61 protein-coding genes are annotated in these 45189 nt (G+C 40.2%); 45 read left to right on the top strand and 16 right to left on the bottom strand.

Features of this window, described 5'->3' with window-relative positions:
• On the bottom strand, nucleotides 1–247 hold a 247-nt coding region (locus tag CYO90_RS08255; protein ID WP_141090549.1), incomplete at its 3' end, for a lactate racemase domain-containing protein.
• 204 nt (nucleotides 248–451) lie between these two features.
• On the opposite strand from CYO90_RS08255, the gene CYO90_RS08250 reads away from it, so the two are divergent.
• Entirely contained in the window at nucleotides 452–2131 is a 1680-nt protein-coding gene (locus CYO90_RS08250) for an anaerobic C4-dicarboxylate transporter (protein ID WP_103579153.1), read from the top strand.
• Nucleotides 2132–2670: 539 nt separating this feature from the next.
• On the opposite strand, the gene CYO90_RS08245 is transcribed toward CYO90_RS08250, so the two are convergent.
• Nucleotides 2671–3294 (bottom strand): S24 family peptidase, encoded by a 624-nt coding sequence (locus CYO90_RS08245; RefSeq protein WP_181000239.1) that lies wholly within the window; start codon nucleotides 3292–3294, stop codon nucleotides 2671–2673.
• A gap of 187 nt (nucleotides 3295–3481) precedes the next feature.
• On the opposite strand from CYO90_RS08245, the gene CYO90_RS08240 reads away from it, so the two are divergent.
• Nucleotides 3482–3862, top strand: a complete 381-nt coding sequence (locus tag CYO90_RS08240; protein WP_103579151.1) for a hypothetical protein — start codon at nucleotides 3482–3484, stop codon at nucleotides 3860–3862.
• Here the strand turns inward: CYO90_RS08240 and CYO90_RS08235 are convergent.
• Nucleotides 3851–4420: a hypothetical protein gene (locus CYO90_RS08235; RefSeq protein ID WP_103579150.1), complete on the bottom strand. Its 570-nt coding sequence runs from the start codon at nucleotides 4418–4420 to the stop codon at nucleotides 3851–3853. The two genes, CYO90_RS08240 and CYO90_RS08235, sit on opposite strands and share 12 nt — an antisense overlap.
• Before the next feature lie 107 nt (nucleotides 4421–4527).
• Between CYO90_RS08235 and CYO90_RS08230 the strand changes: the two genes are divergently transcribed.
• From CYO90_RS08230 to CYO90_RS08160, 13 genes are all read left to right on the top strand, one after another.
• A complete protein-coding gene (locus CYO90_RS08230) occupies nucleotides 4528–4752 on the top strand; it encodes a hypothetical protein (protein ID WP_103579149.1) in 225 nt (74 codons plus the stop codon).
• Entirely contained in the window at nucleotides 4753–5565 is an 813-nt protein-coding gene (locus CYO90_RS08225; RefSeq protein WP_103579148.1) for a helix-turn-helix domain-containing protein, read from the top strand.
• Between the two features lie 43 nt (nucleotides 5566–5608).
• Nucleotides 5609–6802, top strand: coding sequence for a DDE-type integrase/transposase/recombinase (locus tag CYO90_RS08220; RefSeq protein WP_181000238.1), 1194 nt, complete (start codon nucleotides 5609–5611; stop codon nucleotides 6800–6802).
• 76 nt (nucleotides 6803–6878) lie between these two features.
• Nucleotides 6879–7808 carry an AAA family ATPase gene (locus CYO90_RS08215; protein ID WP_103559478.1) on the top strand — a complete coding sequence of 310 codons (930 nt, stop codon included), beginning with the start codon at nucleotides 6879–6881 and terminating at the stop codon, nucleotides 7806–7808.
• A 34-nt stretch (nucleotides 7809–7842) separates the two neighbouring features.
• On the top strand, nucleotides 7843–8100 hold the full coding sequence (locus CYO90_RS08210) for a hypothetical protein (protein WP_103559477.1): 258 nt from the start codon (nucleotides 7843–7845) through the stop codon (nucleotides 8098–8100).
• Between the two features lie 64 nt (nucleotides 8101–8164).
• On the top strand, nucleotides 8165–8506 hold the full coding sequence (locus CYO90_RS08205) for a hypothetical protein (RefSeq protein ID WP_103579146.1): 342 nt from the start codon (nucleotides 8165–8167) through the stop codon (nucleotides 8504–8506).
• Nucleotides 8507–8541: 35 nt separating this feature from the next.
• Nucleotides 8542–9030 carry a host-nuclease inhibitor Gam family protein gene (locus CYO90_RS08200; RefSeq protein WP_103579145.1) on the top strand — a complete coding sequence of 163 codons (489 nt, stop codon included), beginning with the start codon at nucleotides 8542–8544 and terminating at the stop codon, nucleotides 9028–9030.
• Between the two features lie 194 nt (nucleotides 9031–9224).
• The gene (locus tag CYO90_RS08195; RefSeq protein WP_103579144.1) at nucleotides 9225–9593 is read left to right on the top strand and encodes a hypothetical protein; all 369 of its coding nucleotides are present in this window, start codon (nucleotides 9225–9227) and stop codon (nucleotides 9591–9593) included.
• A gap of 518 nt (nucleotides 9594–10111) precedes the next feature.
• On the top strand, nucleotides 10112–11074 hold the full coding sequence (locus CYO90_RS08180; RefSeq protein WP_103579141.1) for a hypothetical protein: 963 nt from the start codon (nucleotides 10112–10114) through the stop codon (nucleotides 11072–11074).
• A 1-nt stretch (nucleotide 11075) separates the two neighbouring features.
• Entirely contained in the window at nucleotides 11076–11579 is a 504-nt protein-coding gene (locus tag CYO90_RS08175; protein ID WP_087584133.1) for a phage protein GemA/Gp16 family protein, read from the top strand.
• The gene (locus CYO90_RS08170) at nucleotides 11576–11866 is read left to right on the top strand and encodes a hypothetical protein (RefSeq protein WP_087584132.1); all 291 of its coding nucleotides are present in this window, start codon (nucleotides 11576–11578) and stop codon (nucleotides 11864–11866) included. Before CYO90_RS08175 ends, CYO90_RS08170 begins: the two co-directional genes overlap by 4 nt.
• 12 nt (nucleotides 11867–11878) lie before the next feature.
• Nucleotides 11879–12091: a hypothetical protein gene (locus tag CYO90_RS08165; RefSeq protein ID WP_087584131.1), complete on the top strand. Its 213-nt coding sequence runs from the start codon at nucleotides 11879–11881 to the stop codon at nucleotides 12089–12091.
• The gene (locus tag CYO90_RS08160) at nucleotides 12057–12734 is read left to right on the top strand and encodes a hypothetical protein (RefSeq protein ID WP_087584130.1); all 678 of its coding nucleotides are present in this window, start codon (nucleotides 12057–12059) and stop codon (nucleotides 12732–12734) included. Before CYO90_RS08165 ends, CYO90_RS08160 begins: the two co-directional genes overlap by 35 nt.
• On the opposite strand, the gene CYO90_RS08155 is transcribed toward CYO90_RS08160, so the two are convergent.
• From CYO90_RS08155 to CYO90_RS08110, 10 genes are all read right to left on the bottom strand, one after another.
• A complete protein-coding gene (locus CYO90_RS08155) occupies nucleotides 12718–13203 on the bottom strand; it encodes a phage virion morphogenesis protein (RefSeq protein ID WP_087584129.1) in 486 nt (161 codons plus the stop codon). The genes CYO90_RS08160 and CYO90_RS08155 overlap by 17 nt on opposite strands.
• Before the next feature lie 122 nt (nucleotides 13204–13325).
• Nucleotides 13326–14573: a phage minor head protein gene (locus CYO90_RS08150; RefSeq protein WP_103579140.1), complete on the bottom strand. Its 1248-nt coding sequence runs from the start codon at nucleotides 14571–14573 to the stop codon at nucleotides 13326–13328.
• On the bottom strand, nucleotides 14563–15957 hold the full coding sequence (locus CYO90_RS08145; RefSeq protein ID WP_103579139.1) for a phage portal protein family protein: 1395 nt from the start codon (nucleotides 15955–15957) through the stop codon (nucleotides 14563–14565). Before CYO90_RS08145 ends, CYO90_RS08150 begins: the two co-directional genes overlap by 11 nt.
• A complete protein-coding gene (gene terL, locus CYO90_RS08140) occupies nucleotides 15954–17597 on the bottom strand; it encodes a phage terminase large subunit (protein ID WP_103579138.1) in 1644 nt (547 codons plus the stop codon). Before terL ends, CYO90_RS08145 begins: the two co-directional genes overlap by 4 nt.
• A gap of 8 nt (nucleotides 17598–17605) precedes the next feature.
• Nucleotides 17606–18091, bottom strand: coding sequence for a DUF1804 family protein (locus CYO90_RS08135; RefSeq protein WP_021088424.1), 486 nt, complete (start codon nucleotides 18089–18091; stop codon nucleotides 17606–17608).
• Nucleotides 18084–18482: a phage protein Gp36 family protein gene (locus tag CYO90_RS08130; protein ID WP_258030701.1), complete on the bottom strand. Its 399-nt coding sequence runs from the start codon at nucleotides 18480–18482 to the stop codon at nucleotides 18084–18086. The genes CYO90_RS08135 and CYO90_RS08130 overlap by 8 nt, the downstream gene beginning before the upstream one ends.
• 118 nt (nucleotides 18483–18600) lie before the next feature.
• Nucleotides 18601–19569: a major capsid protein gene (locus CYO90_RS08125; RefSeq protein WP_103579136.1), complete on the bottom strand. Its 969-nt coding sequence runs from the start codon at nucleotides 19567–19569 to the stop codon at nucleotides 18601–18603.
• 10 nt (nucleotides 19570–19579) lie between these two features.
• On the bottom strand, nucleotides 19580–19906 hold the full coding sequence (locus CYO90_RS08120; protein WP_103579135.1) for a hypothetical protein: 327 nt from the start codon (nucleotides 19904–19906) through the stop codon (nucleotides 19580–19582).
• A gap of 1 nt (nucleotide 19907) precedes the next feature.
• Nucleotides 19908–20756: a phage protease gene (locus CYO90_RS08115; RefSeq protein WP_103579134.1), complete on the bottom strand. Its 849-nt coding sequence runs from the start codon at nucleotides 20754–20756 to the stop codon at nucleotides 19908–19910.
• Entirely contained in the window at nucleotides 20747–21199 is a 453-nt protein-coding gene (locus CYO90_RS08110) for a hypothetical protein (protein WP_103579133.1), read from the bottom strand. The genes CYO90_RS08115 and CYO90_RS08110 overlap by 10 nt, the downstream gene beginning before the upstream one ends.
• 151 nt (nucleotides 21200–21350) lie before the next feature.
• On the opposite strand from CYO90_RS08110, the gene CYO90_RS08105 reads away from it, so the two are divergent.
• Genes CYO90_RS08105 through CYO90_RS08035 form a run of 16 tightly spaced genes read left to right on the top strand, consistent with a single transcriptional unit; the run spans nucleotide 21351 to nucleotide 29722 of the window.
• Nucleotides 21351–21785 (top strand): glycoside hydrolase family protein, encoded by a 435-nt coding sequence (locus CYO90_RS08105; protein WP_103579132.1) that lies wholly within the window; start codon nucleotides 21351–21353, stop codon nucleotides 21783–21785.
• A complete protein-coding gene (locus tag CYO90_RS08100) occupies nucleotides 21782–22198 on the top strand; it encodes a DUF5675 family protein (protein ID WP_103579131.1) in 417 nt (138 codons plus the stop codon). The genes CYO90_RS08105 and CYO90_RS08100 overlap by 4 nt, the downstream gene beginning before the upstream one ends.
• Nucleotides 22199–22558, top strand: coding sequence for a hypothetical protein (locus CYO90_RS08095; protein WP_103579130.1), 360 nt, complete (start codon nucleotides 22199–22201; stop codon nucleotides 22556–22558).
• A complete protein-coding gene (locus CYO90_RS08090) occupies nucleotides 22555–22800 on the top strand; it encodes a hypothetical protein (RefSeq protein WP_103579129.1) in 246 nt (81 codons plus the stop codon). Before CYO90_RS08095 ends, CYO90_RS08090 begins: the two co-directional genes overlap by 4 nt.
• Nucleotides 22790–23170, top strand: a complete 381-nt coding sequence (locus CYO90_RS08085; protein ID WP_103579128.1) for a hypothetical protein — start codon at nucleotides 22790–22792, stop codon at nucleotides 23168–23170. The genes CYO90_RS08090 and CYO90_RS08085 overlap by 11 nt, the downstream gene beginning before the upstream one ends.
• Entirely contained in the window at nucleotides 23163–23774 is a 612-nt protein-coding gene (locus tag CYO90_RS08080) for a phage baseplate assembly protein V (protein WP_103579127.1), read from the top strand. Before CYO90_RS08085 ends, CYO90_RS08080 begins: the two co-directional genes overlap by 8 nt.
• A 2-nt stretch (nucleotides 23775–23776) precedes the next feature.
• Complete coding sequence (locus tag CYO90_RS08075) at nucleotides 23777–24061, top strand: GPW/gp25 family protein (protein ID WP_087586299.1); 285 nt, start codon at nucleotides 23777–23779, stop codon at nucleotides 24059–24061.
• A complete protein-coding gene (locus CYO90_RS08070) occupies nucleotides 24058–25140 on the top strand; it encodes a baseplate assembly protein (protein ID WP_103579126.1) in 1083 nt (360 codons plus the stop codon). Before CYO90_RS08075 ends, CYO90_RS08070 begins: the two co-directional genes overlap by 4 nt.
• Nucleotides 25137–25691: a phage tail protein gene (locus CYO90_RS08065; RefSeq protein ID WP_103579125.1), complete on the top strand. Its 555-nt coding sequence runs from the start codon at nucleotides 25137–25139 to the stop codon at nucleotides 25689–25691. The genes CYO90_RS08070 and CYO90_RS08065 overlap by 4 nt, the downstream gene beginning before the upstream one ends.
• Nucleotides 25684–26655 carry a pyocin knob domain-containing protein gene (locus CYO90_RS10340; protein ID WP_219809122.1) on the top strand — a complete coding sequence of 324 codons (972 nt, stop codon included), beginning with the start codon at nucleotides 25684–25686 and terminating at the stop codon, nucleotides 26653–26655. The genes CYO90_RS08065 and CYO90_RS10340 overlap by 8 nt, the downstream gene beginning before the upstream one ends.
• Nucleotides 26656–26665: 10 nt before the next feature.
• Entirely contained in the window at nucleotides 26666–27007 is a 342-nt protein-coding gene (locus CYO90_RS10575) for a hypothetical protein (RefSeq protein ID WP_258030700.1), read from the top strand.
• Nucleotides 27004–27150 carry a hypothetical protein gene (locus tag CYO90_RS10275; RefSeq protein ID WP_181000237.1) on the top strand — a complete coding sequence of 49 codons (147 nt, stop codon included), beginning with the start codon at nucleotides 27004–27006 and terminating at the stop codon, nucleotides 27148–27150. The genes CYO90_RS10575 and CYO90_RS10275 overlap by 4 nt, the downstream gene beginning before the upstream one ends.
• A gap of 17 nt (nucleotides 27151–27167) precedes the next feature.
• Nucleotides 27168–27761, top strand: coding sequence for a DUF7338 family protein (locus CYO90_RS08050; protein WP_429827833.1), 594 nt, complete (start codon nucleotides 27168–27170; stop codon nucleotides 27759–27761).
• A gap of 2 nt (nucleotides 27762–27763) precedes the next feature.
• Nucleotides 27764–28927 carry a phage tail sheath family protein gene (locus tag CYO90_RS08045; RefSeq protein ID WP_103579124.1) on the top strand — a complete coding sequence of 388 codons (1164 nt, stop codon included), beginning with the start codon at nucleotides 27764–27766 and terminating at the stop codon, nucleotides 28925–28927.
• A 10-nt stretch (nucleotides 28928–28937) separates the two neighbouring features.
• On the top strand, nucleotides 28938–29453 hold the full coding sequence (locus CYO90_RS08040; RefSeq protein WP_035144811.1) for a phage major tail tube protein: 516 nt from the start codon (nucleotides 28938–28940) through the stop codon (nucleotides 29451–29453).
• A gap of 29 nt (nucleotides 29454–29482) precedes the next feature.
• Nucleotides 29483–29722, top strand: a complete 240-nt coding sequence (locus CYO90_RS08035; RefSeq protein WP_103579123.1) for a phage tail assembly protein — start codon at nucleotides 29483–29485, stop codon at nucleotides 29720–29722.
• A 151-nt stretch (nucleotides 29723–29873) separates the two neighbouring features.
• On the opposite strand, the gene CYO90_RS10270 is transcribed toward CYO90_RS08035, so the two are convergent.
• On the bottom strand, nucleotides 29874–30020 hold the full coding sequence (locus CYO90_RS10270) for a hypothetical protein (RefSeq protein WP_180997526.1): 147 nt from the start codon (nucleotides 30018–30020) through the stop codon (nucleotides 29874–29876).
• Between the two features lie 42 nt (nucleotides 30021–30062).
• Between CYO90_RS10270 and CYO90_RS08030 the strand changes: the two genes are divergently transcribed.
• The 5 genes from CYO90_RS08030 (at nucleotide 30063) to CYO90_RS08010 (ending at nucleotide 35268) form a co-directional block, all read left to right on the top strand.
• The gene (locus CYO90_RS08030) at nucleotides 30063–32303 is read left to right on the top strand and encodes a phage tail tape measure protein (RefSeq protein ID WP_103579122.1); all 2241 of its coding nucleotides are present in this window, start codon (nucleotides 30063–30065) and stop codon (nucleotides 32301–32303) included.
• A 4-nt stretch (nucleotides 32304–32307) separates the two neighbouring features.
• Nucleotides 32308–32679 carry a phage tail protein gene (locus CYO90_RS08025; protein WP_103579121.1) on the top strand — a complete coding sequence of 124 codons (372 nt, stop codon included), beginning with the start codon at nucleotides 32308–32310 and terminating at the stop codon, nucleotides 32677–32679.
• Nucleotides 32672–32863: a tail protein X gene (locus CYO90_RS08020; RefSeq protein WP_103579120.1), complete on the top strand. Its 192-nt coding sequence runs from the start codon at nucleotides 32672–32674 to the stop codon at nucleotides 32861–32863. The genes CYO90_RS08025 and CYO90_RS08020 overlap by 8 nt, the downstream gene beginning before the upstream one ends.
• Entirely contained in the window at nucleotides 32857–33828 is a 972-nt protein-coding gene (locus tag CYO90_RS08015; protein ID WP_103579119.1) for a phage late control D family protein, read from the top strand. The genes CYO90_RS08020 and CYO90_RS08015 overlap by 7 nt, the downstream gene beginning before the upstream one ends.
• 111 nt (nucleotides 33829–33939) lie before the next feature.
• Nucleotides 33940–35268 carry a hypothetical protein gene (locus CYO90_RS08010; protein ID WP_103579118.1) on the top strand — a complete coding sequence of 443 codons (1329 nt, stop codon included), beginning with the start codon at nucleotides 33940–33942 and terminating at the stop codon, nucleotides 35266–35268.
• Nucleotides 35269–35745: 477 nt separating this feature from the next.
• On the opposite strand, the gene flhB is transcribed toward CYO90_RS08010, so the two are convergent.
• Entirely contained in the window at nucleotides 35746–36819 is a 1074-nt protein-coding gene (gene flhB, locus CYO90_RS08005) for a flagellar biosynthesis protein FlhB (RefSeq protein WP_002942594.1), read from the bottom strand.
• Between the two features lie 144 nt (nucleotides 36820–36963).
• Here flhB and CYO90_RS08000 point away from each other — a divergent pair, with 144 nt between their 5' ends.
• The 3 genes from CYO90_RS08000 to rpmA all read left to right on the top strand — a co-directional run bounded on the left by CYO90_RS08000 (nucleotide 36964) and on the right by rpmA (nucleotide 38617).
• The gene (locus tag CYO90_RS08000) at nucleotides 36964–37926 is read left to right on the top strand and encodes a hypothetical protein (protein WP_103579117.1); all 963 of its coding nucleotides are present in this window, start codon (nucleotides 36964–36966) and stop codon (nucleotides 37924–37926) included.
• 107 nt (nucleotides 37927–38033) lie between these two features.
• Nucleotides 38034–38348: a 50S ribosomal protein L21 gene (gene rplU, locus CYO90_RS07995; protein ID WP_103579116.1), complete on the top strand. Its 315-nt coding sequence runs from the start codon at nucleotides 38034–38036 to the stop codon at nucleotides 38346–38348.
• A gap of 11 nt (nucleotides 38349–38359) precedes the next feature.
• On the top strand, nucleotides 38360–38617 hold the full coding sequence (gene rpmA / locus CYO90_RS07990; protein WP_103579115.1) for a 50S ribosomal protein L27: 258 nt from the start codon (nucleotides 38360–38362) through the stop codon (nucleotides 38615–38617).
• Between the two features lie 119 nt (nucleotides 38618–38736).
• Here rpmA and uvrA read toward each other — a convergent pair whose 3' ends face one another.
• Nucleotides 38737–41565, bottom strand: a complete 2829-nt coding sequence (uvrA, locus tag CYO90_RS07985; RefSeq protein ID WP_103579114.1) for an excinuclease ABC subunit UvrA — start codon at nucleotides 41563–41565, stop codon at nucleotides 38737–38739.
• 173 nt (nucleotides 41566–41738) lie between these two features.
• Here uvrA and CYO90_RS07980 point away from each other — a divergent pair, with 173 nt between their 5' ends.
• The 6 genes from CYO90_RS07980 (at nucleotide 41739) to CYO90_RS07955 (ending at nucleotide 45072) form a co-directional block, all read left to right on the top strand.
• Nucleotides 41739–42023, top strand: coding sequence for an NADH-quinone oxidoreductase subunit I (locus CYO90_RS07980; RefSeq protein ID WP_002942606.1), 285 nt, complete (start codon nucleotides 41739–41741; stop codon nucleotides 42021–42023).
• Between the two features lie 102 nt (nucleotides 42024–42125).
• The gene (gene ndk, locus CYO90_RS07975; protein ID WP_002942517.1) at nucleotides 42126–42539 is read left to right on the top strand and encodes a nucleoside-diphosphate kinase; all 414 of its coding nucleotides are present in this window, start codon (nucleotides 42126–42128) and stop codon (nucleotides 42537–42539) included.
• A 14-nt stretch (nucleotides 42540–42553) separates the two neighbouring features.
• Nucleotides 42554–42913 carry a hypothetical protein gene (locus tag CYO90_RS07970; protein WP_103571456.1) on the top strand — a complete coding sequence of 120 codons (360 nt, stop codon included), beginning with the start codon at nucleotides 42554–42556 and terminating at the stop codon, nucleotides 42911–42913.
• An 11-nt stretch (nucleotides 42914–42924) separates the two neighbouring features.
• Entirely contained in the window at nucleotides 42925–43071 is a 147-nt protein-coding gene (gene rpmF / locus CYO90_RS07965; protein ID WP_002942540.1) for a 50S ribosomal protein L32, read from the top strand.
• 3 nt (nucleotides 43072–43074) lie between these two features.
• Complete coding sequence (gene plsX, locus CYO90_RS07960; RefSeq protein ID WP_103579113.1) at nucleotides 43075–44064, top strand: phosphate acyltransferase PlsX; 990 nt, start codon at nucleotides 43075–43077, stop codon at nucleotides 44062–44064.
• Between the two features lie 3 nt (nucleotides 44065–44067).
• On the top strand, nucleotides 44068–45072 hold the full coding sequence (locus CYO90_RS07955; RefSeq protein ID WP_103579112.1) for a beta-ketoacyl-ACP synthase III: 1005 nt from the start codon (nucleotides 44068–44070) through the stop codon (nucleotides 45070–45072).
• The last annotated feature ends 117 nt before the right edge of the window (nucleotides 45073–45189 follow it).

Raw genomic sequence — 45189 nt, 5'->3', positions numbered from 1 at the left:
TTTGCTTTAAAATTTTAGCAGTTGGCGTAGGCCTTGTGCCGTCATTTACGATGATAACGATCTTTTCATCGCCGGCGATAAACTCGTCAAAGCTTTTTTGGTTTATCGGATTTGCCAGAGCCTTTGCAATAAGCGCTGCTTCGTCGAATTTAGCCACGGGGTTGGGGTCAAAAACACCAAGCAGATTTTTTTCGTCTATTTTTAAATTTATATGGTCATCTTTGCCATAAGCGATAGGGATTTGCATGCTTCTCTCCTTAAATTTAACTATTAGTTGTTTACTTTTAGGATTTTATCTCAATCTTTCTTTTAAATATATTTATTTTTCCACAAAAATATAGATAAGATAACAAGAATTAAATGTAATATTAAATTCTACATATCTTTTTTAATTAGTATTTAATTTTAATATTTATATACTCCGCGTGTAATTTTCGAAAAGGGAGAAATCATGGAATTTCTTACAAGTTTGTCTGAGAGTACGCAGTTTTTCTTACAATTGATTGTCGTGCTCGGCTGTTTGTTCTACGGAGCAAAAAAAGGTGGTATGGCACTTGGTGTCCTTGGCGGCATCGGTCTTGTTATTCTGGTATTTGCATTTGATTTAAAACCAGGTAAGCCTGCTATTGATGTTATATTAACTATTCTTGCAGTTGTTGTAGCAAGTGCTACACTTCAAGCAGCTGGTGGTCTTGATGTTATGCTTCAGATCGCTGAAAGAGCGCTTAGAAAACATCCAAAAACAGTTTGTTATCTTGCGCCTATTTGTGGCTGGACACTGACAGTGCTTTGCGGTACAGGTCACACAGTTTATACACTTTTACCGATCATCTATGACGTATCAATGAAAAGTGGTATCCGTCCAGAACGTCCGATGGCAGCTACTACGATCTCATCACAACTTGCTATTATCGCAAGCCCAGTTTCAGTTGCTGGTGTGTCTATGGTTGCTGTTCTTCTTGGTACTGGTACAGTTCATATTGAGGGCTTTACAAGCTATGTTGATCTATTAAAAGTTACCATTCCTTCTACGTTTTTGGGCGTGCTTTGCATAGGAACTTACTCAGTATTTAGAGGAAAAGATCTTGATAAAGATCCAGAATTCCAAGCAAAAATAGCTGATCCGGAACAAAGAAAATATATATATGGTTCTGATGAGGCACATTCATTGATCGGTGTTCATTTGCCAAAAAAACAATGGAATGTTATGTGGATATTCCTTGCTACAATCGCTGTTGTTGCGGTTTTAGGTTATTACAAACAACTTCGCCCAAGTTGGACAAGTAACGTTCCTGGTAAATCAATAGAAATAATCGTAGATAAAAAAACAGTTAAAAACATCACTGTTAAAGACGGACAAGTTGTTTCTATGGTTGGTGATAGTAAGATCGTTTCAAATGTAAAAGACAATAAAGTAAAAGATGCTACTAAATTTACAAGCGTTCAAGTGTTAGATAAAGACAACAAGGTAACACAAAACATTGTTTCAAATGGCGCTGATGTTGTTATCACTGCAGGTGATAAAAGCGAAACTATCTCAAACGCTAACATAGTAGTAAAAGATACTATGAAAAAGACTGCACCACTTGGCATGGTTGATACGATCCAAATTTTCATGCTTTTAGCAGCATCTATCATGATGATCTACTCAGGCATTAAAGCAGCCAAGATTGGTCAAAATGAAATTTTCCACAGCGGCATGGTTGCACTTGTTGCGATTTACGGCATTAGCTGGATGGCTGAGACAATGTTCCACTCTCACATTGATATGCTTAAAGGCTCACTTGGCGAGGTTATGAAAGCATATCCTTGGATGTATATCATAGTTGGTATGCTTATATCAAAATTCCTAAACTCTCAAGCTGCTGCAGCTGCTACATTTGTGCCACTTGCTGTTCAAATAGGTGTTCACCCAGGCGTTATTGTCGCGTTTGCTACTGCTTGCTATGGATACTTCATCCTTCCAACATATCCAAGCGACCTTGCAGCCGTGCAGTTTGACCGCTCAGGCACAACACACATTGGTAAATATGTAATCAATCACAGCTTTATCATACCTGGTTTCATAGGTGTATTTAGCTCTTGTGCGGTTGGCTGGGTGCTAGCAAATATCTACGGATATCTTAACTAAAATTTTATTTCTGACAAGCTGTTTTGTGAGGGGGTATAGAAAATGAGAGTGAGAAATTTTAGCGCGAGATTTTTGAAAGCGCGTAAAATAGGCATTTTAAAAAGCTTCACTCTCAGTTGTAATGCAAAAATTCAGCTGCAAGAAAAATCCCTATAATCCCAAATCGTCCGTTTTGTCCCAAAAAAGCGGAAAAATTTAACATCGCAAAAAGACTTTAAATACCAAATAATCGACTTTTAAACACCTTTTAAAGCGTCCCAAAAATCGTCCCAAGATTTTACGCATCAAGGGCATATACCGCTTAAGGTTTGCCGTCAAAAGCATAGGTAAAATTTAAAAATATAGGCATTAATCATCAAATTTTTAGAAAAATGATGATTAATCAAGACTTAATGATGATTAATTCTAATAATTGGCGTATTTATGGATTTATCTTTAATCATCATTGCAAAAAATGCAATAAAAAACTATTTTAATCTTAAATATTGTTTAGAAATAGCTTAAACTATTAATCATCATTTTAAGTTTATTTTTATGTTTTAAAATATTTTCATATTGATATTAAATTTACATCTAACCTTACCAATTATTTTTAACTGATTTATTTCCTCGCCCTTTAAAATAATATCTTGATAAAAGCTATTCAATGATGTTAATTTTACTTCTTTGTGTATCGTGTCTCTCAAAAATTTCTTTATATATACGTCTCCGCCGATGTTTGCTATAACTATGTCGCCATTTTTTACCTCTGCATCCAAATCCACTACTACGGCGTCGCCATCTTGTGCAAACGGCTCCATACTATCGCCAAAAACCTTAATTACATCATAGTTTTTAAATGGTATTTTTAAAACTTGTTCCATAAAATCTCTACCGACAGGGATTATAGAATAATCTTGTTCATCGTTTTGTGAGCCATAGCCAGCACTTGCTGTTACATTCTCAAAATACCTTAAATCCGCTTTATCCTTATAAGGTTTATTAACCTTATATGCGCTTAGACTGGCGAATTTTAATTTTACAGTTGAGGTTAAGCCTTTTGAGCGCCATGTGGCGGCCGTGCTCCTAGAATAACCTAACCTTTCTGCTACATCTTCGAGACTATCGACCTTAAAAAAATTTTTCATATTTTCAAATATAACTTTATCTTTTTGATCGTCCATTTTGCCGCCTTTGATTAAAAAATGTATGAACATGGTATTTTAACCTTGACAAATAAGGTTAAAATACTATATAATTCTTTCAAATCTACGAAAAATTATATCTTATTTGAGATTAAATCTTTCAAAGGTTTGAAAAATAGTTCTTTAAATTTTCATTGTTAATAAGACTTATCCAAAAGGAGACGTTATGAAGACGCAAAACATGCAAAGAGCTTCTAGTAAGCTTAAGGAAGGGCAACTTAAAGTAGCTCGCAAAGGTTTTAAAAAAGAGTTGGCTCGTATGAGGGCCCAGATAAAGTCTATGAGTCTTAGCGGAGAAGTTATCGATGCCGCTAAAGAGTGTTGCTTTTTGGGGTGCAATTACTTCAAATTTGACGGAAGCGATCACGCTCGTATAGAAAAAGCCGTTAAAAACGAGCTTTCAAATATAAAGCATGAGCTAAAAGATATGAAAATTCCAAAAAAGTTTATCGACGGCATCCTCGAATATAAAGCAAAAAAGCTTAAAAAGCGAGAAATTGAAAGACGAGCCTTTTATCAGGAAGCTATAACTCTATCAAAAAGATAGTCTACGGCGCTCATCGTAAAGCATGGGCGCTTTTCCTGAAATTTCTAGTTCGTCTAGTTTTGAATTAAGGCTATCTATCTCTTTAAATAAAGGGAAAAATAGCCTGTTTTGAACGCTCTTTTTTGGGAACGGCGAACTATCTGGGCTAGATAGAAAGCTATTTTTGTTTTCTATCTTTATCTTTTTATTTTTGAGAATTTTAGGAATAAAGAAAAAATCCTCATTTAAAAAAGGTATTAGCAGCACTTTGGTTTTTATCTCTATGGATAAAGATAGCTGCGATGCGATGTCGCCGTCTTTACTATGAGCTAATATACCGACGTAATCGGTAGAGCCTGATACTAGCTGATATTTGGGATGATAATTGAGAGCCACTTTGTACATTTTTTGAAAACAAGAAGCGTAAGCGTTTAGATTAATGATGCCCCCATGTATATACTCGTAAGCATCTACTAGATCGGGTCTAAAATGTTTCATCGTTTTAAGATCGTCTTTTAAATCTAACGCTCGATGTTCGTTAAATCTAAGTCCATGAGTTTTGTAGCAAAAATATAGCATTTTTAAGTCCTCGTATAAAAATAGCAGCAAGTAAATTTTACTTACGAGGGCTTAAAAATTCTATAAAAGTCTTATTAACTATGAAAATTAAAAGAAAGGAGCGCAAAGTGATAAAGAAATACTTTACCGATAACTGCATAAGCATAAGGCAGTGGGCTAAAAAACACGATCTAAGTGAGCGCACTACCTATATGGTGATAAACGGCCAAGTGGCAGGTAGTAAAAATTTCGCTACTTCAAGGAAAGTGTTTGAAGTGCTTTTAAGTGAGGGAATAATCAAAGAGCTTCCAAGTGGTCTTAAAAAAGAACAAGAAGAGAGCAAGGCTAGCTAAATGATCTATGTCAAAACTGCTGTGGCTGCTGAAATTTTCGGCATACATCCAAGAGCTTTAGCAAATTCTATAAATAGGGGCTCAGCAAAATATCCATTCATAAAGATATCTGACGCTGGCACCAGAAGCCGTGGCGGAGCAAAGCTGCTATTTGCAGTAGAGATCGCCGACATAGACGCGGCGATAAAGAGCGGCAAGGCAGATAAAGACGTAAGTGTATACGTAGAGGATAGCTCTGAGCAAAGCGGATTTAGACAGATGAAATTTAGCGAGATCAAGGGCGGCGGCAAGAACAAAGAGGGCGCGAGTAAAAAAGAGAATTTTGGCGGAGAGTATGCAGTGCTAGATGATAGTGAAAAAGATGAGATAAACAAAAAGATAAGAGTGCTAAAAGAGTATGAAGAGGCTAAAAAACGTGGCGTGTCATGTAAAAAGTTTTGCGAAGATAGCGGTATAAGTGAGGCAAACCTTTTTAGATGGCAAAAGGCCTATAAAGAAAAGGGCGCGGCGGCGCTGATAGACAAGCGTGGTAAGCATAGGAAAAACGCCAGCGTGCTCGAAGAGTGGATGAGGGAGTTTATCCTCACTAAATTTAGAGCTTACGGAGCTGGAGGTTTAAATATCTCTCAAGTCTGGCGTGATTTACATAAGGAGCATTTTTACCGAAGCGGCGAGGCTAAAAAATTTCCTAAATTTATAAGCGGAGATATAAAGCCGCTCTTTGATGCTGGGGTGATAAAAAGGTATTTAGACGGCTATTATGACGACTCTAGCAAACGATTAGAATACGTAATGATCACGAAGCGAAGATAAAGCAAAAAGCTATCAGCAACCTGCCATGGGAGATCAAGGCGAGATGATAACCAGACGCAACCAATGCTGGCAGATAGACAGCTCGCCGCTTGACGTGATGGTAAGAGACGGAGAAAAAGGCGAGGCTATACGAGCTAATATCTTAAGTTTTGTAGATGTTTATAGCGGCAGATGCGTAGCTAGCATAGAAAGGGAGTCTAATGCGCTAGGCCTTATAAGGCTGATGTGGAAAGCCTTAAATACACTAGGCAAACCAGACTATATCAAAGGTGATAACGGAAAGGACTATCTAAGCAAACAGTTTCAGTATCTACTAAACGGCCTACACATCGACTACGATAGAGCAATCGCATATAGCGGTGATGAAAAGGGCTTTGTAGAGAGACATTTCGGCACACTTCAACACGCTGGTATCTCTCAAACGCCTGGATACCTAGACTTTAATCTAGCTATGCGTGAAGCTATCGAGCAAAGAACACCCAAAAAAGATAGGCATGCCAAGGACGAAAACGGACTTCCTAAAAAGACAAACCTAAAGTATCTTCTCACGCTCGATCAAGCAAGAGCTAGATTTGAGACCGAGGTACTAACCTGGGATCTGATGGGCATAAAAAGGAGCAGCCCAATAAAAAGGTGGAACGCTGATACTACACCGCTAAAAGGTGTAAGAAAAGAGGAATTTATGCTACATGCTGGAGGGTTGGAGTCTAGGGTAGTCGGCAAGAAGGGTATTAGCTACGAGGCGCTTGTTTTCGTTAGTGCGTTTTTACCACCAGTGGGAACACAGGTGCTAGTTAGCGAAAACATAGACGACGTAAGCTCGATATTCGTATTTGATTTGGAAGGAACTTTCATCTGTGAGGCAAAAGATAAAAATATATGTCCGATGAGTGCCGAGACCTATAAGATGGTCAAAAAGGTATTCAAAGAGAACATGAGAACCATAAGAGCCGTCATCAAACGCGCCGAATTTAGCGAATTTACTAGACTAAACGTTAATTATGATCTTGAAGTAATGCTTGAAGCCCATAAAGAGGCGTTAAAGCCTGAGAATTTTAACTACGAAGACGACGACAAGATAGAAACGCTAAAAGAGACTATAAAAAGGCAAAAAGAGGTAAATAACATAATAAATGCGGGGTTTGATTACGATAAGTTAAACGAATTTACCGCAGAGAGAACGACTAAAAAGAAATTTTCCGTAGACGACGCCATAGAGATAGCAAGCGGAGAATAAAAATGCTTTCAAGGTCGTTTAAAGTCCTATTAAACGGCGTTTAAAACATTTAAAAACCAAAATCAAAGGAGGAAAAATGCAGTTAGCAGACAGAATAAAAGACTTCATCGAAGCTAATAAAACAAGCGGTATGAGTCAGAACAAATTTGCTACGGCGTTGGGAATAAATCCCGCGTATATCTCGGGATATATAAAGGAAGGCTCTAGCTACAAGTATGCCGACAAAGTAGAAGAGCCAGCTAAAAATTATCTCGACAATTTTATCCAAAAAGTGGACGTTTTACAAGACGAGCTACCTTTCGTAAAAACCAAGGACGCCAAAAGCATACACGCAGTGATCGGCTGGGCGGTACAAGATAGAGATATGGCAATGATAAGCGGAGTAGCTGGCAGCGGAAAGACAAGAGCCGTTCGCGAATACGTAAGAACGCATCCAGACAGCATTCTAATCGAGGCTACCATAAATACATCCGCAAAGAGCCTTTTTAAAATTTTAGCTAGAGAGCTCGGACTAAACGACAAAGGAAGCATAGACGAGCTAATACGTCAAAGCGCGGAAGCTCTAAAAAAGGTAAGCAGAACGATCATTATAGACGAGGCCGAGCATTTGCCTTACCGCGCGCTTGAAAGCTTGCGCAGGATGCATGATTTTAGCCGCGCTACTCTGGTACTCGTGGGCACAAACAAGCTGCTCATAAATTTAACAGCTTCAAAGAGTGGAAACGAGCTAGAGCAGCTAAGCTCGAGAGTCGGAAATAAATGGATACTAGGCGGACTTTCCTATGTAGACGAAGACAAGAAAAAAATAAGAGACGACCTAGAAGCAGTTTGCAAAAACTTCGGCGTAACGCAAAAACCATGCATCGATCTAATAGAAGCGCTAGCTAAAGGAAATTTCAGAAAGACCGAAAAGCTGCTAAGAAGGGCAAAGATGCTAAGCGAATACGCAAAGACCCCTATAAACGAAGACGTAGTCAAAGAGGCTACAAAGATGTTGCTTTTATAGTTGTAACGGTTGTAATAGTTGTAAGGAGTAAAAAATGATGGATATAGCTATAAATCCTCTTGAAAATCGCGCGGTGGAGCGAACGCAAGCGGCGGGGCTAGTTAGGCTGGTGAGAGAATTTGAAGAGAAAGGATTTGAAATGAGAGTAAGTGCTAAAGGTGAACTATGGGGCATAAGGCGCGGAAGCATGATAAAGGGCCAAAAGGCGGACTACTCAAAGAGTATGTTTAAGCTAGTAGGCAAATATATCATAAGAACAGCCGACGGTAAAGTAATCGATACGGCGGCTTAAATTTGATTTTTCGGGAGCTCTGCGGAGCTTCCTATAAAGTTAAATTTTTAAGAAAGGAGAATAGATGAAAACAGCGAGATTAGTGTTTGTTTCTACTCCCTACTCAAGCATAGAGTGCAAAGATCGGGACAGAAACTACTACGCTAAGCAAATAGCGCAGCAGGCTTGCACTATCGTCAGAGCTAACGGCTACGAGCCTATCTCGCCCGTACTTGCGTGGATGGATATATATAGCGAGCTTGAGCGTGAAAGAGTAATGAAAAACTGCGAAGAACTGCTTAGAGTGTGCAGCTACTACTACCGCCATCCGTGCAAGTGGAGCGACAAGAGTACAGGCATGGCACAAGAGGCGGCGTGGGCTAAAGAATATGGTCTTAGTGAGCTTAAATTTAGTTTGTTTGAGTGATAGGGCTAATAAAAATTTTTAATGAGGAGTAAAAGATGCAAATAAATAGTTTTAGCGACGTAGACGTCGCTCTAAAAAGACTATGCGAAGTAAGCGTAGGTATAGAAAAAATCAACGGTGAAGTAACGCTTGAGTGTAACCGTATAAAAGAAGCTAGAAAGAGCGAAGTTGAAAGACTCGAGAGCGAAAAGAGCTACATCGAGCAGCAAATCACACTATTTTGTGAGGACAATAAGGCTGAATTTGCCGAAAAACGCTCAAAAGAATTTACCTTTGGAGAGATCGGCTACCGCATAAGCAAAAGCGTAAGAGTACCTACCGTAAAAGCCAAGCTTGAGAGTTTGTTAAGCTCAATAAAGGCATTTGGATTAGGTAAAGAGTGCATTATATATGAAGAAAAGCCTAACAAGGAAGCACTTGCGGAGCTAAAAGACGAGGATTTAGTAAAACTCGGTCTTAAAAGAGTAGTGAAAGATAATTTTAGGATAGTGCCTAAGATAGAGAGCCTGGAGATAGGAAAATGAACGAGATAAAGAGCGATTTTCAAATTTATTGGTGCGACTTTAAAAAGTTAAAAGATAGTAAAAATAGGCTTTTGCCTAGGTTTGTAAGACGAGAAAAATTAAGAATTTGTGTTAAAGGGCTTTAAGCCCTTTAAAGAGCGTTTTAAATCACTTTAACGCTCTTTAAAAGGTTTAAAATTTTGAAAGGAGCAAGCATGACGAACGAACAGTTTGATGAGATCAAAGAGCTACTAAAGCTCTACAGAAAACAAAAAGCCACAACTATAAAGAAGTGCAAAGAGGAGTTTAGCGAGCGATTTAATAGTGCGTTTTTGGAATACCAAGCGGCGTTTTGCAAATATACGCAAGAGACGAGCTTGCAGCAATATCCACCCAAGTATTATATCGACTCACTTTGCGCTATGGCCGTAGTCGCTATCAATGCAGGACGTGAGGGATTCTTCTGCCATATAGGCTTTTACACAATCACCACTCACATAAGATATATTTTCGACGAGATAGCTAAGCGCGGACAAAATCCGTACGAGTGTATGAAAAAATTTATAAAGGAGAGATCATGCTAGGTTTTTTGACGTGGGGGCTAATTTTAAACGTTTATGCTTTTATAGTAACTCTCATTGCTACCAGGATAGTAATTCCTAAATCGGAACGGAAAAGAGATTCTAAAAATATAGTTACAGCAGCGATAACTGTAATGCTAGTTCCTTACATGATGATGGCTATATGTCTATATGTCATGATAGTCCTAGCAGTTTGTAAATTTGACTATGAAGAGTTGAAGAAATTTAAAGAGAGGTTAAAAGGGCTTTAAGCCCTTTAAAGAGCGTTTTAAACCACTTTAACGCTCTTTAAAAGGTTTAATTTTAAGGAAAGACGGTTTGACAACTAAACAAAGAATTCATCTTGATAATCTACACGCAAAAAAGAGAGCATCGTATCAAGCTAAACTTAATAATGTTCTAAGCTACGATCTTAGTTTTTACCGCTTTAAAAACGGAAAGCTAAACGTATCAAAACTAGCTAGGTGCAGTGGTTTAAGCCGTGGATTTTTAGAAAAAGAGCTGTGGAAAAAAGGATTATAATGAGCGAAATTTTCGAGTTTTTAAAAAATTCTAGCCTAACCAAGGATAGTTTCAACGAAACGGTCGAGTTTTTGATAGAGGGCTTTTTAGTAAAGCAGCTAATCACACTAATCTACGCGGACGGCGGCACGGGCAAAAGATACATGGCCTTTGCTCTAGCTAAAAAACTTTGCAAAGAGGGTCAAAGGGTGTTTTTCATAGACTACGACAACCCAGTAGGCGTACTCAAACAGCGCGGCGTAGATAGGCTACTTATAGAAAGCTACGAGAATATGAATTATATCCAGCGCAGCACGCTAGAGCTTTGCGGATTTGAGCTTGTTCTAAAGCTAGAAGAAAACGCCGTAGGTAAAGCTTACAAAGATTGCGTTTTTATCCTGGATAGCTTGCGTGACTTCGTAGACATCAACAACGACAACCGTATAAATAGACTATTTGGCGCGCTTAAGAATTTACGCGAAGCAGGAGCTACCGTGATCATCCTGCATCACTCTAACAAAGACGGTAAAAACTATCAAGGCAGCAACCATATAAGGAATTCTCTCGACGTTATGTATCATCTATTAAAACGCCCTAGTAAGGAAAACGAGTTAAATTTCTTACTTGAAGTAGCCAAAGAAAGAGCCGGAGTAAAAGATAGCGGTTTTTGCGTAAAAACGCTAAATTTAGAACTAAACGAGCTTGATGTAGAGGTAGCTAGAATGAGCGAATACGAGCTAAATTTTACTACTCTAGCGCAAAAGATACTAGCCGGCGGAGATCTAAACAAGACCGAGCTGCTAAACGCTATGAATTACGAAAAAGACGATAGAACGGCTAGGGATTGCCTCGATAAATTCGACGGCAAGCTATGGTTTAGCCGTAAAATGGGCAAGAGCGTGATATATAGTTGTAAAGCAGAGACTACAACCGATACAACTATTACAACTATGAGAGAAAATACCTTAAATTTGGCGGTTTAGAATGAATACGAGCGAGCTTAAAAAGTACTATATCAAGATGATACAAACGTTAAAGCACAACTATTTCGTGGATGACGAGTGCAGGAAGGTGTATTTACAAGCACAATTTGGCAAAGATAGCCTAAAAGAGCTAAGTATAGAGGAGCTTAGGGTCGTGCTAGAGGTTGTGGGATATAAGCCCCATAAAGACACAAATTTTAAAAGACCTGCGCGAAAAAGCAAAGCAACCCGCAAAACCAAAGTACACAAAACGTCTAGTCCTTCTTTTATAGCCGGCGAAGATCTAACGCCCGCTAAAGGAAGCCTATACGCCACTAAAAAACAACTTGAAACTATTGCCGGTATCTGGGAAGAGATAGCCAACGTAAAAACGGGTATGGCTCTAAGAGAGTTTATTTTTAGGATAGTTAAAATCAGGCCTTTGCATCTTAAATTTTTGTCAAGGACTGATGCTGCCGACGTCGTGCAAGCCCTTATTCAAATGAAAGACAAATACTACAAATGATAAATAACTTCGATCTATTCGTTGAATTTTATAATAAGGTCAAGGAAAGCTCCGATATAAGCGAGATCATCAAAGAATATGGTGGAGCTAGTATCTATGTACCAAGCTACAAGGCGACATTTAGAAATCAGGACATACTAAGACAATACGATGAAGGCATAAGAGCAGGCAAGAATAGCTCCGTAGTTATAAGAGAACTAGCCCAAGTTCATAATCTAAGCTACAACACTATAAGCAGCATCACAAAAGAAGTTAGAGAGCCGAGTTTGTTTGAATGCGAACAATAAGAAAGGATGAAAATGCAAAAAGAAATATACGAAAATTTAAGAACGATCGATGAAAGTATTGATATAATAAAGCAATCTATCTTAAATTTAAGCCAAAGCGATATATTACCAGGTAAGTCATTTAGTGTATGTGTAAAAGCCTTAAAGATAAAGATGGATGAGGTAGAAACTCTTATAAAGTGGGCGGAAAATGGCAGCAGAAGAGATATTAATCAAGCTTTGTGAGCTGGCGCGAAAAGATGGTGGCGCATCTCTTGAGCAAATTTTAAAAGAAGCATTCAACGAATATGATGAATTAAAGCTACTTAAAAAGCGTAATTTGCTTTGTGAGCATTGCAAATATGTATTAAAAGAAATAGGAGCTGCGGATGATACTCTAACAGATGTGTTACAGATCATATCTACCCTGAATGCAAAAAGAGAAATGATACTTTTTAGAGATACGTTAAATTTAACGCAAGAAAAGCTTATTAAATCTATATTCTCGCATTACAAAGATAAAAATAAATTCCAAAACGAAGTAAATATTGATGAGATAGTTGATATTGTCGTAGAGTTTGAAAGTGAAATACAAGATGCAGACATCAATGAAGAACAAAAAGAGACTTTAAAACAACTTTGCCTTATCGTGAAAGAGGCAAAGGAAGAAAGTAAGATAATTGGCTCTAATAGAGCGATTGATAAACTTCATACTCTTTTTATAGGCAAATTCTTTTTATATGGTAAAACTATTTTAAACATAAAAGATCCACGGATACTAGAAAAAATAAAGTGGATATATGCAAAAATAGGAGCTGCAAATTCTATCATCAAGACACTCAAAGATTTTAAAGATAATTTGACGGATATACTTACTTTAACTTGTTGATTATAAATTCTATCGTTGCATCTTCGATAGCCTGCTTTGTCCTATTTGGCAAATGTCCACTTTTATCCACTGGCAAGAACGGGCGAGCCGCGATTCTTACGTTTTTACTTCGTCCCGCCTTATTGGTGCCGAATTGATGAACTAACCCGTAAGCAAAGCCGTTTTTATTCGTATTATTAGATACCGTGGCTTTTTTATCGTCTGCTTTAACTATCCATTTATCCGCCAAATTTCCGTCCGATCTTAAAATATTAGATGACTTTCCTAGTTTTTGTTTTTGCCTAATCGTACTAGGTTTCAAGGCCTGCCATTTTTGTCCGAACGGACTGCTCTCGTTCTCAAAACTAGCTTCTATTTCGTTTTGTAAGATATTGCCTAGCGTTTGCATTAGCGGCTTGGTTTTTTTCTCGATATTTTGCAGAGATTTTAGCTTCATTTGCAGCTCTTCTAGGCCTTTAACTTCTATCATTGCGTTTGTCCCCTTAAAATGTGGTATAATTACACAAAGTAGATAAGAGATGGCCCAGATTTGGCAGGGTTCCAGTTGCAAAAGCAAGCTGTATATGACTTGGGTTCGATGCCCGGCCTTGTCTACTTTATCTTTATATATCTTTTTTTATCTTTCAAAATAGCTTTATAATTTTCTACGGGTATCCTCGTAATAGTCGCTATAAAATTATCGGTTTTAAATTTTTTAAGTGTATAGTCTAGGCGGATGACGGCGTAATTTACCATGTTATCGTTTTGTAGGCTATTATAAAAATATAGTAAAACATTGTCCTTTTTATCGTAAAATACGCGTTTAGCTTCGTCAAATACGCCTACTACGGCTTTTATTTCATCGATATTGGGCTCTTTTCCCTTCGGCTTGCTATCTCTCGTGATGTGCGAGATGGTGTTTTGATAAACGGCTATACTGGATGCTTTGGGCTCTACGTCGATGATTTTTAGATTTTTCTTGATACTTTGCTTTAACTCCCCTACTTGAGCCACCTGATAAATTTTATCTTTGATGATTTTACCGCCAATTACGGCATTTACCATATCATCTAAGCTTTTTTGCCAAACATAAATATCTCTTTCATGCTCGAAGTTTTCTAATGCCTGCTTTAAATTTTTCTTTGCAAGAGTTGAAGTAATGGCGCCCAAGGCCTTATTTTGCTTATCTTTTAAAATTTCGTCTGTCTTATCGATTTTACCTGGGTTGTATCTAAAATCTTTTTCTGCAGCTTGTGGCAAAAAAGAGCCATCTGCAAGCGGCACGATGCCTCTAGCTACGCATTCGGCCTCTGTAAGCACCTGCACCTTGCAGCGGCACCCCCAGCCATTTGGCGGATAGTTGGTATCCCAAAATTTATCAGTTTTTGGTAGTGTTTTGCCGTGAAGCTTTCTATGAGCTTCTCTTGTTCTGCTATCAAGCACTGCAGTATAGCGGAAGTATTCGCCCAGGCTTTGCATCTGACTTTCATACCTAGCCTTCGCATAGGCCGTTCTCATATTGGTGTTAAATATAGTTCTTAATCTTCTATTTCCTACGTAAATTTCTTTTTCTTCGCCAGTCTTTGGGTCTTTTACTTTGATATTTCCCAGCCAACCTTTCTTTGCCAGCATAGGCTTTACACTATTTTTCCACTCGTCAAACCCAATGCCCTCTTTAAAAGCTTTTGTAAGCGAACTTTGCATATCTTTTAAAAGGTCTAAATTTGTCATCTTGGCTATCGTAAAAGCCTTTTTGTGGGCGTCGTGCACAATCTCGTCGTAATCAAAGTGTACTTCTGGCTTTTTGCTTCGTAGATATTCATAAACCGCTGTAGGCTCCTCGAAAAAACTAAATTTCATCTATATATCCCAACATCTGCGCATTGGCTACGGCTTTAAACATCAAGGGCTCAAGCTTTTCAAATGGTAGATCGTAAAGCTCGTAAAGCTTATCGAAAGCCTCTTCGTAAGTCTCGCTGCTTGCGATTAGTTTGTTTAAGGTTGCTTCTATCTCGCCGTCTTCTATATCCATCTCGTCCGTGGCTTTATCAAATCTATCTAAAGCCTTTAAAGAGCCTTTTAAGGCTGTTAAATTAGCTTTATTAGCTTTTAAATTTTTCTCTTGCACCCCGGCATTTTCGTCGATCTCGATATTGTAAGTCGAGGTTATATATTTTTTGGTTGGAGCAAAGCCCATATCGTATAGTGTCTTGTCTCTTGTAGCGCGCTCGGTATTAGGAGCGTCTTCGTCGAATAGTTTGGCGTAAAACTCGCCGTTATAGCCGTTGATCTCCTTAAAAAAGCTTATGGCCTTGTTCATCACGAAGATTAAAATTTTAGCATCGTTTGCGGCCAAATCCTCTCTGATTTCATTATGCGTCTTTGCCGCGGCATAGCTTCCCTCTTTTACGTCGCTAGTCAAATTTGCGCCTAAAATGGCCTTGCTAATTTGATTGTCGAGGTATGCGGGAAGTCTCGTAAAATCTACGTTTGAGGTAGGCTGCACCAGCGTGATCTCCTCGTCCGTGTCTATGACCGCGCTATCGCCGCTAAGCATAGCTTGCACTTCCGCAGCCATTTCGTCGGGCTCGTAGCTAGTTTTTGCTATCGCCCAGGGCGATCCGAATTTTTCTAAAAACCTAAACCAAAACTTCAAGCTGGCGTTTTTCATCTTGACGGGGAAATACAGCTTTTTAAGCAGCCCATCTCCGTATACCTTTCTAAAATTCGCTCTGTTTAATGCGTATATAACTTTTAAAGGCGGAATACTTCGCTCGCTTCCGCTTGCATTAAATGTGAACTCGCCCACATCGTTAAATTTAAATTGCCTAAAATCACGCTGCACGAGTCTTGGGTATACAAGCCCTTCTTTTTCTTTGTAGTTAACCTCGAATACGTTTAGCCCGTAAAGATAGGTCTCTAAAATTTGGCTGACGACGTCGGGGTTAAAAATCTTTTTAAATTCGTCCTTAATTTTTTCATCGTCACAAACGATTTGGATCTCTTTTTTCTCGGTCACGGACTTGCGGCTCACGTCGCACTGCGTAACGGTAAGATCGGCTAATATCATATCCATATCGTCGTCGCCAATGCTGGAAACTCCCGTATTTATCAGCAAATCTATCAGGGTACCGTTTTGGGGAATGAGAGCTGCCGTTTTGCGCTTTATGGGTATCGTCTGAGATTGGCTTTCGTTTTTGTTGTTTAATTTTAATCGTTTGAAATTTGATTTTTTCTTACTCATCTATTGCGCCTTTTTACTTTCTTTTTTAGTTTCGTTAGGTCGTATGCGCCTGCTAAGCTGTCGGGCGCGTCGTCGTGCTTGGCTTCGGGATACTCCGTAAGCTGTTCTATAAGCAGGCTTTGGCTTTGATGGAAGAGTATTTCGCCGTCTTCTATAGGCACTTCAAGCTCCTCTATTCTTTGCCCTTTGCTTGCGGTATTATTCACGCCCTTTAAAGGTAGTTTAACGCCTATTTCAAAGGCCTTTTCTCTGATCCAGCCCCTAAAAAACTCCTGCCCGCCGTTGCTCTCTATCGCACAAACGCGGCACCCGTAAAGCTGATTTAGGCGGATGATTTCTTTGATGGTCCTTTTGGTCTTCATGACCTCTACTATGCTTTCTGCTACATATATCTTGGCTTCTACCTTGCTTACTCCTAACACCGTTATAGCCGTGTAGTCCGATTTTTTCTTTTCGCCTGCCGGGTCGATATACATCACGAAATAATCGCACCTCGGAAGCTCGCGGTAAAAATGTATACTCTCTTTGGTGAAAATTTGAGTTTCGCTACGCGGATCGTTTTGCTGCTCTTTGTTAAAAGATTTCAAGTTTTCGGCGCGCTTTTGCATGAGTTTTAAAATCGGTAGCGCATCCTCCCAAAGCACCCGCGCACCGTCGTCCATAATGGCTTTGTTTTTTAAATAAAACGTTTCGCTAGCCTCTTTTGAAACATTTTTGTAAAGTTCGCTCCATCTCTCCCACAGATCCATACGCTTTGGGAAATTTACGATGCTTTGGTACTTTTTGGCGTTCCAAAATTTGAGTTTGAGCTTCCTAGCTAAAACGCTATCTGCGTGAAGTACGGTGCCGATATAAAGCACGTCTAGGCTACCGTCTACGCTGCCCAAATTTAAAACCGCTTCGTCTAGCCACTCCTCGAGCTTGTCGCGTTGCTCTTTGCTGCGTACGTTGGTATCGTTTTCCAGGTCGTCTAGGACTACTAGATCAGGGCGATAAACGCCGAATTTTACGCCGCGCAGTCTTTTACCAGAGCCAAAAGCCTTAAGCTTGACTCCGTTTTTGGATACGAACTCGCCTATCTTCCAATTTTTGCTTGCGCCGCAAACGTGCGGGAAGTCCATTTTTAAATTTGCGTTGTCCTCAAGCTCGGCTTTGATGGCTTCAAGACACCCCTCGACCAGTTCCACAGCGTCTGAAATTTCGACAATGAAACGCTTCTTGCCAAAACAAATGCACCAAAGCGGAAGAAGCTGCGAGCAGTACGTGGTCTTTGCATGTCCGCGCGGCGCGGCACGGGCGTATTTGTCTCCGCTTGCGTTTTGCGTCATAGCTTCAAAAATTTGCGCTAGATCCTCGTGAAGCGCGCAAGAGCTGCTAATGCTAAAATAGTGCGGAAAATAAGTCCTTGCAAAAAACATAAAATCGCGCTCGGCGCGTTTTACCCTTGCGGCCCTATCTTTGGGAGATAGAGGGCTATTTAGGTGTATCTGCTCTTTTAGCTCGCCACTAAGCTCCTCAAGCCAGCCGTAAAAGTCTTTGCGCGTGAGCTTGCTAAGCTCGGGCTCTACGGCGCCGGCTTGCTTGTGCGTTTCTCTACTGTATTCTAGGAAGCCATCTAGCTCATCTCTTGAAAAAAGCATACATCATCCTAAACATCAAGCTCTTCGATAGCTTTGACGAATTTTTCGCTCTCGATGAGCTCTACGAGTTTTTTGATACACTCTTTGTTCTCGTCGTCTTTAAATTTATCGACTACCAGCATAATGACCTTTTTGGCGATGCTTAAGCGGTATGCTGCCGGATTTTCGTAGCTTGCAACCTTGGTCATCTTAACGAAGCTGTCGCCTATCTTTGAAAGCGCCTCGGCCTTTTTGCCCGCAGGCAGTTCGCTCTCTCTTATATCTTTTACGGCTAGGCGCATCTCTTCGATAAAGTTTTGATAGATATTTTGCTTATCTTCGCCGCTTTTATTTAGATAGCTTGCTGCTTTTAGTTCGTCCCAGTCGCCGTTTTGGGATTTGTAGTTTTTTATAGTTTTTACGGTTTTGTTTAAAATTTCGGCTATACGTTCTAAACTAAAGCCTTTTAAGTAAAGTTCTTTAGCCAGTTCTTTGATATTCGGTTTTTCAGCCATTTAAATCCTTTAAGTCCATTTTTTTCTCGCTGTGCCTAAAAGCTCTTATGCCGAGCTTGGGCGCACTGTCGTCTTCTAACGTAACGGGAAGCTTTTTGCTAGCCATTTTTAAAAGCAAAGCGTCTAGCTTTGCTATTTGTTCGTTTAGCGCCTCTTTGGGGAAGTTGTTTCGCTTTTTTAGCTCGATAATAGTCAAATTTACGCCGATGTCTTTTAATAGCGGCGTAGGGTTTTGCGGAAGTTTGATGAAAGAGGAGATATAAGCCAAGGCATCGTTTACGCTATCGTCTATGACGCCTTGATTAATGGCGCCGCTCCCTTCAAAATCGCTAAGCTCAAGCAACTCTCTAGCAGAAACTTCTTTTAGCAAATCGTCATTAGTTATATCCATCTTATCTCCAAATATTTTAAGCCTTTTAACGAGCGTTAAAGGCGCGTTAAAACGTTTAAAATATTTTTTTAGTATATTCGGTCGTTTTTAATTTAAAAGGGCTCTAAGCCCTTTTAAATTACATTTTTAGCTCGATTATGGCGTCAAGCCTATTGCAGATCGGAAGCGGTCTGCTTTCGCTAACTATGCCCCAGCCCATACCTTTGTCAAGCACCTCGGGAGCCGCAGCAAAGAATTTAGTCGGAGCTTTGCCGATGGCAGACGTGTGATTGGCTCTCGTATAAACTACCTCGAAGATGTCGTCCATCAAAGGAACTACTATGCCTTTTTTGCCGCTCATGTAGCTCGTATCTTTACCTTTTGTGTTTTTGTACGAGGCATCATACGGCATAAAGGTCTTGCCGAAAAGTTTAAGAGTTAAAACTCCATTGCTATCGACAACTTCGCAGGATTTTAGCTTTAGAAGCTCCTGGGCTTCGGCTAGTTTAAGCAGCTCGCCAAAAAGCTCTCTGGTTACTAGCGCGATATACGGCTTTGCAATACCTAACACCTCTTTTTGAGCGGCCTCGATATCGCTTAATAAATCCAATAACTTAGTCGCATTCGTGATGGTTATCTCTTTTCTATTTGCGCTAAGTTCAAACAGCACCTTTCCTTTGCCGTCCATTACCTTACCGAAAATAGCGCCTATGGCCATATACTCTACCGTATTGGCGATATTGCTCTTTTGGCTAGCTAGTTTTTTGCCGATAGCCGCAGACAATGATTTAAGCTGCTCGCTTTGAGTATTGAGCGTTTTTAATAAATTCATCTCGCTGGCTGGAAGCGTATCGTACTGCGGGAAGCGAGGAAGCGGCACGGAAATAATGGTTTGGTCAGGGTTTTTTGTCACTAAATGCTCTCCGTTTTCGCTAACGCTTTCAAGGATCACGCCTGCGCCTTTTTCTATGATAATATTATGTGTATTTGAAAGCGTCGGAGTCCATTTTTTGAAAAACGTATCCGTTATAAAACTTTGATCAGCCTTAGTCTGATTTATGATCTCAGTCATCGCCTCGACCGTAAATTTTTTTAAAAGTTCATCCATTTTTATCTCCTTATCTCACTATAATTTTTTGTTTGAATAGCGCCGTCTTTAGCTCCGCTGCGGCGCCTTCCAGCATTACTTCGCCAAGCACCAGTACATCGGCTTCTTTGGTGGCTTCTACGTTGTCGCAAAGCACGCCAAATACCGCCTGGGCGTTTGCGATGGTTGTAGTTTGGTTGTCGCTAGTTACGGCCGCAAAACTCTCGCCACCGTTAATGCTAAATAGCACGGCTCCGCATTCTAGGGCCTTTGTGGTCTCTACTTTGGCATTAACGCCGAGCACCTTGTTTACGACCACATCTCCGATGGTCTTTGGCTTTTTTTGTTCGTTAGGCATTTTATTCTCCTCCTAATGCAAATTTAACGACGTCTATTTCTACGTCAGATTGGCTTTTGTTGGCAAACATATCGTTACCGGGCGCGCTCGTTTTTTGCTGCGGCGGCATAACGCCTTTTAAAAACTCTTTAAAGCCGTTTAAATCGGCTTTTGCGTAACTGAGTGCCCACTGCTTTTGACTTTCTTGTAGCTTATTTGCGATAATAGCTGTATCTACCGCGCTTTGAGCTAGTTGTTCTTTTAGCGTAGCGATCTCTTGTTTAGAGGCGTCAAGCTGATTTTTAAGCTCGACTATCTGAGCCTCATAGTTTGCGCCGTTTTGCGTAGCAACCTGAGCCTGGGGCTCGCCCTTTGGACTTTTAGTATTATCCATGTTCGTCTCCTTTGTAAAATTTTTATTTGCTCTTACTTCACCCAGCTCGTCAAGAAACGGCTTATTAGTTAGCGCCGCCGAGTGCAGCGTACACCCCTGCCAAGCTCCGGTTTTTTCGTCTACGCCCATAAAGTCGTAAACCGGGCTAAGATATTTATATTCGCCGTTTTTGATAAATTCTTTTGCTTTAGTCGTCCAACTTACGCGCCCGTAAAGCGCGCCGTCTTTTATAAAAAGCTCTTTTATCCAGCCCGCAGCAGGCGCTATCTCCCCGCTTAAAGTTTGGTGCTCGTAGTCGATCACTATGTCTAGGCTGCGCTTGTCGAAATTTAGTTTCATCTTTTCGATATCGGCAGCGTCTATACTAAACGTTCCTCCAGCATGTCCTTGCCAAACTCCGGTTACGGCTAGGCAAATTTCGCTTAAAACTTCTTCTTTATCGTTCTTTAGCGCGATTAAGTCTTTGGTTATGAGCATAAGAATTCGTCCTTTTCTAAAAATTGCGTTTGTATCTGCCTGGTGAGCACGTAGACGTAGCCATAGTCGGTAATATCGTTTAGCGACGCCTTAGCGCTTTGGGGCTCTATCCTAAACTCGTTGCATAAATTCGAGTTTTTTAGCCTTTCGTCTATCGCCTCGCATAGAGCGTAGGCTTTAAATTTATTGGCTTGTCGGTAGCTTTGATTTTTGTTTGAAGTGCAAGCTAGTATATGGATATTATACGTCGCGTTTCGCTCTACTACGTTTTCGTATTTTTCATCCACGAACTCTACGAATATGAAGCTCTCACCGCCTTTTATCAACAGCTCCATCTCTTCTTTATTGTTAAACTCGCCCAGATACGCCCTAACTACCGAGTTTTTGGGTTCGGTCGCTTCTTTAATCGTATTTATAAGTTCTTTTTCAAATTCTTCCAGCATTTAGCGCCTTTGATTATTTTTTGTGCGAATTATGGACTGTTTCGCGCCGAAAATCTATTACAGAACTTTGACAAAGTTTTTTGACAAAAAATCGTGATAGATTTTTGAGGCGGGTATGGCGTAATATTGCGGCAAAAGTTTGGAGAATGCAATGACTTTAATAGAAAAAATCAAAGAAAACGAGGGCCTTAAAGACCATCGCTACGAGGATAACCTGGGAAGAGCAACCGTGGGCTACGGCTTTTTGCTGGCCGCGCTTACGCCCGATGAGCTAGCGCTAAACGGCGGCAAATATGAACCCATGAGCAAAGCGACGGCCGATAAAATTTTAGAGCTCAAGCTTGAAAAACTAACCGCCGCGGTATTTGTGACGTTTGATTGGCTAAAGGATAAACCGAAAAACGTCCAAGAAGTAGTGATAGAAATGGCCTATCAGCTAGGCGTTTCAAAAGTGAAGAAATTCGTAACTACGATGCATCATATAAGAATGGGCGAATACGAAGCCGCCTATCAAAGCGGCATGAATTCTCTTTGGGCGAAACAAACTCCAAACAGAGCAAAAAAGGTACTAGGAGGCTTATTGTGAAGTTAACAATAACGCGCTTTAAAAATATAAGTGACGGTACGATAGGAAAGTTTGAACTGTGCGAAGCGGACGAAAAGCCGCTACTTTTAGGCTACACCCTTGAACCCGCGGGCGAAGACTGTGTAACGCCGGGGCGAGATCTACGCGTGCCGCAAGGAGTATACGAGACGGCGTGGGAGTATAGTCCGCGCTTCGGACGGGTTCTAGCGACGCTTTTTAACGAAGAGGTAAGCAAAAACCGCCGTATACTCATTCACGCGGGAAACTACCCTAAAGATACGCTAGGCTGCGTTTTAATAGGCGCTAAAGCGGACGAAAGAGGAATTTACGATAGCAAAAAGACGCTTGAAGCCTTTATGGAGCGAGCCAAGAATAAGCCGCTAACCGTAGAAATCATAAACAAGGGCGTTTAAATGGGATTTTTGGCGACTAAACTTCCTATCGTAGGTTTTGCGTTAGCTGCGCTTTTAGGTTTTGCTTGCATAAATTTGTTCCTCGAAAATTCAAGGCTAGAGGGCGTAAATTCCGTCTTGCTTAAAGACCTTAAAAGCGAAAAAGAGAAAAACGAGCGATTAACCAAGGACTACACTACAGTCAAAAACAATCTAAGTGCCTGCGATACAGCTCTTGCTTCACAAAACGAAGCTATAAAGGCTGCTGCGGTAAAGATCGACGATACCCCGTCAAAAGAGGTCGAGCGGATAAAGAAGATCTACGTCAAAGATAAAAATTGCGAAAGCGAGCTGGCTGCATATAAGGAGCTGTTTAAATGAGAATATTAGTGTTCTTTATGGTGCTCATTCTACTTTTTTCAGGCTGCGCGAATAAACAAGTGCCTGAGCCTAGTGTTATATATAAAGAAAAATATATGCCCATAAAATGCAACGCCAAAATGCCACTAAAACCCAAAAATGATGGCACGTTTGAGACGGACAAGAAGATTGCTGTTTATTACCGCGACTGTGAAAGAAAACTAAAAAAATGTCTTGGAATAAAGGAAGAAGATGGAAAATAGCCTAGATTTTAGCAATGAGATAAGAGAAACAGCTGGATTAATAAATTTAGCTGGATCATGGGGGTTAAATGAATTTATCGTCTTTATGGCGATTTTTGGCTTTTTGGCATTTGTGGTGATCTTTTGGTTGCTTAGCAGATATACGAGCAAAAACACTGATTTGATGATCGATGTGGTCAATAAAAATAGTGAAGCGATAAATAAACAAAGTAGTGCCACTGAAAAACTAAGCGATATCTTAGCAGCAAATTTTGCCATAAATAAAGAGAAGCTCAATGAAATACATGATGATGTAAAAGAGATCAAGCATAGCGTAAAGTACACAAGAACGCCAAGAAATAAAAAATTTAGCGAGCATATAAATGATTGAAGTTGGAATTATCAGTGAAGTAAGAAATGACCGTGCAAAAGTTGCCATTGGTTCGATGGTAACTGATTTTTTGCCGGTATTTCAAGCACATGCCAACTCTTATGCAGTGAGCTTTTCACCAATACGCGTAGGAGAGCAAGTGCTAGTGCTGCCTGTACATGATGAATTAAACTCAGGTGTGGTGCTTCGTGGGCTTTATCAAAGTTCATATAAAACTGATGCAACTGACAAGAAAGTACATATAAGTTTTGAAGATGGCATAAAGATGAGTTACGACAGCTCTAGCTCGTGCCTTGAAATTTCATCTCCAAAGCTTATAAACATAACTTGCGATAACGCAAATGTAAAGGCTAAAAATGTGATGGTAGAAGCTAGCGATACAATGGTAAAAAGCCCAAGCATCAAGCTACTTGGCAACACTTTGATACAAGGGGCGATAAATACAGCAGGAAGCGGTGGTGGTAGTGGTAGCTTTGAGATAAACGGAGATGTAAAAATCACTGGCTCAATCACAACAGGTGGTAATGCAAGCTTTGGTGGTAGCGTACGTGATGGACGTGGCAGCCTAACAGATCACACAAATAACGGACTTGCGAGGGATTAGTGATGAAATATCTCATTGATATAGAAAACTCTATCAAAGACATACTTCTAACTCCGCTTGGCTCAAGGGTGATGCTACCTGAGTATGGCAGCAGAATTTATGAGCTAATAGATCGCAAGGTAGATGATGAATTTCGTGCTGATCTGGCGTGTTTTGTCATTGAAGCGGTTGAGAAATGGGAAAAGAGAGTAAAGATCGATGAAGTTCGTCTTGTAGGTCTAAAAGATCATAAGCTAAATTTTAAGATCGTTTTAACGAGTGGTAATGAGATAGGAATTGAAATATGAAGCTAGAAAATTTACCATATCCAAACGTTATCGAAGAGCTAAATTTTAACGATCTTTTAAAGGGTATTAAAGAGCTTTTTAAAGGCTATCTAAACGATGACGAAATTTCTTTGCTTGAAAGCGATCGATACTCCGCTTTGCTTGAAACTCTCGCATATCGTGAGCTTTTGCTAAGGGCTAGGATAAATGAAAGCGTGAAAAGCATGCTTTTGCCTTATGCCTCAGGCAGCGATCTTGACAACGTAGTAGCGATCTATGGTATCGAAAGACTTCAAGGAGAAAAGCCAACAGCGGGCATCGAGCTAACACTCTCCATCACAAGAGATAGCGACACCATCGTGCCTGCAAAAAGCATATTTAGAAGTGAAAAAGGTGACACGGCCATCCTTAAAGATAGCGTGATCATCAAACAAGGAGAGCTAAAAGCCACCGGCAAAATCATACTCGATGAATTTGTAAAAGTTAGCGCGGTCAAATGCGAGCTCATTCAAACACCGCTGCCATTTGTTTTAAAAGCCAAACAAACATCAAATTTCACCGGTGGAGCGGAGGCTGAAAGCGACGAGAGACTTCGTGAGCGAGCAGTGCTTTCACTGGAAAGATTTTCAACCGCAGGAAGTGCAAAAGCCTATATCTATCAAGTACTTTCTGCAAATGCAAAGGTCGAAGAAGTTAGCGTGCTAAACGGCGGAGCAGGTATAGTAAATGTCTATCTAAAAACCTCTGATATGAGCGAGGCTACACGCCAAAGCGTAGAGGATCATCTAAACGGTGAAAAGGTCAGACCGCTCACCGATACAGTGAACGTCAAAAACGCAACTATCAAAGATATAACAATCAGTGCGCAGCTTGAACTAACGGATATGTTTTTACAAGATGAGATCGATAAAACGATAAAGACAAGTAGGAGCAGTCTAAGCTTAGGCGAGGATCTAAATTTAAGCTATATCTACTCTACGCTTCATAAAAACGGAGTGTACCGGGTAAATTTAAAAGTTCCCACTACTGATACAAAAGTAAATGATGATAGTTTTATAAGGCTAAATTTTAATCTAAGCTACAAAAAGGCCGAGCTGTGAGCCTACTGCCAAATCATAAAAGCAAACTTGATAAGCTGCTCGATGAGCTTTTTGGGCTTAGATTTGAAGGTCTTGACATAAGTGTCATAAATACGCTTGCCGATTCTTGTCCGGTCTCTTTGCTGTCTATTCTTGCAACCAGCTTCGAAGTAGATATAGACGGACTCAACGAGACAAACGCCAGATGGCTCATAAAAAACGCCTTTAAAATTCACTTTTACAGCGGTTCTTTTTACGCGGTCAAAAAGGCGGTTCAAAGCGTAGATAGTGGTGCAATCATCATCGAGGGCAACCTAAGTCAAAAATATGACGGATCCATAAAACATAACAAAAGTAGGTTTTACGGCTCTAACACTCACTGGGCGGAGTATAGCATCATTGCCAGCATTCCTCTTTCAAAACAAAAAGCAAAGCGTATAAGCGAGGCTGCCAAGAGTGCAGCTCCCGCTAGGTGCGTGCTTGTGAGTATAGATCATAGAGCAAGTAGCGTGATCTACGACGGACAAATAAAATACAACGATCAATTCAACTATGGAGCATACAATGGCTAATCTAAAAGAAGAAAACAAGTGGGAAGAAGGTATCTATCAGCTTGAAGTCACCGATCCGGTAGTAGGCGGGATAGATGGCATCAGTAACAAGCAAGCAAAACAACTGGCAAACCGCACAAGTTACCTAAAAGCGCAGATTGAAGCGGCGGCTAGCAATGTAAACAATAGACTACTAATTAGCACCTATAATGCCGAAAAAGTAAATTTTGCTACAAAAGGCGAAGTGAATGCGAAGCTTGATAAAACTGACGCAGCCGCAGATAGCCATAAGCTAGGCGGCAAAGCCCCGAGCGAATACGCAAGTGCAAACCACAACCACGACGAAATTTATCTAAAAAAAGACAGCGTAGCGGGGCAAATCCCATCTAAAACATTTCAACTTAGCACCGAAAATCTAAACGACATCACTACACCGGGGTTTTACGCAAATGGTAACGGAGCAAACAGTACCGCAGAGAGAAACTATCCGCAAGGTATCATCGATAAAGCTTGCACCTTGCACGTGATGGGCTTTGGGCAAAGTGGCAGCGGTGGCTCGGTCGTTCAGATGATTTATGGTTGGAGTGGCGCAGGAAACGCTAATCAATACATATACAAGCGAGAACATGACGGCGGAAAATGGTCGCCTTGGGTTAGGGTATTAACTGAGGGTAGCATACAAGAGCTTTTACCAAAAGCTTATGTAAGTTTTATAGGCACAACAGGTGAAATTCTAAAAAGCAAAAATATTTTAAGCGTTGCAAAGCTCGGTACTGGTAACTATAAAATATCTTTTTTGCAAGCTATGAGTGATAATAAATATGTGTGTCTGATAAGTGGAGGCAATAAAGGAGTAGCAAGTTCAAACCATGCTAGAAATCTACTTACTTACGAGATTACGCAAGGTAGTTTTTGCATAAATATAATAGCAGGTGCTGGAGTAGGTTGGGCTGATTATGACTTTATTTCGGCGATCATCTACTAAGGAGGAAAACATGAAAGTAATAATATACAAAGACGATAGCAATAAAAACATCATCATCTCACCAAGCAAAGAAGCACTAGCTGAATACACGCTTGAAGAGATAGCAAAAATGCAAGTGCCTAAAAATACAGCCTTTGAGATAGTAGATGTTAAAGATATTCAAAACAAACCGAGCAAAGAGCAGATAAAGCAAAAAGAACTTGCCGAACTTGAAGAGCAAATCAAAGAGACCGAGGGCTATATCCGTCACGCCATACTGATCGGAAACGATAGCGTATTGCCTGAACTTCGCGAGGAATACAAAGAGCTTCTCACTCAAAAAGAAAATCTGACAAAAGGAGACGAACAATGAGGAAACAAATCAAACGCTGCGAGATTTGTAGCTCAAAGCTAGACAAAAATGATGAGTGTACTTGGGAAGGCTGCCCAAAATGCCCAAAGTATGAAACAGATGCAAAAGAGTTAGAGCAGCCAAAAGAGAAAGGTAAAAAATGAGAATATCTAAAAAATAAATTTGCCAAGTCATAAAAAATATAATCATCGAACTGCCGTTTGAAATTTTGGCATTTTTCATAGTGCCGATAGCAGTGGCTTTTTGCAAGAAAGAGGACGAACACTTGCCAAAGTGGGCGGCGTGGTTCGATGACCCCGACTATGGCATAAATGGTGATGAGGGCTGGAAAAGAGAGCACTTCCAGGGAAAAGAAAGGACATACTACGCTCGTTTGCGCTGGTTGCTTAGAAATCGTATCGGTGTCTTTTCGGTCAAATTTTTAGGTGTAAAAGTAAAAGACATCGTGCTATCAAGCGTGATCACACAAGGCAATCCGAAAGTTACGTCAAACGGCGGCATAGTCTCCGACTGGTGCTTGGTCACGTGCAAGCTCAAAAACGGCAAAGAGCGTTTCGGGTATTACCAAACTATCAGATACAAAGGAATTTTCAAGAATTTCTATTGCCGCATATACCTAGGTTGGAAGCTGATGGACGTGGCAGGTATGAATGAGATGAACGCAGAAAAGTATCTTGAGGCCGACGACAAGCCTATCTTAAAATCAGTGTGGGCAATCAACCCATTTAAGAGAGTAAATCAAAAAGGAGAATAAAAATGGCAGCAAAATTTGGTGTAAACGTAACCGTATCAGCTGAGGCGGCAAGACCTATAGCGGTAGAAAGTACTACGCCTATTGGTATAGCAGGGTATGAAGAGGTGTTAGAAAATGGTCTACATTTTTATATGACAACAGCAAAGGCACTTGAAGTCCTTGAAGCAAAATACAAAGCAAAAAAGGATGCAAGCCAAGCTTTTAAAAAAGGTTCTATTTATAGGGCTTTAAAAGGTATTGAAGATCAGGCTGTAAATACGCAAATAATATTAAGTGTATTTACAAAAGATGACGATGAGGACACAAACGATGAGATCACGGAGTGTAAAAGTGCCATTACAGCGTTTGCTAAAGCAAAATCTCGCTTTGGATATAACCCTAATCTAATCATAGCGCCTGGATTTAGCCAAGAAGACGCCGTAAAAGGCGAGATAGAAAAAGTAGCTACCAGGCTAAAAGCGACCGGCATCGTAGATCTAAAAGCCCAGGACGCGGCCGCAGCGATAGTAAAGATGGGAGACTTCGGCACTAGAAGGCTCGTTGCGGCGTATCCTAACGTCAAGGTTTGGGATGATGAAACCAACGCTTACGTCTATGAGGGGCAAAGCGCGAGAATAGCCGGCATGATAGCTCATACGGACGGCCAGAGCGAGTTTGGATATAGTGACAGCTACTCAAATAGGGTTATGATAGGAGTTTCGGGCACGGAAATAGACGTAGATTTCGAGCTAGGCGAAACCTGCACCGCGGACGAGCTAAGGGCGGCAAAAATTTCGACCGTCATTAGAGAAAGCGGCTTTAGAGCATGGGGCGGAGAGACTAGCGATCAAGATACTATATGGAAGGATTTAGCGCGAGTAAGGGTATTTGACCGTATTTCGCAGGCTTGCCAAAAAGGGGTGCTATTTGCGATAGACAAAAAAGCAGACCAGCTATATCACGCCAAAAGAAGCGTTAGCGAGCTGCTTAGGGGGCTTGTAGGGGCAAAAGTATTGCTCGGATACGAGCTATCTTGGAGCGAGAAAAATACGCTGGCCAATATCACGGACGGTAAATTTTACCTAGACGTCAGAATGCAAAACAATCCGATCGTTAAGCAGCTTACACTTGATTTTATCTACGTGGATAAATACGGCGAAACGCTTATGAACGATTTAAATAAATAAGGAGTAAAAAATGGTAAAAAGACAAATTCCTCAGGTTATCCAGGAAGCAAACGTATTCATAAACGGTCAAGGATATTTGGGCGTAGTTAAATCGCTCACTATACCAAAGATAGAACAAGAGACGATCGAAGCCAAAGGGGCTCTTGGAGGCAATTTCGCAAGCGGGACGATAAAGCCAGTGGAAATGGAGTTTAAGCTAAGCGTGCTCGATAGGAACACATACTTGGGTTATGGACTCAACACTTGGAATAACAGAATTCCTTTTTTATTCAAGGCTAGCATCTTTCAATCCGGCAAAGGCTCTCCAGAACCTTTTTCTATGGCGGTTACCGGGGATATTACTGAGATAGATCCGGGAAGCTTTGAAAGCGGTAAAGAGATGGAGGTGAGCGTCAAGCTAGCCGTTCATTTTTTAGATATAAATATAGGCAAAGTGCCAGTAGCGCTACTAGACGTCGAAAACATGATATGCCTTATAGGCGGTGTGGATTATTTGGCGCAAGTGCGCTCAAATTTGGGCGAATAAATAAAACTAAAATTTTAAAAGGATATATGATGAGAAAAACGACGATTAAGTTGCCTATTAACGGCAAAGAAGTAGAAATTTTCGCGCCTACGGTTAGAGTTATGAAGCTAGCCGGGCTTGAAAAAAGCGACGACGAGAGAGCGATCAAGCTAGTAGTTAGCTGCGCTAATATGTCAAGCGACGAAGTAGAAAGCCTTGATATGCTTGATTTTAAAGCGATCGAGGAGGTGATTAAGGATTTTTTGCAACCTGCGAAAAAATCTGCATAAATAACGAGGCCGTAGCGTCGGTAGCTTACGTTTTAGGGTTCGGCTATAGCGAAATTTTAGATTTAGACGTAATAGATTTTAGCGAGTTCGTTAAAATCTCGGAGCGAATTTTAAAGGCCAAAAGCGGAGTTAGTTAGATTTTTTTAATATTCTAGAAGCGTTTAAAAACGGCGCCAACTCCGCCTATTAAGCCGCCTAACAAACCTAGTCCGAAAAACAAAGCGATTAATGTCTGCCAAAACCCTACCGGCGAGGCATAGAAAAATAAAAATATAAAAATCGGAACAAAAAAAGCCATTTTAAATCCTTTTCACGGATTATAGCATATTAAAGGAAAATTATGGACAACTCGCAAATCGGTATTAGTATAGGCCTAGCCGTTAAAGGGTTAAGTCAAATTTCGGAGTTAAAAAAGGGATTCGACGGTTTAAAAAGTAAAATTTCGCAGGCCAAAAACGCCGTTACGAGCCTAGATAGCGCCAAGCTTTCCAACCTATCGGCGCAAATAAAATCGGCAAGAAAAGAGCTTTTTAGCGAACTTACCTCAAATCTAGGCGCTATCGCCAACTCTGCGGCTATTGGTTTACCTATTAAGCTAGCCATCGACGACGAAGCGGCGTTTGCCAACGTTAAAAAATACGTAGACGATACGGACGAAAATTTAACTACGTTAAAAAATAGTATGAGAGGGCTAAGCACCTCGCTGGGAAAAAGCTTCGGTGATATCGCTCAAATAGCCGTAGGTGGCGGTAAAATAAATTTAAAAGGGGACGAACTAGTAGCCTATACGAAGATGCTAGCTACCGGCTCAGTCGCGTTTGAAATGAGCGCGGACGCCTTGTCTCGCGCGGCCAATAATATGAAAGTCGGCTTTAAAATGGATAATTTAGAGCTTTTAAACGACTTTTTTGACAGAGTAAATTTGCTCGATAACAAAGTAACCAACGCAAATGCGGACGAGATATTCGAAGCTACGGCGCTAACGGCCGCAAATGCGAGTCTAATCGGATTAAGCGCGACCGACGCCGCCGCGATTAGCTCTACCATGTTAAGCACCGGTAAAGCTACGTCGGTCGTGGGCACTAGCTTAAATGCGCTTTATTCGACCTTATCGATGGCGGATAAAAAAGGCAAAGCGTTTCAAGAAGCGTTAGCTAGTATCGGTATGGACGCCGGGTATCTAAAAGCGGCTCTAGCTAAAGACGCCGCGGGCGCGATAACTACGTTTTTAGAAGCGATTTCAAAAGCCGATAAGGATAAGCAAGCTGGGCTTTTATACGATCTAGTGGGCGGAAATTTTAACGACGAAATCGCGGGGCTCGTCACCAACATAGGCGCCCTTAAAGAAAACATGAGATTAGCCCGCTCGAACGAAGCGATAGGATCTATGCAAAAAGAGCTTCAAACCAAGCTAGATACTACGAAATCAGGCATAGAAAGATTGACGCAGGCGTGGAGAAATTTAGGCTCAAATCTTGGAGAGACGTTTTTACCGCTTACTAATGCCGTTGCTTCGGTACTGGGCGGGATAGCCGGTACGCTTGGCGAGCTAAACTCTAAATTTCCTACGCTTAGCGCCGTAATAGTAAGCGCGGTTGCGGGCTTTATGATGTTTAAGCCGCTTTTACTTATCGGTAAAATCGCGCTTTTAAGCGTTGCGGACGGCTTTTTGGGCGTCGTTAAAATACTTAAATTTTTAAATCCTTTAAATTTGGTAGCGGCGGCTAGGTGGAGCGCTCACGCGTTTAGTTTAGTGGGCGCGACGCTCGCAGCAAAAGCCCATGCGTTTAGTATGCTATTAGTAGGCACTAGGCTAAGATCTGCGTTAATACTAACCGCCGCTTGGAGCGGGGCTACGAAAATCGCCGTGGGTGCTTCTTTGATACTAGGTAGAGGGCTAGCTTTTTTACGTGCCGGCTTTATAGCCGCCGCGGCCGGCATGAAGATAATGCGCCTAGCCCTCATCTCTACCGGAATCGGGGCTTTGGTAGTAGCTCTCGGGGCGGGCGCGGCATGGATTATAGAAAATTGGGATAAGGTGAAAACCTTTTTTGAAAATATCTGGGAGAACGTAAAGCCTTATTGGGAGGCTACTTCAAATTTCTTTAGCTCTATATTTGATTCGGTAGTAGAGTGGTGGAGATCTATATTCGGAGGCTTTTTTGATTGGGTATCCGAGAAATTTCAGTGGGTCGTAGATACCGTTAGCTCTATCGGCGACGCGCTCGGGGCGGCTACTGATTGGACGAAAGACGCTCTTGGTATAGGAGACGGCAAAGAGAGCAACTGGTATAACCCCTTTTCTTGGTTTAACGACGAAGAACCTCAAAGCGCGCCGATAAAGGCCAAAGAGGCCTTATTCGCGGCGTCTAAACCTGCCTCCTCGCAAGCCGCCGCAGTAGCGGCTACCGCAAGTGGGGCAAATATCAATATAAGCTTTAACGGCGATTTTTTACTTAATTCAAATAACGGCAAATTCGATCTGGAAAGCTTTAAAGCTCAAATCGCAAGAAGCGTCAAAGAGGCGCTTAAAAGAGATGAATTTAACAGCGCCAATACCGAAATAAGAGAGCAAAGGTAGCGATATGGTCTTAAATTTAGGAGGCTTTAAATTTAACTGGAAACAAGTAGGCGGTATATCATTAGAGACCGAGTTTGGCATAAGCTCGCAGGACCGTATCCAAAATCATCCGGCTTTATTTGCGGCAAACCTCGGAAACCAAACCGTGAACATAGAGGGCCAGACCATGCCTTATAACGGCGACAAACAAACGGCGCTAAAAAGGCTTTACGAGCTGGCGCGCAGTAGGCAAAGCTATGCGCTAACCAACGGAAACGGCAAATATTTTGGCAGGTTCGCGGTTGTTAAAATCAGCGAAAAACAAGCCGTATTTACCCCAAACGGAGCGTTTTTTACGCAGAGCTTTAGTTTGGAGCTCAGGAGAGATTATGACTAAAATTTACATAGCCAAGGATAACGATAGGCTCGATACTATCGTTTACGCGCATTATGGGCATTTAAGATTTTTTGAGCAGGTGTTAGCCCTAAATCCAAAACTAGCCGCTACGCTTAAAGCGGGCGATAGGGTATTTTTGCCCGAGATAAAAGAGAAAGCCAAAGAACAGGCCAAATTATGGTAAAACACCCGAATTTCAAGCTCGAAGCAAACGGCAAAGATATTACGGAGATCATTAAAGCAAATCTCATCAGTCTAAATTTCGACGACAAGGAAGGTAGCAAAAGCGACGAGATAAGCTTTAGCGTTAGCGGTATATACGCCAAGCCCGTATTCGGAGATAGTCTTAAACTTTGGCTAGGATATGGGGAGGATCTTTATCTTTGCGGCTCGTTTAGCGTCCAGACCGCAAGCAGAGACTACAAAAACTACGCTACGGAAGTAAGAGCCACTGCCGTAAACTTCGCAAGCCCTCAAAAAATCAAAAAGCGCAGAAGCTGGGAGAATACCACCGTATTTGAAATAGCAAGGAAGATAGCCGCCGAAAATAAGCTCGCCGTAAAAACGTCCGGACAGGATCAAAACATCGCCTCCGTCTTGCAAAACGACGCGGGAGATCTAGATTTCTTGTATGGGCTTTGCTTTGATTACGGCTTTATCATGGCTGTCAAAAATAACACCATCGTCATAGCCGCAAAAGATGCGAAGGGAGACGAAACGCAAACGTCAAATACCCCTAAAAACGAGAGTTTGCCTAAATTTACCCTAAATTTAGCCGAGCTTTACTCGTTAGAGATTACGGAGGCAAACAGAAACTCCTACGGAGCGGTTATAGTAGAGTGGCAAGACATAGAAGCGGGTAAAACAAAGAGTATTAAGGTGGGCTCTGGAGACCAAATTTACAAGATGCAAATAGCCCAACCAAAGAGCGACAATGAAGCCTTTAAAATGGGCGAAGCCAAGCTAAACGAGCTACAAAAGGGCGGTATAAACGGCAGGTGTAGTTTACCCGGCGCAAATATAGTAGCAGGCGGAAAGCTAAAATTTAAAGGCATCGCTGGACTAGAAAATAATGAATTTAGCATTAAAAGCGTGGAGCATAGGCTGACAAGCAAAGATTATACGTGTGAAGTGGAGTTTGAGGGGTAAAGTACTAAATCAAACTTCTTAAAATCAAGAAGATATTTTGTACTAATAACAAAAACATAATAAATGCCGTATAATATAACCATGTAAAAAATAAAAAAGGTAGTGAAATTTATGGAAAAGACAGAATTGATTAATGCTATAGAAACACAAAAAAATAATTTTTATAAAGATGGAAACATATTTTTACTAAAAAAAGACAATGAGTTCATTGATGGCGATCTCAGAACCGCAAAAATAGATGATGAGGAATTAGATATAAATGGTATGAAGATAAAAATTCTATCATCACTATTTAAAAGACAAGATGGGGTTTCTAATGATTGGAGCATATATGAATTTGCAAGCGTTGGATTTAATGAGACAAGAGAAGGCTACTATAAGCTATGGATACCTTGTGAAAATGCCAGTAGTAAACAATCTGATCATTTTGGTAGTGATATATTTGTACATGGGTCTTACGGTAGTTTGAATGATTATTTAAAATTTAATATTAAAGAAAAATATACGTTTTTATTTTTTTATCATAATAGTAATTTTTTGATTATAGATTGTAAGAAAAAAATCACCTTCAAAGAGTTTGATGAGTATTGCAGGGTTATATTATCTGCAGTTGGTTTCATTACCGGCTTTATACAGATGGATAGAGGTTATTATTTTGAAGACGATGATTTAGAATGTTCGGAATACAAAAATTTTAAATATACAAGTAGTTTTTCTCCTACTTATAAAAGTAGCTTTTACACAATAGAAGGAAATCCGCATAAATATTGCTTCTCAAATAAAAAAGTTGATATCAACGAAAAAAATAAAAAACTCAACAAAAAAGATTTTGAAAATTTGATAGATAAAATGCTAGACAATATAAATTTCAGAGAAGCGATAGATACACTAACGACAGCAAATACCCTATCTATAAGCTACTACTCAATGAGATTACTTGCAACAGTTTTAGAAATTCTAACGCAAAAAAATGAATCGGACAATAAGAGAACTGGAATAAAAAGAACTACTTATGAAAAAGATTTTATTAAGCAGCTCAAGAAAGAAGCAAAACGACTCATAGGAGATAATTCTAGTTTAAAAGAAAAAAAGAAAAATATATTAGGCAGAATTGACAATATATTTAATCTACCAAATAACGATAAGTTATTATCATTATTTGATGAAAATACAATTAAATTAAACGAGTTAGATAAAAAGTGTATTATGCTTAGGAATCATCTCTTACATGGAAATGTGCCCGTAACCGGCATTCTTAAAAATCAAGACGAGATAACACAAGTAATGTTTATATATTTAAAATTAACTACATTGATAAATGCTGCAATATATAGCAGTATAGGATACAAAGGGATAATAAGAAATTTACCAAAACTTTTTATGGATTATAAAAATATAGAAGAACTCCAAAACGAAGAGTATTTTATTTCTATAAATTAATAGATAAAACTTACAAAATTTCTAGTAGCCTTAGATCAAATTAATATTGTTAAGTTTCTCATTTTTTACATTAAGGTGAAAAATGAGATTTTTTATGAAAATTATGAGACAGGTTAAAAGGTCTTTAAAGGCTTATTAAAGGTCTTTAAATTTATTTTTTGATAGATTGAACGACAACGCCAATTATCTTACCTTTAATAGATTACTCTCTTATGAGAGCTTTTTCGTCTTTTTATAGCTTTCGATCTTTAAATATTCAATAGTATTTAAAGTCTCTTTGACGAATTTTTATGCTTTTTTAAAGGGTGAAATTTTGCATTTAAAATGATAGTAAGCAACGTCCGATTTTTTCTCCACTATCATTTTAAATGCAAGATACTGTCATTTTAAATGCGTGCCGATATGTTTTAAAGGCAGCTTGTCTTTTTTTGCTTGCAAAATTTACTACCGCTTTTATAAAATTTTGGCTTAATGCTCTCAAAGCTTATCTTGAAATTTCTGCTTATTACTCATATAAACAAAGCTTAGTACTTCAGCCACAGCCCTAAAAAGGTGTGCTGGTATCGTATCATCGACCTCACAAACCCTATAAAGCTCCCTTGCAAGAGGTGGATTTTCATAAATTTGCACTCCGTTTTCAACCGCTACCTTTTTTATCTGAAGCGCTAAGAAATCAACCCCTTTAGCAAGTATTATCGGTGCCTCGTCGCGGCTTTTGTCGTATCTGATCGCCACGGCATAGTGAGTTGGGTTTGTGATGACGACGTCAGCTTGTGGGATGTTTTGCATCATACGACGCTTGGCTGCACGCATTTGCGCTTGGCGGATCCTGCCCTTAACCTGCGGATCACCCTCCATCTGCTTGTACTCGTCCTTGATCTCTTGCTTGCTCATGCGAAGGTCTTTAAAATACTGAAAACGCACGATAAGTAGGTCAGCAAGGCCGATCACAAAAAGTATAAAAAGCATGACGCTAACTAGAATAATGAGCTTCTCTTTTAGCCACGCAAGCTGGTCAAACATAGAGAAAAAGAGCGTGTGCGGAAGCTCTTTTATAAACTGCAAGAAAAAGTAAAATCCAACGCCAAATACGATGCTTACCTTAACGACGATCTTGACGCTCTCGATCGCCTTTTTCATAGAAAATAAATTTTTTAGCCCTTTTAGCGGATTTATCTTGCCAAAATTTGGCGTTATTGGCTTTGTGGTAAATATAAAACCAAACTGCATTACATTTGCGATTATGCCAGCAACCGCGACGCAGATGCAAACTGGCAGGATCATCAGAAGTGCCCTGCCAAAGGTATTTACAACGATCATTTTTACCGTTGGCAAAGTCAGTGGCTGACCGATAAATTTAGAGTAGTAGATATAAAGCGAGATGACCTGATCTTTCATAAAATTTAGCATCGCTAGCAGCACGCCAATAGCGATAACTAGGGTTACAAAGCCTGATAAATCCTGACTTTTGGGGACGTTGCCGTCCTTTTTGGCGTCTTCTATCTTTTTGGGGGTCGCTTCTTCGGTTTTTTCCTGATCTTCGCCTGCCATCTTTGTCCTAAGCTCGCTTAAATTTAGGGCGATTATAGCCAAAATGCGGTTAAACTATCCACTAAATTTAAATTTTGTAATTCAAAAAAACTAAGCCGTTTTAGGTGTTTTTGGCTAAAATTAGCAAAAATAAGGAGACGCAAAATGTCATTTTTAGAAGGCTTATTTAATATTTTCAAAGCCAAAAAACCGCCAAAAAGCGATGAAGAGCTACTTTTGGACGAGTATGCGACGATTTACGCTGAAATAAAAGAGAAAAATTTAAACGAATACGACTTTTTGTGTGAGCTCATACGATTACTCTCCTTTTCAAGAGCTAGACGCTACGACTTTTGCCTTGAAAAGTGCCTAACTGATGGCAACGCCGAGGCACTAAATGATCTCATCTTTCAATACGCTAAGCTAAATTTACTCCCAGGATGCAGCGGTGGATATGATCAGTGCGAGAAGCTCATACCGGCATTTTTTGCTATCGCTTGTGGCGACACAGATAGCATGGCAAGCATCTTTCCAAAAGGCTTGCCACCAAGCAAAAACGGCTATAAATTTCTATGTGTCATGCATGATCTGCTCACAGCGATGCTTTGGCAAGATGAAAATTTACTCGCCCCTGCCCTAGAAAAGGCTCGCACCTTTGCAGAGTCTAAAAAGCCAACAAACGAAAGAGAGGCGGTTAAATTTGTGCTTGCCTTGTATGAAAAAGATACGGCTGCTATGAGCGAGCATTTGCATAAATTTTGCTCCACTTTTGGCAGGACAGATGCACCTAAATTTGAAAAACGCCTCTACATCTTTGCGCACGGGCTTCACGCCTTAGCGCGCTACTTTTTACCGCTTGAGCTTTTTAAAGAGATAAAGCTACCAAAAAATGAAAATTTCAGTAAATTTTATGCGCAGAGGCTCTTTCAAAATGAAATTCCCAAGCCAAAACTTTATTTTACTTTTCCGCCTGAGCTTGAACTGATAAATGTGATCTTAAACGCACCAGTAGCCAAGACGCTGATATATCAGCCACATTTGCCAAGTGATAAAACATTTTTCTTAGATCATACATCTATGATAAGAAATTTAGCTGATGAGATCATAAGATCAGGGGCATTAAAGTAGAATTTATAAACTTTTGGCTAATATTCACACCTTACAACCAACAAAGCTCCATAAATCTTTTGCAAAAAAGTGCTTTTTGGTCTTACCAAATTTTAGAAAGGTAGAGTATGTCAAAATACGCTATATTTAAGCATGGCGGTAAGCAATATCGTGTTAGCGAGGGCGAGTTCCTTAAGCTAGATCACTTTAGTGCTGAAGCTAAATCAACCGTTAAGATTACAGAAGTTTTAGCTGTAAATGACGGCGAAGTAAAGGTAGGTGCGCCATTTGTTAAGGGTGCAAAAGTTGTTCTTGAGGTCGTTAATGAAGGCAAAGACAAAAAAGTAGTTATCTACAAAAAACGCAGACGTAAAGACTCAAAACTAAAACGCGGCTTTAGAAGACAATTTACACGTGTAAAAGTCGTAAGTATCGCAGCTTAAGGAGATAAGATATGGCACACAAAAAAGGTCAAGGTTCAACCCAGAATAACCGTGATAGTATCGGACGCCGATTAGGTGTTAAGAAATTTGGTAGCGAGTTCGTTCGTGCTGGAAATATAATCATCCGCCAAAGAGGAACAGCAACTCACGCTGGAAATAACGTAGGTCTTGGCAAAGATCACACTATTTTTGCATTAGTTGATGGCTTTGTAAAATTTGAAAGACTTGATAAAAACAGAAAAAAAGTATCTGTTTATCCAGCTGCATAACCCTAGGGGCGTTTGCCCCTTCTCTTTTTAAATCCACTTAAAATTTAGCAATTTTAATTTATCTTACTTATTATATATAGCTTGGCATTTTAGACAAACACCAAACTACTAAATTTATTTTATTTAGCTTTTAACAAAGCAAGCTCTTGCGCTAGAAATTCCCCTGTGTAGCTGCCAGTTTTTTTGTAGTTTTTAGCTACCTCTTTAACACTGCCACAAGCTATCACTTTACCGCCTTTTGCGCCGCCTTCTGGCCCCATATCTACGATATAGTCGCAGTTTTTGATAACATCCATATTGTGCTCGATCACAAAGACAGAATTTCCAAGATCAACTAGGTGATTTAGCACCTTTACTAGCCTATCAACATCGGCAAAATGAAGTCCCGTCGTTGGTTCATCAAGGATGTAAAGCGTATTTCCAGTGTCACTTCTACTAAGCTCTTTTGCTAGCTTCACGCGCTGCGCCTCGCCGCCACTAAGTGTGACTGCGTTTTGTCCAAGCGTGATGTAGCCAAGCCCCACGTCTTGCAGCGTGGTGAGCTTTGAAGCGATCTTTGGCACGGCCTTAAAAAACTCAACTGCCTCATCTATGCTCATATTTAGCACCTCTGCGATGTTTTTGCCTTTGTATAAAATTTCCAAGGTCTGAGCGTTATATCTAGCGCCATTACAAACGTCACAAACCACGTTTATATCAGGTAAAAAGTGCATCTCGATAGTGATCTCGCCCTCACCTTGGCACTTCTCGCAGCGCCCACCTTTGACATTGAAGCTAAAGCGCCCTATTTTATAGCCTCTAAGCTTGGCCTCTTTAGTCTGCGCAAATAAATTTCTTATCTCATCCATCACGCCAGTGTATGTCGCTGGATTTGAGCGTGGAGTGCGGCCGATCGGGCTTTGATCGAGGTATATAACCTTGTCTAAATTCTCAAGTCCGCTTAAATTTACCCCAGCTATCTTTTTTACTTTTTTGGCTCTATTTAGCTGCTCCTGCGCCTCTGGGAGCAAGGTCTGAAGCACTAGCGAGCTCTTGCCAGATCCTGAAACGCCGGTGATGCCCACGAGATTTCTTAGTGGAAATTTAGCGGTTAAATTTGAGATGTTGTTGATATTTACATTTGAAATTTCGAGCCACTTCTCAGCTTTTCTATTTTTTTGATAGTCGATCTTTTTCTTACCATTTATGTATTGTGCAGTCTGAGTGTCCGAGTTTAAAAGCTCTTTTGCCGTGCCTGCAAAGACTACACTACCACCAAATTTACCAGCTCCAGGGCCGATATCTACGATAAAATCAGCCTCTTCTATCGTCTTTTTATCATGCTCGACGACGATCACGGAGTTGCCTTTGGCTTGCAAATTTCTAAGTGTTTTTATGAGTTTTATCGTATCTCGCTCGTGAAGGCCGATACTTGGCTCATCAAGCACGTACATGACGCCACTTAGCCCACTTCCTATCTGGCTTGCGATCCTGATGCGCTGTGCCTCGCCGCCGCTGATCGTCCTAGCATCGCGCCCAAGCGACAAGTAGCCAAGTCCCACGTCATATAAAAAGAAAAGCCTCTCGTTGATCTCTTTTAAGATAGGCTTTGCGATCGCCTTGTCGTAGTCGCTTAGGTAAGCAAAATTTTTCTCGTTTGAGAAAAAAGCAGTGCAGTTTTCTATGCTCATATCCAAAATTTCACCAAGCCCAAGGCCAGCGACCTTTACTGCTAGACTTTGAGGCTTTAGTCTGTGGCCGTTACAAGCGTCACAAATTTTCTCACTCATATACTCGTCAAAGCCTTTGTAATCCTTCAAAAGTCCGTGTGAAATTTTGACCACGCCATCAAATTTTCTAAGCAGTTTATTTCGCTTCCAAAAAAACTCAACTTCTTTGACATTTCCATATAAAACGAGTCTTTTTTCATCTTCGTTAAGCTCATAATAGGGCTTTTTAGTATCGATGCCATTTTGCTCGCAAAAAGCAAGTAAAAATTTATAGTAATAGCTCATGTTATAGCCATAAAGTAGCTTGATCGCGCCGTTTTCTATCGACTTCTCTTCGTCGATGATCTTGCTCATATCTAGGCTGTATCTTATACCAAGTCCGTCGCAGTACTCGCAAGCGCCCTTTGGCGAATTGAAGCTAAAGCTAAGTGGCTCAAGCGGCGTAAATGAAATTTTACAGTCAAAGCAAGCCATGTGCTCGCTGTAATGTATAAAACTCTCTTTAAGTCCTAGCTCACCAGCGTTTGCGATCTCTATCTCGACCTCGCCAAAGCTCTCATTGAGCGCCTTTTCCACGTCGCTTGCAAGGCGTTCGTGATTTTGTTCATTGATAGCGATCCTATCAACGATGACCTTTATTGTGTGTTTTTTCGTTTTTGCAAGCTCGATCTCCTCATCAAGCCTCACTACCACTCCATCTATTTGCGCCCTTACAAAGCCTTTTTGGCGTAAATTTTCGATCAAATCCGCCCATGTGCCTTTTTTCTCACGAACTAGTGGTGCGTAGATGATCACTTTTGCGCCAAGTGGGAGCTTTGAAATTTCATTTATGATATCACTCGCACTCATTTTTGAGATAGGTTTGCCGCATTTATGGCAGTGCTGCACGCCAACCCTTGCGTATAAAAGCCTTAGATAATCATAAATTTCAGTGATCGTGCCAACCGTTGAGCGAGGATTTTTTGAAGTTGTCTTTTGATCGATCGCAATTGCAGGCGTTAAACCCTCGATCTTATCAACATCAGGCTTGCCCACACGGTCTAAAAACTGCCTAGCGTAGCTACTAAGGCTCTCCATATACCTGCGCTGTCCCTCAGCATAGAGCGTATCAAAGGCTAGCGTGCTCTTACCACTGCCGCTAAGACCAGTAAAAACTACTAATTTATTTTTAGGAATTTCAATGTTTAAATTTTTAAGATTGTGCTCGCGCGCGCCAGTTATTTTTATAGTATCATTCATTAAATTTATACGACCTTTTTAAAATTTTAATCTGTAAATTTAGTCTAAAAGTGATAAAAACTTTATAAAGTAGTTTAAAGAAATTAAGCATGCTATGAAAATTTAAGAGTATATTTATATCATTTTCAGTTTTTTTTGATATTCTACGCCAAAATTTTATTTAAGGAGAAAAAATGTCTGTAAAAATAACCGATATATGCATAAGCTGTGGTTCATGCATCGATGAGTGCCCAGTTTCAGCTATTGTTGACGATAGCGACAACCCAACTGGAGCAGATACATACTATGTTTATTCAAACAAATGCGTTGAGTGCGTAGGTTACAACGACGAGCCAGCCTGTGCATCTGCCTGTCCAACTGATGGTTGCATCGTTTGGGATGCCGTAGTAGCAGGACAACCTTCACGTGATCAAATCGGTGCTGACGCTCGCACTGGCAGCACTCCAGTTATCCAATAAATTTACAAAATTTAGGCTCAAATTTGAGCCTATTTTATTTTTAAGCTTTATTTGATATAATTGCCAACTTCATTTAAATAACCTAAATTTTAAGGAAAATTTATGCAAAGAACACTTTCTATTATTAAGCCTGACGCTGTTAAGAAAAATGTTGTTGGAAAGATTATAGATAGATTTGAAAGCAATGGCTTAAGAATCGCAGCTGCAAAGAAAATCAAACTTAGCAAATGCGATGCAAAAGCATTTTATGCAGTTCATAAAGATAGACCTTTCTTCAACGATCTAGTTGATTTTATGGTAAGCGGACCAGTTGTGGTTATGGTTTTAGAGGGCGAAAATGCAGTTGCTAAAAACCGCGAGCTAATGGGTGCAACTAACCCAAAAGAAGCAGCTCCTGGTACTATTAGAGCTGATTTTGCTGATAGCATTGATGCAAACGCAGTTCACGGAAGCGACAGCCTAGAAAACGCTGTAAATGAGATAAATTTCTTCTTTGCTTCAAGAGAAATTTGCTAATTTTGGACTAAAACTTGATTATTCCGTTTTCTAAAATAGCAAACAAAGAGATAAACTTTGAGCTAGTAAGAAACAATGATCTAATTTTTAGTGGAATTTTAAAAAGAAAAGACCCTTTTTTGGTAAAATGCCAAGGTACTATAAAGGGCGAGATAAAATATATTTGTGATCGATGCGGTGATGAATTTATGCTACCTATCGATCAAGACGTAGAGCTAAATTTAAGTGACGGTGTCTATAAAGACAGAGAAAATGAGCTTAGCGATACGGTTGAATTTTTTGATGGCAATATTGATTTAAAAGAAGTTTTTGAAAGCGAGCTAGAAGCTTTTAAGAGCGATTATTTTTATTGTGAAAAATGTAAAAATTTATAAAGGAGAGTAAAATGGCAGTACCAAAGCGAAGAGTGAGTCATTCTCGTGCAGCAAAACGTAGAACACATTACAAAGTTACACTTCCAGTGCCTGTAAAAGACAAAGATGGTTCTTGGAAAATGCCTCACCGCATAAACAAAACAACAGGTGAATACTAAAATATGATTCGCATTGCTATTGATGCTATGGGTGGTGATTTTGGTGCAGAGCCTATAATATCTGGCGTTATCGAAGCACTGAAAGAGGCAGAATTTAAAGCTGTATTAGTTGGCGATAGCAATGCCATAAAACCACTCATCCCACAACCCTATTTAAAAAATATAGAATTTATAGAAGCTACCGAAGTCATCTCGATGTCAGACGGAGCCACAGACGCACTAAAAAGAAAAGATAGCACGATCTACAAAGCTGTTGAGCTTTTAAAAGAAAAAGAAGTCGATGCTGTCGTTTCTGCTGGTCACAGCGGTGCTACTATGAGTTTAGCTACGTTAAGAGTTGGTAGATTAAAAAATGTATCTCGTCCAGCAATCGCTACACTTATGCCAAATTCAAAAGAGACAGCTACTTTGGTTTTGGACGTTGGTGCAAATGTTGATTGCAGAAGCGAACACCTTTTTCAGTTTGCCATCATGGGTGAAGCCTATGCAAAAGAAATTTTAGGCAGAAAAGAGCCAAAAGTAGGTCTTTTATCAAACGGCGAAGAAGAGAGCAAAGGCAATGAAGTCAGCAAAGAGGCTTTTAAACTAGTTTCTAGGCTTGATAGTTTCGTTGGCAATGCAGAGGGCAATCAAATTTTTGATGGCAGCATTGATGTCATGGTTTGCGACGGTTTTATGGGAAATATCCTACTAAAAACGAGCGAAGGTGTCGCTGATGCCATAGGCAAGATCATCAAAAAGCAAGTCAAAAAATCGCCCCTTGCTATGGCTGGATCAGTGCTTATGGGGAAAGTTTTTAAAACTCTAAAAAAACAGGTTAGCTACGATGAATATGGCGGTGCTCCACTTCTTGGCGTAAATGGCTGCGTCATCATAAGTCACGGCAAAAGCAACTCAAAAGCCATAAAAAATGCAATCTTTCAAGCAATTAAATTTGCTAACTCGAATATAAATAAAGTTATAGAAGAAGAACTTTCACACTTTGCAAGGTAAAATATGCCAAAAGCTTCATTGATCTCCATTGCGTCATATGTCCCAGAAAAAATTTTAACAAATTTTGATTTTGAAAAAATGGTTGATACAAGCGATGAGTGGATAGTGAAGCGAACCGGTATAGAGCAAAGACATATCGCAACGACTGAGATAACAAGCGATCTTGGCACAAAAGCTGCCGAGCTAGCCATAAAGCGATCAGGACTTGAGAAATCACAAATCGATGCGGTAATCTGCGCTACGATATCTCCGGATCATCTTTGCATGCCTTCAACTGCTTGCAAGATAGCTTCAAATTTAGGCTTAAATTTTGGCATTACAGCTTTTGATATAAGTGCGGCTTGCACAGGATTTATCTATCTTTTAGAGCTTGCAAATTCTCTTATCGTAAGTGGTGCTAAAAAAAATGTCTTGATCATAGGAGCTGAAAAACTAAGCTCAATAATCGACTACACAGATAGAAGCACCTGCATACTTTTTGGCGACGGAGCTGGCGCTGCTGTGATAAGCGCTAGCGAAGAAAACGAGATCATCGACATCCACACTGCAAGCGACGGCAGACAGGCTGAGCTTTTGATAACTCCAGGATGCGGCAGTGCATTTCCAGCTAGCGATGAGACGCTAAAAAATAGACTAAATTTCATCCACATGAGCGGAAATGAGGTCTTTAAGATAGCGGTTCAAACGCTTAGCAAAAGCGTGATAGAAATTTTACACGCAAACAAAATGCAAAGCGAAGATATCGACTTTTTCATACCTCATCAAGCAAATATCAGGATAATAGACGCCGTAAAGAACAGGCTAAATTTCACTGACGAGCAGTGCGTTTTGACAGTTGCAAAATATGGCAATACAAGCTCTGCTTCGATCCCAATGGCGATAAATGATGCATATGAGGATGGACGCATTAAAAATGGTTCAGTTTTGCTTCTTGATGCATTTGGCGGTGGCTTTACTTGGGGTTCGGCGATACTAAAATTTGGCGGAAGAAATTTTAGCGACCTGTAATTAACCGCTTCTATACCTAAAACTCTAAATTTAATAAAATTTCTACAACATCTTCTATAAATTTTTAAAAATTTCCATTCATTTTCAAATGCATATTAAAATTACACTGTTTTAAAT

The organism is Campylobacter concisus (assembly GCF_002913745.1).
GTDB lineage: Bacteria > Campylobacterota > Campylobacteria > Campylobacterales > Campylobacteraceae > Campylobacter_A > Campylobacter_A concisus_R.
The sequence above is the reverse complement of the archived record's forward strand: the minus strand, read 5'-3'. Positions and strand labels throughout refer to the sequence as shown.

Bases quoted from the DNA above. Each gene is read 5' to 3' on its own strand.
- CYO90_RS08250 (WP_103579153.1), top strand. From the start codon at position 452: ATGGAATTTCTTACAAGTTTGTCTGAGAGTACGCAGTTTTTCTTACAA.
- CYO90_RS08245 (WP_181000239.1), bottom strand. From the start codon at position 3,294: ATGGACGATCAAAAAGATAAAGTTATATTTGAAAATATGAAAAATTTT.
- CYO90_RS08240 (WP_103579151.1), top strand. From the start codon at position 3,482: ATGAAGACGCAAAACATGCAAAGAGCTTCTAGTAAGCTTAAGGAAGGG.
- CYO90_RS08235 (WP_103579150.1), bottom strand. From the start codon at position 4,420: ATGCTATATTTTTGCTACAAAACTCATGGACTTAGATTTAACGAACAT.
- CYO90_RS08225 (WP_103579148.1), top strand. From the start codon at position 4,753: ATGATCTATGTCAAAACTGCTGTGGCTGCTGAAATTTTCGGCATACAT.
- CYO90_RS08220 (WP_181000238.1), top strand. From the start codon at position 5,609: ATGATAACCAGACGCAACCAATGCTGGCAGATAGACAGCTCGCCGCTT.
- CYO90_RS08215 (WP_103559478.1), top strand. From the start codon at position 6,879: ATGCAGTTAGCAGACAGAATAAAAGACTTCATCGAAGCTAATAAAACA.
- CYO90_RS08210 (WP_103559477.1), top strand. From the start codon at position 7,843: ATGATGGATATAGCTATAAATCCTCTTGAAAATCGCGCGGTGGAGCGA.
- CYO90_RS08205 (WP_103579146.1), top strand. From the start codon at position 8,165: ATGAAAACAGCGAGATTAGTGTTTGTTTCTACTCCCTACTCAAGCATA.
- CYO90_RS08200 (WP_103579145.1), top strand. From the start codon at position 8,542: ATGCAAATAAATAGTTTTAGCGACGTAGACGTCGCTCTAAAAAGACTA.
- CYO90_RS08195 (WP_103579144.1), top strand. From the start codon at position 9,225: ATGACGAACGAACAGTTTGATGAGATCAAAGAGCTACTAAAGCTCTAC.
- CYO90_RS08180 (WP_103579141.1), top strand. From the start codon at position 10,112: ATGAGCGAAATTTTCGAGTTTTTAAAAAATTCTAGCCTAACCAAGGAT.
- CYO90_RS08175 (WP_087584133.1), top strand. From the start codon at position 11,076: ATGAATACGAGCGAGCTTAAAAAGTACTATATCAAGATGATACAAACG.
- CYO90_RS08170 (WP_087584132.1), top strand. From the start codon at position 11,576: ATGATAAATAACTTCGATCTATTCGTTGAATTTTATAATAAGGTCAAG.
- CYO90_RS08165 (WP_087584131.1), top strand. From the start codon at position 11,879: ATGCAAAAAGAAATATACGAAAATTTAAGAACGATCGATGAAAGTATT.
- CYO90_RS08160 (WP_087584130.1), top strand. From the start codon at position 12,057: ATGGCAGCAGAAGAGATATTAATCAAGCTTTGTGAGCTGGCGCGAAAA.
- CYO90_RS08155 (WP_087584129.1), bottom strand. From the start codon at position 13,203: ATGATAGAAGTTAAAGGCCTAGAAGAGCTGCAAATGAAGCTAAAATCT.
- CYO90_RS08150 (WP_103579140.1), bottom strand. From the start codon at position 14,573: ATGAAATTTAGTTTTTTCGAGGAGCCTACAGCGGTTTATGAATATCTA.
- CYO90_RS08145 (WP_103579139.1), bottom strand. From the start codon at position 15,957: ATGAGTAAGAAAAAATCAAATTTCAAACGATTAAAATTAAACAACAAA.
- terL (WP_103579138.1), bottom strand. From the start codon at position 17,597: ATGCTTTTTTCAAGAGATGAGCTAGATGGCTTCCTAGAATACAGTAGA.
- CYO90_RS08135 (WP_021088424.1), bottom strand. From the start codon at position 18,091: ATGGCTGAAAAACCGAATATCAAAGAACTGGCTAAAGAACTTTACTTA.
- CYO90_RS08130 (WP_258030701.1), bottom strand. From the start codon at position 18,482: ATGGATATAACTAATGACGATTTGCTAAAAGAAGTTTCTGCTAGAGAG.
- CYO90_RS08125 (WP_103579136.1), bottom strand. From the start codon at position 19,569: ATGGATGAACTTTTAAAAAAATTTACGGTCGAGGCGATGACTGAGATC.
- CYO90_RS08120 (WP_103579135.1), bottom strand. From the start codon at position 19,906: ATGCCTAACGAACAAAAAAAGCCAAAGACCATCGGAGATGTGGTCGTA.
- CYO90_RS08115 (WP_103579134.1), bottom strand. From the start codon at position 20,756: ATGCTCATAACCAAAGACTTAATCGCGCTAAAGAACGATAAAGAAGAA.
- CYO90_RS08110 (WP_103579133.1), bottom strand. From the start codon at position 21,199: ATGCTGGAAGAATTTGAAAAAGAACTTATAAATACGATTAAAGAAGCG.
- CYO90_RS08105 (WP_103579132.1), top strand. From the start codon at position 21,351: ATGACTTTAATAGAAAAAATCAAAGAAAACGAGGGCCTTAAAGACCAT.
- CYO90_RS08095 (WP_103579130.1), top strand. From the start codon at position 22,199: ATGGGATTTTTGGCGACTAAACTTCCTATCGTAGGTTTTGCGTTAGCT.
- CYO90_RS08090 (WP_103579129.1), top strand. From the start codon at position 22,555: ATGAGAATATTAGTGTTCTTTATGGTGCTCATTCTACTTTTTTCAGGC.
- CYO90_RS08085 (WP_103579128.1), top strand. From the start codon at position 22,790: ATGGAAAATAGCCTAGATTTTAGCAATGAGATAAGAGAAACAGCTGGA.
- CYO90_RS08080 (WP_103579127.1), top strand. From the start codon at position 23,163: ATGATTGAAGTTGGAATTATCAGTGAAGTAAGAAATGACCGTGCAAAA.
- CYO90_RS08075 (WP_087586299.1), top strand. From the start codon at position 23,777: ATGAAATATCTCATTGATATAGAAAACTCTATCAAAGACATACTTCTA.
- CYO90_RS08070 (WP_103579126.1), top strand. From the start codon at position 24,058: ATGAAGCTAGAAAATTTACCATATCCAAACGTTATCGAAGAGCTAAAT.
- CYO90_RS10340 (WP_219809122.1), top strand. From the start codon at position 25,684: ATGGCTAATCTAAAAGAAGAAAACAAGTGGGAAGAAGGTATCTATCAG.
- CYO90_RS10575 (WP_258030700.1), top strand. From the start codon at position 26,666: ATGAAAGTAATAATATACAAAGACGATAGCAATAAAAACATCATCATC.
- CYO90_RS10275 (WP_181000237.1), top strand. From the start codon at position 27,004: ATGAGGAAACAAATCAAACGCTGCGAGATTTGTAGCTCAAAGCTAGAC.
- CYO90_RS08045 (WP_103579124.1), top strand. From the start codon at position 27,764: ATGGCAGCAAAATTTGGTGTAAACGTAACCGTATCAGCTGAGGCGGCA.
- CYO90_RS08040 (WP_035144811.1), top strand. From the start codon at position 28,938: ATGGTAAAAAGACAAATTCCTCAGGTTATCCAGGAAGCAAACGTATTC.
- CYO90_RS08035 (WP_103579123.1), top strand. From the start codon at position 29,483: ATGAGAAAAACGACGATTAAGTTGCCTATTAACGGCAAAGAAGTAGAA.
- CYO90_RS10270 (WP_180997526.1), bottom strand. From the start codon at position 30,020: ATGGCTTTTTTTGTTCCGATTTTTATATTTTTATTTTTCTATGCCTCG.
- CYO90_RS08030 (WP_103579122.1), top strand. From the start codon at position 30,063: ATGGACAACTCGCAAATCGGTATTAGTATAGGCCTAGCCGTTAAAGGG.
- CYO90_RS08025 (WP_103579121.1), top strand. From the start codon at position 32,308: ATGGTCTTAAATTTAGGAGGCTTTAAATTTAACTGGAAACAAGTAGGC.
- CYO90_RS08020 (WP_103579120.1), top strand. From the start codon at position 32,672: ATGACTAAAATTTACATAGCCAAGGATAACGATAGGCTCGATACTATC.
- CYO90_RS08015 (WP_103579119.1), top strand. From the start codon at position 32,857: ATGGTAAAACACCCGAATTTCAAGCTCGAAGCAAACGGCAAAGATATT.
- CYO90_RS08010 (WP_103579118.1), top strand. From the start codon at position 33,940: ATGGAAAAGACAGAATTGATTAATGCTATAGAAACACAAAAAAATAAT.
- flhB (WP_002942594.1), bottom strand. From the start codon at position 36,819: ATGGCAGGCGAAGATCAGGAAAAAACCGAAGAAGCGACCCCCAAAAAG.
- CYO90_RS08000 (WP_103579117.1), top strand. From the start codon at position 36,964: ATGTCATTTTTAGAAGGCTTATTTAATATTTTCAAAGCCAAAAAACCG.
- rplU (WP_103579116.1), top strand. From the start codon at position 38,034: ATGTCAAAATACGCTATATTTAAGCATGGCGGTAAGCAATATCGTGTT.
- rpmA (WP_103579115.1), top strand. From the start codon at position 38,360: ATGGCACACAAAAAAGGTCAAGGTTCAACCCAGAATAACCGTGATAGT.
- uvrA (WP_103579114.1), bottom strand. From the start codon at position 41,565: ATGAATGATACTATAAAAATAACTGGCGCGCGCGAGCACAATCTTAAA.
- CYO90_RS07980 (WP_002942606.1), top strand. From the start codon at position 41,739: ATGTCTGTAAAAATAACCGATATATGCATAAGCTGTGGTTCATGCATC.
- ndk (WP_002942517.1), top strand. From the start codon at position 42,126: ATGCAAAGAACACTTTCTATTATTAAGCCTGACGCTGTTAAGAAAAAT.
- rpmF (WP_002942540.1), top strand. From the start codon at position 42,925: ATGGCAGTACCAAAGCGAAGAGTGAGTCATTCTCGTGCAGCAAAACGT.
- plsX (WP_103579113.1), top strand. From the start codon at position 43,075: ATGATTCGCATTGCTATTGATGCTATGGGTGGTGATTTTGGTGCAGAG.
- CYO90_RS07955 (WP_103579112.1), top strand. From the start codon at position 44,068: ATGCCAAAAGCTTCATTGATCTCCATTGCGTCATATGTCCCAGAAAAA.